The following is a 57,671-nucleotide window of genomic DNA, read 5'->3' as shown; positions in this document are numbered from 1 at the left end:
GTGTTTCCAGGCATGGAAGAAGGCGTGCTGCTCACCGGCGAGACCACGCCCGAAGGTGTGGCGCGCTTCTACCGAAAGCGCGGCGCGACGCTCGTCGTGGTCAAGCTCGGCGCCGAGGGTGCGTACTACGACAGTGACGTGGCCGGCACGGGCCACGTCGAGGGCTTTCCGGTGGCCGAGATCATCGACACGGTGGGCGCGGGCGACGGCTTCGCGGCCGGCGTGGTGAGCGCGCTGCTCGAAAGCCGCAGCGTGCCCGACGCAGTGCGCCGCGGCGCCTGGATCGGCGCCCGCGCGGTGCAGGTGCTCGGCGACACCGAAGGCTTGCCGACACGCGCCGAACTCGAAGAGGCCGCACTGTGAGCGCGCGCAAACGGGTCGTCGTTTTTCGTGTGCTGCCCGACGACCAGCTGGCCCGGCTCACCGCGGTGCACGACGTGGTGGTGGTCGACGCCAAGAAGGACGTGGCCGCGTTCCACGCCGCGCTGCCCGAGGCAGAAGGGCTGATCGGTTCGAGCTTTCCGGTCGACGCGGCCTTGCTGGCGCGCGCGCCGAAGCTCAAAGTGATCTCCAGCGTATCGGTCGGCGTCGACAACTACGCGCTGGCCGAATTGCATCGGCGCGGCATCCTGCTGTGCCACACGCCGGGCGTGCTCGACGAGACGGTGGCCGACACGGTCTTCGCGCTCCTCATGGCGACCAGCCGTCGCGTGGTCGAGCTCTCGACGCTGGTGCGCGAGGGTCGCTGGACCAAGAACATCGACGAGGAGTTGTTCGGTTTCGACGTGCACGGCAAGACGCTCGGCCTGCTCGGCTTCGGCCGCATCGGTCAGGCCATCGCGCGGCGTGCGGCGCTCGGCTTCGGCATGCCGGTGCTGTACCACGCGCGGCGTGCGGTCGACCTCGCTGCGCAGGCGCCCGCGTTGCAGGGCAAGGCACACCACACGCCGCTCGACGACTTGCTGGCGCGCAGCGACTTCGTGGTCGCCATGCTACCGCTGTCGGAGGCGACGCGCGGCATGGTCGACGCGCGCTGCTTCGGCAAGATGAAGCCCGGCGCTGTGTTCATCAACGGAGGACGCGGTGCGACTGTCGACGAGGCGGCGCTGCTCGCGGCGCTTGACCACGGCACGTTGCGCGCCGCGGGGCTCGACGTGTTCGCCACCGAACCGCTGCCGGCCGACTCGCCGTTGCGCACGCATCCGCGCGTGACGCCGTTGCCGCACATCGGTTCGGCCACGCACGAGACGCGGCACGCCATGGCCGAGCTCGCCACCACCAACCTGCTGCAGGCACTTGCCGGCGAACGGCCTGCTGCGGTGTACGACACGGCGGCTGCGTGAACGCTCGCGTTCACGGGGCACGCCAGCGCCGCGCCACCATCGCCGACGTGGCCGAGGCCGCGGGCGTGTCGAAGGCGACCGTTTCGCGCTTCCTGAACCACCGCGAACGATTGCTCAGCCCCGACATCGCGACGCGCGTCGAAACCGCCATCGCGGCGCTGGCCTATTCGCCGAGCCCGATGGCGCAGGCGTTGAGCCGGGGCCGCTCGCGATTGATCGGACTGATCGTCGCGGACATCACCAATCCCTATTCGGTGGCCGTGCTGCGCGGTGCCGAAAAGGCGTGCCAGGACGCCGGCTATCTGGTGATGTTGTTCAACCTGGGCAACGATTTCGATCGGGAGCGTGAAGCGATCGATGCGCTGGCCGGGTACCAGGTCGACGGGTTCATCCTGAATACGCTGGGCCGTGGTGCCGGCCTGGTCGATGCCGATGCGCTGCATGGCAAGCCCGCCGTGCTGGTCGACCGGCGACATGCCGGCATGCACACCGATTTCGTTTCGCTCGACAACCGCGACGCGATGCAGCAGGCGTGCGGCCACCTGGTCGCGGGCGGGCACCAAGAACTGCTCTACATCACGGAACCGCAGAAAGGGGTGAGCTCGCGGCGTGAGCGCGCCGCGGCATTCTCGTCCTGTCTGGCAGCCCATCAGCCGAAGGTGGCCGGCGAAGTGTTCGAGTGTGTGGTGCAACAAGAAGACGCCCTCGACGCGGCGTTGCGAGCGCTGCGCAAGCGCGCCGGGCCCGCGGAGGGCGGCCGACGCGCGGCGGTGATCGCGGGCAACGCGGTCGTCACCCTGCGTGTCGCGCAGGCGATGGCACGACTGGGTTGGGGTTTCGGTACCGATCTCGGATTCGTCGGCTTCGACGATCCCGAATGGGCGTCGTTGATCGGGCCGGGCCTGTCGACGATTTCGCAGCCGACCGATGCCATCGGTCGCGCGGCGGCCAGCTGCCTCATCGAGCGACTGCAAGGCCTCGAGGCGGCACCACGGCAACTGCTGCTGCCGGGCGAGCTGGTGGTGCGTGGCTCGTCGTCGGGTGTCGTTGCGGCTTAGCCGATTTCGGCGATCAGTTCGATCTCGACGCAGGCGCCCATCGGAATCTGCGCCACGCCGAACGCGCTGCGCGCATGCGCGCCTTTTTCGGGACCGAACACTTCGGCGAACAGCTCGCTCGCACCGTTGGTCACCAGATGCTGCTCGGTGAAGCTGCCGGTCGAGTTGACCAGGCTCATGAGCTTGACGATGCGCGTGACCTTGTTCAGGTCGCCGACGGCTGCATGCAGCGTGCCGAGCAAGTCGACGGCGATCGCGCGGGCCGCGGCTTTGCCTTCCTCGGTGGCGATGCCGGCGCCGAGCTGGCCGACCCAGGGCTTGCCGTCTTTCTTGGCGATGTGGCCAGAGAGAAAGACCAGGTTGCCGGTCTGCACGAAGGGCACATATGCGGCGGCGGGCACGGAGACGGGCGGCAGCGAGATGCCGAGTTGGGACAGCTTGTCGTAAACGCTCATGAAGACTCCAAAGGGAAATTGATCAGGAAGAAGATTGGGATTGCGACTGCGACTGCGACGACGCCGTCAGCAGTTCCTCCGCCGGCTGTACCGTGACGCCGACATGCAGCGTGTGCCGCGCGCCGCCGTGCAGCACGCCGCGCATCGGCGAGACGTCGGAGTAGTCGCGGCCGAGCGCCAGGGTCACGTAGTCTTCGCCGGGCTGGCGCCCGTTCGTCGGGTCGAAGTCGGCCCAATCGCCCGGACCCACCACGCCGGGCAGGTAAACCTGCACCCAGGCATGCGAGGCATCGGCGCCGATGAGGCGCGGCTGGCCCAGCGGCGGTTGGGTCAGCAGGTAGCCGCTCACGTAGCGCGCGGGCAAACCCATCGTGCGAAAGCACGCGATCATGATGTGCGCGAAATCCTGGCACACGCCCTTGCGCTGCGCGAGCGCCTCGACCGCCGGCGTGTTGATCTCGGTGCTCTCGGCGTCGTAGAGAAAGTCGCGGTGCATCCGCAGCGTCAGGTCCATCGCGACGTCGAACGTGGGACGGCCGGGCGCGAAACTGGCCCGCGCGTAGGCCGCGAAGTTGTCGTGCAGCGGCACGTAGGGCGAGGGGAAGCCGAAGTCCGAGGCCGCATCAAAACTGAACCCTTTGCGATAGCGAAAGCGCTCGCGCACCGCTTCCCAGGGCAGTTCGCGTGCGACCGATGGCGCGAGGCGCGGCACCGACGTTTCGACCACGCTCTCGGCCGTGACGACCAGTTCGTCGTGCGTCGATTCGAGGGCGAAGAAGGCGCGGGTGTTGCCGTAGAGATCGGGCGATTCGCTGCGCTGCGCCGGCTCGGGCGTGATGCGCAACCGGTGGCTGACCAGGCGTTGCGACGGCGTGACCAGCGGCCTCAGGTGCGCGAGGTGCTGCGCCGTCTCGACGGGCGGCGTGTAGTCGTAGCGGGTTTCGTGGGTGACGTGAAGGCGCATGAACTTGGCTCGCCCCCAGTCTTCGCGCACTGCGTGTCGCAATCAGACGCCGACGGAGCGAAGGGATTCTGAGGTCAGGGTGAAGTAACGGATGCCAATGGCGTCGGACACATGGTACGCCGCGGTTTCGAGGCTCTCAAACAGCTGGACCAGGGCGGGATACTGCGCTTCGGCGCCGGATTCGCACAGCCGTTCGAGCGTCCAGGTGGCCGGGTCCGGCAACTCGTACGACAGGGCGGTGAGCTTGCCCGGCGCGCTGCCGGCCAGCCGTGCGATGCGGCCGCGCAGGGTTTGCGTGACCCAGGCCAGCGAGCGGGGTTGTCGCCATCCAGCACCAGCAGGTCGACCAGCGTGGCGACGTCGCGGCGCTGCTGGTAGCGGGCGTGGAAGGTGATGGTGCTGTCGAACAGCGCGACCATCGCCTCGAAGCCGGCGATCTCGTGCACCGCGCCGTTCTCGAACCCGGCCGCCAGCGCGCTCGACAGGAAGCCGAGGCGTTCGATATGGCGGCCGATCGAGAGCAGCCGCCAGGCGTCGTCGCGCGTCATGCGGTCGGTCTGTGCGCCGGTCATGGCGGCGAGCGCGGCGCTCGCCGATTCGAGCGACCGCAGCGCGGCGCCGGTCGCGTAGCTGCCTTCGCCGATTTCGCCCGATTGCTCGGCCGTGCGGCGCAGGAATTCGGCCTCGGCGCGCACGATCTGGTTCCAGTGGTCTTGCGACAGCCGCTCGCGCACGGCCGCCGCCGCTTCGCGCACGCAGCGCAGGCTGTAGCCGACGCTGCCGCCCTTGTCGACATCGCCGAGTTCGGCGATCAGCGCGCGTTCGAACACCCGGCGCGACTTCGGCGCAGCCGGCACGTCGCGTGGAACCAGCGCATTGCGCAGCGCCAGCTTGTGCAGCCAGGCGAGCAGGGGGCGGGACGACTGGTCTTCGCCGCTCAGCAGGTCGATCGTGAGGCGGGCGAGCCGCACGGCGTTCTCGGCGCGCTCGGTGTAGCGGCCGAGCCAGAACATGTTCTCGGCGGCGCGGCTGGTGACGGGGGCGCGGTGTCGCGCCAACGAGGCCGGCGTGGCGTGCGGTTGGAGCAGCGTGGTGCGGTCGACGACGCCCGCGGTCTGCACCCAGACGTCGGCACTGCTGCCGCCGCGCTGCATCGAGGCGATCTGTGCATCGGCGCCGGCCAGGCGCGCGAGGCCGCCCGGCAGCACGCGCCACGATTGCGCACCATCGCTCACGGCGAAAACGCGCAGCAGCACGGCGCGTGGTGCGATGTGGCCGGGGCCGAGGTCTTGCGTCCAGGTCGGCATCTGCGAAAGCGGCAGGTAGCTCTGCACCGTGTGAGCCTCGCCCTGGCGCACGATGCGGCCGGCCCATTCGTCGAGCTCGCGACGACCGAGTTGGCTGCCGAGCACGGCTTCGAAGGTGTGGTGCGCGTCCGATCCCGGGTAAGTCGGCTTGATGGCGCAGTCGCCGAGCTGCGGGAGCACGGATTCCATGGCGGCGCGCTCGCCGCACCACCAGGTCGGCAGCGCCGGAAGCTGCAGCTTCTCGCCGATCAGGCGACGGGCGAGGGCGGGCAAAAAGCCGAGCAACGCGGGCGATTCGAGAAAGGCCGATCCCGGCATGTTCGCGACCAGCACGTTGCCGGCGCGAATCGCCTGCAGCAGGCCGGGCACGCCGAGCGTCGAATCGGGCCGCAGTTCGAGCGGGTCGAGGTACTGGTCGTCCAGGCGCTTGATGAGGCCGTGCACCGGGCGCAGGCCCTGCAGCGTCTTGAGGTACAGGCGCTGGTCGCGCACCGTGAGGTCGCTGCCTTCGACGAGCGTGATGCCGAGGTAGCGCGCGAGGTAGGCGTGCTCGAAGTAGGTTTCGTTGTACGGGCCGGACGTGAGCAGTGCGATGTGCGGCGGCACGCCCGCCGGGCACATGGCCTGCAGGCCTTCCATCATGGCGCCGTAGGTGGCGGCCAGCCGCTGCACGTCGAGCGCCTCGAAGGCCTGCGGAAACTGCCGAGAAATCGCGAGCCGGTTCTCGAGCAGATAGCCGAGGCCCGAAGGCGCCTGCGTACGCTGCGACACCACCCACCAGTTGCCATCCGGGCCGCGCGCGAGGTCGAACGCGGTGATGTGCAACCAGGTGTCGCCGGGCGGCTTCACGCCGTGCATCGGGCGCAAATAACCCGGATGGCCGCGTACCAGCGCGGCTGGCAGCAAGCCTTCGGCCAGCAGCTGCTGCGGGCCGTAGACGTCGGCCATCACGCGGTCGAGCACGCGCACGCGCTGCAGCACGCCGGCCTCGATCTGGGCCCAGCTTTCGGGCGAAACGATCAGCGGAAACAGGTCGAGCGACCAGGGTCGCTGCGGCCCGTTCGCATCGGCGTACACGTTGTAGGTGACGCCGTTGTCGCGGATCTGGCGCTCCAGGCTGACCGCACGGCGCGGCAGGTCGCTAAACCCGCCGGAGCCGAGTTCTTCGAAGAAGTGATTCCACGCCGGCGCGAGCGGCGCCTTGGCGTCGTCCTCGGTGGGCGGCTCCGGCGTGGCGGCCGATGGGGGCTCGCCGGCCGCGTCGTACAGCAACGGGCCGCTCGGCGCTGCGGGGAATTGGGTGCCGGGGCGCTGCGGGGCCGGGCGGGTCGCTTGGCCACGCAGCTCGTCGAAATGGCCCGGCTGGGCCGGCGGGGCGAGCGACGACGCCAAAGCCGCCGGGGCTTCGTGCGACGCGTTGTCGAACAGGGATTCGTTCAAGGATTTCACAGCCCGCGCAAGGTCACGCTGCCGTCACGGCGCATCAACGACGCAGGTCCAGCGTGAACGGAAACTCGCGGCTGCCGGCCAGCTCAATGGTCGCGGGCGGCGTCTTGAGAACACCGGGCGTGTGGCCCATGCGGGTGAAGCGCGACATGCGACGGCTCTCGGCCTCGTAGGCATTGACCGGGAAGGTCTCGTAGTTGCGACCGCCCGGGTGCGCCACGAAATACTGGCAACCGCCGAGCGAGCGCTTCATCCAGGTGTCGACGATGTCGAACGTGAGCGGCGCATGCGCGTCGATGCTCGGGTGCAGCGCCGAAGGCGGATTCCAGGCCTTGTAGCGAACGCCCGCCACGAATTCGCCTGTGGTGCCGGTCGGTTGCAGCGGCAGGACCTTGCCGTTGACCGTGATGACGTGGCGGCTCTCGTTGAGGCCCGTCACGCGCACTTCGATGCGTTCGAGAGACGAGTCGACATAGCGCACCGTGCCGCCGGACGATCCTTCTTCGCCCATCACATGCCAGGGTTCGAGCGCATTGCGCAGCGAGAGCTCGACGCCCATCGCCTGCACCTGGCCCACCAGCGGGAAGCGGAACTCGAGGTGAGGTGCAAACCAGTTCGGATCGAACGGGAAGCCGGCTTGCCGCATCTCGGAGATGACGTCGTCAAAGTCCATCTTGACGAAGGTCGGCAACAGGAAGCGGTCGTGCAGTTCGGTGCCCCAGCGGGTGACCGGCGCCTTGTACGGCTCATCCCAGAAGCGGGCCACCAGCGCACGGATCAGCAGTTGCTGGGCGATGCTCATGCGCGCATGGGGCGGCATTTCGAAAGCGCGCAATTCCAGCAGGCCGAGGCGGCCGGTGCTGGAGTCGGGCGAGTAGAGCTTGTCGATGCAGAACTCGCTGCGGTGCGTGTTGCCCGACACGTCGATCAGGATGTTGCGCAGCGTGCGGTCGACCAGCCAGGCCGGCATGTTCTCGCCGTAGACCTCGCGATTGCGGGCGATTTCCTTCAGCGCGATCTCGAGTTCGTAGACCTGGTCGTTGCGCGCCTCGTCCACGCGCGGGGCCTGGCTCGTCGGGCCGATGAACATGCCCGAGAACAGGTAGCTCAGCGACGGATGGTTGTGCCAGTAGAGGAGCAGGCTGGCCAGCAGCTCGGGCCGGCGCAGGAACGGACTGTCGGCCGGCGTGGCGCCGCCCATCACGAAGTGGTTGCCGCCGCCGGTGCCGGTGTGGCGACCGTCGGTCATGAACTTCTCGGCCGACAGGCGGGTTTCGAACGCGGCGTTGTAGAGAAACTCGGTGTGTTCGACCAGTTCCTTCCAGTTGGCGGCCGGATGGATGTTGACTTCGATCACGCCCGGGTCGGGCGTGACGGCCAGCATCTTCAGGCGCGGGTCGCGCGGTGGCGGGTAGCCCTCCATCACGATCTGCACGCCGAGTTGCGTTGCCGTGGCTTCGATCGCGGCGACCAGGTCGAGGTAGTCCTCGAGGCGCGCGAGCGGTGGCATGAAGATGTAGATCACGCCGGACGCGACGCCGACCTTTTCAGCTGCCGGGCCATTGGCGCGGCGTGGGTCGCGCACTTCGACGCAGAGCGCGGTGCGCGTGACCCAATGGGCCGATTCGCCGCGACGCGGCTGGCGCGTGGCGCTGGTGTCCGCGCCGTCGCTGCCGGTGCCTGCTGCAACGGTGCCGACGGAAGCGCTGCCCGGGCCCTGCATGCGCAAGGCCGCGGTGGTGGCTGGCGGGGCGCCGAAGGTGTAGGGCACGTCGCCCAGGTCGTCTTTGGGCGCGCCGGTGGTCGCTGCGGTGTAGCGAGCGCGGTAGTCGGCCGACGACGGCAGGGCGGCGCGTGGCGCGGTCGGATCGCGGTCGATCAGGTAGGGATAGTCGCCCTTGCTGGCCCACGGCTGCGAGTCGAGCGGCAAGCGATAGCCCATCGGGGAATCGCCGGGGATGAGATAGAGCCGGTCGTCGCGCAGGAACCAGGGGCCGGTTTTCCAGCCGGGACCTTCGAGCGGCGGCGCGTCCTTGTCGGCGTTGGCCGGTTCGATCGGCAGCATGTAGCCGATGACCGCATCGAGCTTCTGCGTGAACACGCGTCGCAGGCGCACGCGTTCGAGTTCGTCGTCCAGCTTCGAATCGAACGGGTCGACGTTGACCGGCAGACGGCGCTCGCGCCAGAGGTAATAGAAGGTGTCTTCATAGCCCGCCTGCATGTAGCGCTCGGTCAGGCCGAGCTTGTGCGCCAGCACGGTGGTGAAGCGGCGCGCATCTTCGCTGGTGTAGTGCGTGGGCACACGTTCGTCGGCGAAGAGCGCCGGGTCGTGCCACAGCGTCTGGCCGTCGCCGCGCCAGAAGATGTTGAGGGCCCAGCGCGGAAGCTGTTCGCCCGGATACCACTTGCCCTGGCCGAAATGCAGAAAGCCGCCGTTGCCGTATTCGGCGCGCAACTTCTGCACGAGCTCGGTCGCGTAGCCGCGCTTCGTCGGGCCGAGCGCGTCGGTGTTCCATTCGGCGGCATCGCGGTCGCTGGTGGCGACGTAGGTCGGCTCGCCACCCATCGTGAGGCGCACATCGCCGGCCATCAGCCGCTTGTCGACCGCTTCGCCGAGCTTGAGCACCTCGGCCCACTCCTCGTCGGTGTAGGGCTTGGTGACGCGCGGCGATTCGTAGATGCGCGTTACGACCATCTCGTGGCCGAACTCGACCTCGGCATCGTCGACCACGCCTTCGATCGGCGCAGCGCTCGATGGCGTCGGCGTGCAGGCGAGCGGAATGTGGCCTTCGCCGGCCAGCAGGCCCGAGGTGGCGTCGAGGCCGACCCATCCTGCCCCCGGCAGGAACACTTCGCACCAGGCGTGCAGGTCGGTGAAGTCGACGGTCGTGCCGCTCGGGCCGTCGAGCGCTTTCACGTCGGGCGTGAGCTGGATCAGGTAGCCCGACACGAAGCGCGCGGCCAGGCCGATGTGACGCAGCAACTGGACCAGCAACCAGCCCGAATCGCGGCACGAGCCGCTGCCGCTGGTCAGCGTTTCTTCCGGCGTCTGCACCCCCGGCTCCATGCGGATCAGGTAGTTGACGTCTTTTTGCACCTGCTGGTTGATGCCGACCAGAAAATCGATGGTGCGCTGTTCCTTGCGGTCGACCTTTTCGAGATACGCCGCCACCAGCGGCGTGACCGGATCGGCCACCAGATAGGGCGCGAGTTCGTCGGCTTGCGATTCGGTGTACTTGAAGGGGAAGTTTTCGGCCTGCGGCTCGAGGAAGAAATCGAACGGGTTGTAGACGGCCATCTCGACCACGAGATCGACCGTGACCTTGAACTCGGTCGTCTTCTCGGGGAACACCAGCCGCGCCTGGTAGTTGGCGAACGGATCCTGCATCCAGTTGACGAAATGCTCTGCGGGCTCGACCTGGAGCGAATACGAAATCACGTTGCTGCGGCAATGCGGCGCCGGCCGGAGACGGACGACCTGCGGGCCCAGTTGCACGGGGCGGTCGTACTTGTAGTGCGTGACGTGATGGAGTGCGGCGTGAATGGACATGTATTTTTGCGGCCAGGAGCGTCGAAAAAGCGTTCGGGAAGACAGGCCTCGTGTGAGACGCATACTAGCCGACTGCAAAGCAATTAACGCGCCAAAGAGCGCGTCCAATCGATCGATCCGGGAGGGTTCGTGGCCGTGTGCAAGGGAGTGTCAGCGTGAGTGGGGGCGGGGAGCCGGGCACCGCCGCGCGTGGGCGAAATGCGTTCGCTGCGCTCGCGGGCTCGGTCCTCGGGGCGGTGTTGCAATTGCATCAGCCGCGACTCTGGGACGAGGCGGGCTACGCAGTCTTGCTGGCGGTCGGTTTTGCCGGGTTGTTTGCGGTTGCGCGGGCCGACGGCGGCGCGCCTCGCCTGCGCGGGCTCGCGGTCTTGTTCATGGGTCTGTGCATCGGCGCAGGTTCCGCCGGATGGCGCGCTGCCGTGTATGCGCAAGACACGCTGACGCCTGCGCTTGAAGGGCGCGACGTGCAGGTCGTCGGCGTCGTGGCCCAGATGCCGCAGCGCGGCGAGGGCGGCACCCGCTTTCGACTCGACGTGACCTCGGCGCGCTGGGCCGATCGCAGCACCGAGCCGCTGCCTGCGATGCCGCCGCGCATCGCGCTCGGCTGGTACGCGGCCAACACGGGACTTTGGGGACGCAGCGCCGACGAGAGCGGGCGTGCCGAGCCGGTCGCTGCGCCGGGTCCGCTGCACGCGGGCGAGCGTTGGCGCATGACAGTGCGGTTGAAGGCGCCGCACGGCAACCTGAACCCGCACGGCCACGATTACGAACTGTGGGCCTGGGAGCAGGGCGTGCAGGCGACCGGGTATGTTCGCAACGGCGCCGGCGATGCCGCGCCGGAGCGTGTCGCCGACACCTGGCTGCATCCGGTCGAACGCGCGCGCGAGTCGGTGCGGGACGCCGTGTTCGAGCGGGTGGCCGATCGCAAGCTCGCGGGCGTGATCGCAGCCCTGGTCACCGGCGACCAGAACGCGATCGACCGGGCCGACTGGGATGTCTTCCGAGCGACCGGCGTCGCGCACCTGATGAGCATCTCGGGCCTGCACATCACGATGTTCGCCTGGCTCGCCGCGCTCGCTGTCGGCACGCTGTGGCGGCGCAGCGTGCGCCTCATGCTGCGTTGGCCAGCGCCGCATGCGGCGCTGGCGGGGGGCGTGCTGCTGGCGGCGCTCTATGCGCTGTTCAGCGGCTGGGGCGTGCCGTCGCAGCGCACCGTCTGGATGCTGGCCGTTGTCGCGCTGCTGCGCCTGAGCGGGCGGCGTTGGCCATGGCCGCACGTCTGGCTGCTCGTGTGCGCGATGGTCGTGATGATCGACCCGTGGGCGCTGATGCAGGCCGGCTTCTGGCTGAGTTTTGTCGCCGTCGGCGTGCTGTTCGCGACGGATTCCGGGGCGCCCCGGGCGGGCAGGACAGGCGCCGTTGCCCGGCTCCTGCAGATGTTCAGGGAGCAATGGGTGGTCACGCTGGCGCTCACCCCGCTCGGCGTGCTGTTGTTCCAGCAGGTTTCGGCAGTCGGTCTGGTGGCCAATGCAGTGGCGATCCCATGGGTGACGTTGGTCGTCACGCCGCTGGCGATGCTCGGCGTGGCCGTTCCGGCGCTGTGGCAACTTGCCGCCTATGCCGTTCAGGGCCTCGCGCTGTGTCTCCAATGGCTGGCCGGACTGCCGTTCGCCACGCTGTCCATGCCGGCGCCGCCGTTGTGGATGGCCGTTTGCGGGGTCGCGGGCGGCGTGTTGCTGGCGATGCGCCTGCCCGGGTCGCTGCGCACGCTCGGGCTCCCCCTGTTGCTCCCGGTGCTGCTGTGGCAAACGCCGCGCCCGCCCGTGGGCGAGTTCGAACTGCTCGCCGCCGACATCGGACAGGGCAACGCGGTGCTGGTGCGAACCGCCCGCCACAGCCTGCTCTACGACACCGGGCCGCGCTACAACCTGGAGAGCGATGCGGGCCATCGCGTGCTCGGGCCGTTGCTGCGCGCGATGGGCGAGCGGCTCGACACCGTCGTGCTGAGCCATCGCGACAGCGACCACACGGGCGGCGCGCAGACCGTGCTGACGATGCAGCCGCAGGCGGTGCTCCTCAGTTCGATCGAGGCGACGCATCCTTTGCAGGCTTTGCGGCCCGGCGACCTCTCGACGCGCTGCGAGGCCGGCCAGCACTGGCACTGGGACGGCGTCGACTTCGAAATCCTGCATCCTCTTGCCGCCGACTACGCCACCGCGACGAAGCCGAACGCGGTGTCGTGCGTTCTGCGCATCGCAAACGGCCGGGCGACGGCGCTGCTGGTCGGCGACATCGAGCGTGAGCAGGAAGCCGCGCTGGTGGCGCGTGGCCCGGGGTTGCAGGCCGACGTGCTGCTGGCACCGCATCACGGCAGCAAGACGTCGTCGAGCGCCGCTTTCCTCAACGCCGTGAAGCCACGCATCGCCATCGCGCAGGTGGGCTACCGCAATCGTTTCGGCCATCCGGCGGACGAGGTGTTGCAGCGCTATCGCGAGCGCGACATACGCGTTTTTGATTCGCCACATTGCGGCGCTTTTCGGTGGAGCAGCGCAGTGCCGGAACAGGTGATCTGCCAGCGGGAAGAGGGCCGGCGATACTGGCATCACGCGGTGCCCTGAAAGTCGGCGCTGCCGGCGGTTGCCTCCGTGGTGATTGGCCTCGAACTTGCTAAGCTATCCGCCACAGGAGATTGGTCGTTTTATGCATAAATTCGATGAGATGTATGAAAAGCTGCCCTACGCAGGCGCCGCGATTCGAGCCCACTACCAGCGCTACGACCAATGGCTCGCCAGGCAACCCGGTGAGGTGATGCGTGCGCGCCGCGAAGAAGCGGAAATGATCTTTCGCCGCGTCGGCATCACCTTCGCGGTGTACGGCGCGAAAGACGAAGACGGCTCGGGCACCGAGCGCCTGATTCCCTTCGACCTGTTGCCCCGCATCATCCCGGCGAACGAATGGGCCGAGATGGAAAAAGGCCTGGTCCAGCGCGTGAACGCACTCAACCGCTTCATCCACGACGTCTACCACGACCAGGAAATCGTCAAGGCCGGCATCGTGCCGGCCGAGCAGATCAACAACAACGCCCAGTTCCGCCCCGAGATGATCGGCGTGAGCGTGCCGAACAACGTGTATTCGAGCATCGCGGGCATCGACATCATTCGCGCACCGAACACCGAAGGCGTCGGCGAGTACTACGTGCTCGAAGACAACCTGCGCGTGCCGAGCGGCGTGAGCTACATGCTCGAAAACCGCAAGATGATGATGCGGCTGTTCCCCGACCTGTTCAACCAGAACCGCGTCGCGCCGGTCGCCCATTACCCCGATCTGCTGCTCGAAACGCTGCGCGCCATCGCGCCACCCGCCACGGCCGAACCCACGGTGGTCGTGCTCACGCCCGGCATGTACAACAGCGCCTACTTCGAGCACGCGTTCCTCGCGCAGCAAATGGGCGTGGAACTGGTCGAAGGGCAGGACCTTTTCGTCAAGGACGACTTCGTCTACATGCGCACCACGCGCGGCCCGAAGCGCGTCGACGTGATCTACCGCCGCGTCGACGACGACTTCCTCGACCCCGAGGTGTTCCGCCCGACATCGACGCTCGGTTGCGCCGGCCTCATGCGCGCCTACCGTGCGGGCAATGTCGCGATCAGCAACGCCGTGGGCACCGGTGTGGCCGACGACAAGTCGATCTACCCGTACGTGCCCAAGATGATCGAGTTCTACCTGAACGAAAAGCCGATCCTGAAGAACGTGCCGACTTACATGTGCCGCAACAAGGACGAGCTCGAGTACGTCATCGCCAACATGAAAGACCTGGTCGTGAAGGAAGTGCACGGCGCTGGCGGCTACGGCATGCTGATCGGCCCCGCGTCGACGCAGGCCGAGATCGAAGACTTCAAGAAAGCCGTGCTGGCCAAGCCCGATGGTTACATCGCCCAGCCCACGCTGAGCCTGTCGAGCTCGCCGACCTTCGTTGAATCGGGCATCGCACCGCGCCACATCGACCTGCGGCCTTTCGTGCTGTCGGGCAAGGAAGTGCAAATGGTGCCGGGCGGCCTGACGCGCGTGGCGCTCAAGGAAGGCTCGCTCATCGTCAACTCGTCGCAGGGCGGCGGCACCAAGGACACCTGGGTGCTCGAAGCCGACCGCGCACCGCGGCCCAAGCCTGCGCAGACGCAATCGCAGAGCCAGTCGGCCTGAGCACGCAGGAGAAACATCACATGCTGTCACGCACTGCCGACCACCTCTACTGGATGTCGCGCTACACCGAGCGCGCCGAGAACACCGCCCGCATGCTCGACGTCAACTACCAGACGTCGCTGCTGCCGCAGTCCGCCGAAGTCGCGAAGTACGGCTGGCAAGGATTGCTGTCGATCAGCGAACTGCTGCCGTCGTACAACAAGAAGCACGACCAGATCGTTCCGCAGGAAGTCATGGAGTTCATGGTCAAGGACGAGGACAACCCGTCGTCGATCCTGTCGTGCCTGAAGGGCGCGCGCGAAAACGCGCGTGCCGTGCGCGGCGCGCTCACCACCGAAGCCTGGGAAACGCAGAACACGACCTGGCTCGAGGTGAACCGCATGCTGCGCGCCGGGGCATTCGAGCGCGATCCGGCGCAATTTTTCGAATGGGTCAAGTTCCGCTCGCACCTGTCGCGTGGTGTGACGCTCGGCACCATGCTGCAGGACGAGGCCTTCTATTTCGCGCGGCTCGGTACGTTCCTCGAACGCGCGGACAACACGGCCCGGCTGGTCGACGTCAAGTTCCATGCGCTCAACAGCGAATTCTTCGGCACCGCGACCGAGGAAGATCAGGAATACGATTTCTATCACTGGAGCGCGATCCTGCGCAGCGTCTCCGCCTTCGAGGTCTACCGCAAGGTGTACCGCGACGTGATCAAGCCCGAGCGCGTGGCCGAGTTGCTCATCCTGCGCGCTGACATGCCGCGTTCGCTGCACGCCAGCCTGGCCGAGGTGGTGGCCAACCTCGCGAAGGTGCAAAACGACCAGAGCGCCGAAACGCAGCGCCGCGCCGGCAAGCTGCTGGCCGACCTGCAGTACGCGCGCGTCGACGAAATCCTGGCGACCGGGCTGCACGCGTACTTGACGCAATTCCTTGACCGGGTGAACGAGATCGGTGCGCGCATCAGCCAGGACTTTCTGGTGCCCGCGCACTGAAGGCTCGGCTTTTGGTCACGCACGATCTCGCTGACCGTTGCGTCGCCGCCATGACTTTCCGTTGTGCGCCAGCCACTGCCCAGTTATTTTTGCGCAGACCCGACGATGTAACCAGTTGAGTCGGTTATCTTTCCTTTATCTGAACCGCAGAGTTCAGTAAGGGAGAGGGTCGATGACAAGCGTGGTCGCTGACACGCCAGTGACCGTTGTGTCACCGGGCGTCAATGAGAAGTCAGGTATTGCTCAGCAGGTCTCGGCGGCGGCGCCGTTGGCAGCCCTTTGCACAATCGCCCGCTTCCATCAGATTGCGGCCGACCCGGCGACGCTGGCGCATCAGTTGGGCCTCGTGCCCAGCGACCCCATCGACACCCCCACGCTGCTGCGCGCAGCCAAGCAGCTCGGCCTGAATGCCAAGCGCAGTTCCACCGACCTGAAGCGTCTCGCACTGGCGCCGCTGCCGGCCTTGGCAGTCCTCCGTGCCGAAGACGGTGGCGAACACTTTGTCGTATTGGCCCAGTGCGACGCACAACGCGTTCTGCTGCAAGACCCGTCAGATGGCATCGGCCGGCCCGTCATCGAACCCCTGGACGTCTTCGCGTCCCACTGGACCGGCGACCTCATCCTGATCGCCAGCCGGGCCAGCCTGGCCGGCGACCTCGCCAAATTCGACTTCAGCTGGTTCATCCCCAGCCTCATCAAATACCGCCGCTTGCTAGGCGAAGTGCTCGCCATCAGCTTCATGCTCCAGCTCTTCGCGCTGGTCAGCCCGCTGTTCTTCCAGGTCGTCATGGACAAAGTGCTCGTGCACCGCGGCGTCACCACGCTCGACGTGCTGGTCATCGGTCTGGTCGTGGTGGTCGTCTTTGAGAGCGTGCTCAACGGCCTGCGCAGTTATGTCTTCAGCCACACCACCAGCCGCATTGACGTCGAACTCGGTGCGCGCCTGTTCCGCCACCTGGTCCAGCTGCCCTTGGCCTACTTCCAGGCCCGGCGCGTCGGCGACTCTGTGGCTCGCGTGCGCGAACTCGAGAACATCCGCAGCTTCCTCACCGGCAACGCTTTGACCGTGCTGCTCGACGTGGTCTTCTCCATCGTCTTCATCGCCGTCATGCTGTTCTACAGCGTGCCGCTCACGCTGATCGTGATGATCAGCCTGCCGCTGTACTTCGGCTTGAGCTTGGCCATCGTGCCTCTCCTGCGCCAGCGCCTGGACGTGAAGTTCGCCCGCGGCGCGGAGAACCAGGCCATGCTGGTCGAAGCCGTCACCGGCATCCAGACCGTCAAGGCCACGGCGCTGGAACCCGCCTTTGCCCGTCGCTGGGACAACCAACTGGCCGCCTATGTCTCGGCCAGCTTCAAGACCCAGAACCTCGCAAGCTGGGCGCACGAAGGCGTCAACCTCATCGGCAAGCTCGTGAACGCCGCCACGCTCTGGTACGGCGCCCACCTCGTGATGGATAACCAACTGACCGTCGGCCAGTTCGTCGCCTTCAACATGTTTGCCCAGCGCGTGAGCCAGCCCATCATGCGCATGGCGCAGCTGTGGACCGACTTCCAGCAAACCGGTATCTCGATGGCGCGCCTGGGCGACATCCTCAACACCCGCACCGAGGTTCCGCCCAGCACAGCCGCCCAACTGCCCGCCCTCAAGGGGCGCGTGACCCTGGACAACCTGACCTTCCGCTATCGCCCCGAAGCCTCGCCGGTGCTCCACGGCGTGAGCCTGGACGTGCGGCCGGGCGAAGTCATCGGCATCGTCGGGCGCTCGGGCTCGGGCAAGAGCACGCTCACCAAGCTGATCCAGCGGCTCTACAGCCCGGAGCAGGGCCGCCTGCTGGTCGACGGCATCGACATCAGCCTGATCGACGCGGCGCAGCTGCGGCGGCAGGTCGGCGTCGTGCTGCAGGAGAACCTGCTCTTCAACCGCAGCGTGCGCGAGAACATCGCCATCGTCGACCCGGCCGCGCCCCTGGAGGCGGTCATGCGCGCCGCCCAGATGGCCGGCGCCCACGACTTCATCAGCGAGCTGCCCGAGGGCTACGACACCATGGTGGGCGAGCAGGGCGCCAGCCTCTCCGGCGGGCAGCGGCAGCGAGTCGCCATCGCGCGGGCGCTGTTCACCCAGCCGCGCATCCTGATCTTCGACGAGGCCACCAGTGCGCTCGACTACGAATCCGAAGCAATCGTGCAGCAGAACATGAAACACATCTGCAAGGGCCGCACCGTCTTCATCATCGCCCACCGGCTCTCGGCCGTGAGGAATGCAAACCGCATCATCGTGATGGACAAGGGCCGCATCGTCGAAGGCGGCACGCACGACAGCCTGCTGCAGAAGCCCAAGGGCATCTACGCGCATCTGTGGGCCATGCAGGCCGGAGGACGGACGGAGCAAAGCGGGGAGGCGATGCCGTGATTGAGTCGCTGTGCCTTTTGCAAGCAGGCCAAGGTGAGACCGGCAACGAGGTGTTTGCGCGCCTTCAGCCCAGCGCCAACAAGGCCTCCGGCGCAGTGACCGCCACCCGCAACAAGGTCTGCGCCGCACCGGTTGGCTGGCGGCGCCCTTGCTCCCATTCCTGCAAGGTGCGCACGGACACCCCCATCAGCCGTGCGAATTCCGATTGCGACAGACCCATGTTGGCGCGCGCCTTCGACGCCGCAGTCGGCTCGATGCGTGTCACGCGCGCATGCCGACCTGTCTTGAACTCGCCTACCGATTGCAGCAGGTCGTTCTGGAAGCGTTCCATCTCTGCATCAACTTTCTTGGGCATCTTCAAACTCCTTCTTCAGGCGCGCCAGGAATGCGGCGGGCAAATTGTCGAACTTGGCCTTGGCGTAGACGATGAACAGCGCAATCACCCCATCGGTCAACTGGTTGTAGTAGATGACCCGTACACCGCCGCGCTTGCCGCTGCCGCCGCGCGACCAGCGCACCTTGCGCATGCCGCCGGTCCCTTGGATCACGTCGCCAGACAACGGGTTGTTGGCGATCCAGACCTTGAACAAATCCAGTTCGGCTTCCGTCCATATCTCGGCTGCATAGCGCACGAAGACGGGCGTTTCGACGATCGTGTACATCGCCGAATTATACGTCAAAGACGTATGTCCATTCGTCCTGCCAAAGGCAGCTGCAAGGCGAGCGGGCTGCGCGTTGCAGATCTGAACGCAGAGGTCTTGCAGTGAGCGCCGCAGTCCGCCATCCCGCCTGGGAACTGCTGGCCCGCTACCGCGCCATCTTCAAAGCCGCCTGGCAACACCGCCACGAACTGAGCGGCCCGGACCGCCTGGCCGATGAAGCCGCCTTCCTGCCGGCCGCACTGAGCCTGCAGGAAACACCCGTTCACCCCGCACCGCGACGGCTCGCCCTGGCACTGATCGCGCTCTTCCTCATGGCGCTGACGTGGTCCATCGTCGGCCACGTCGACATCGTCGCCGTCGCCCCGGGGCGCATCGTGGTGAGCGAGCGCACCAAGGTCATCCAGCCGCTGCAGGTCAGCGTCGTCCAGCGGGTGCTGGTGAAAGACGGTGATCGCGTCGAGGCCGGCCAGGCGCTGGTCGAACTCGACCCGACCAGTGCCAACGCCGACAAGACCAGCGTCGACGAGCAGCTGAAGTCCGCCCAGTCCGAAGTGCTGCGCACGCGCACGTTGATGCAGGCGCTGGCAGCGTCGCCTACGCAAGGTATCGACCTCCCGGCCAAGCTGATTCCTGCCGTCTGGTCCCCGAAGACGCCCGCGCCGCCAAGGCCCAGTTAGCCGCCGAGTGGAGCGACATCACGGCCAGGCTTGCCAAGTTCTCCGCCGAGATGGCCCGCCGCCAAGCCGAAATCGCCACCGTGCGCGAAATGGTCGCCAAGCTGGAAACCACCGTGCCCATCGCCCGTCAGCGGGAAGCCGACTTCAAACAACTGGCCGACCAGGGTTTCATGTCCAGCCATGCCAATCAGGACAGGACACGCGAGCGCATCGAACTCGAGCGCGACCTAGCCACCCAGCGCGCCCGGCTGGCCGAGGCCCATGCCGCCCTGCGAGAAAGCGAGAACACCCGAGCCGCCTACCTGGCCGAGACCCGGCACGCCCTGCGCGAACGCGAGGCCACCGCCGACCTCAAGCGCTCGCAAGGCACGCAGGAACAAGCCAAGGCCAACCAGCGCGCCAAGCTCACCACGCTCACGGCGCCCGTCAAAGGCACGGTCCAGCAGCTGGCCGCCCATACCGAAGGCGGCGTGGTGACCGAAGCACAACCCCTCATGGTCATCGTCCCCGACGACGCACGCGTCACGGCCGAGGTCACGTTGGAGAACAAAGACATCGGCTTCGTCAATCCGGGCCAGGAGGCGGAAATCAAGCTGGAGACGTTTACCTTCACGCGCTACGGGACGGTGAAGGCAAAGGTGAAGACCGTCACGGCGGATGCGGTCAATGACGAGAAGCGGGGAGCGATGTTCCCTGTGACGCTGAGCCTGGACAAAACCACCATCGATGTGGATGGGAAGCAGATTCGGTTGAGTCCGGGGATGAATGTGACTGCGGAGATCAAGACTGGACAGCGGCGGATTATTGAGTTCCTGTTGAGTCCAGTGCAACGGGCGACAGGGGAAAGTCTCAGGGAAAGGTGAGCTATCTCAGAACCCGTTGAAGGCAACGACAGCGGCGTACCAAAAAAAGGGCCCGACAACAAGATGCTGCGAGAACCTGTTCGCGGCAAGCCGGCACGGTACGCAGTGTCTTTCCGCAATATGACTGACCCTGCCGATAGAAGCATGTGGGTTGCGGGCACTGTGGTGACCATCATCGACATGCGAACCAAAGACGTGATAGCCGAGAAGACCTGGTACTCATTCGAGCCAGTACAAGGAAGCACTGAAGGTGCGCGCGCCCGTGGGGGTTTGCAAAGACATGTCCGGAACAGACCGGTTGGCGCGGCGGCGCCACTCGCATGTTTACCGATCAAGTGTTGAAACCAAAAAAGGGAGCCTGAGATGTCGAATGAAATCGCAACCTATCTGAAGTACGCCAATCTGCAAATTGCAGCGGAAGCTTTTCTTTTGCCAAAGACTTCAGCGCCGGGTCAAACGGTGACTCGTGACTTGACAGTTGACGTACTCACCAACGGAAACGAGCGCTCCAGCCGCTTCACGGAGACCCAGGCGCAGGCCTTCATTGACGAAGGCTGGACGGTGGTCGAGCACAAGAGCAACACCAGCACTGGGTTCTCTGGCACGCTGTTCAGAAACAGCCAGACCGGCGAGGTGGTCATCAGCTTCCGAAGTACGGAATTTGCCGACGACGCAGTACGCGACAACCAGGCCACCAACGTCATGGAGATCAAGGCCGAGGGCTGGGCCTTCGGACAGATCGCAGACATGCAGGCGTGGGTGGCGTCGCTGTATGCGAGCGACAAGATCACGACATCCGACCAACTGACCGTCACCGGCTACAGCTTGGGCGGGCACCTCGCGACGGCCTTCAACCTGCTGTACCCAAGTGCTGTGGCGGCCACCTACACCTTCAATGGCGCCGGCGTGGCGACGGTCAATGAAGGGCATAGCCTTGCGCAGGTGATGACCGAATTCACGCACCACCGCGTGCTCGGCAGCAATGCCGGCTTGTTCGCAGTGGGCTATGCCGTCGATGGTGCACGCGCAGTGCGTCGATGCCGTCTAACCGGAAGTGAACCGCACCGGGATTTGTGGAGGCTCCACCCTTTGAGAAGATGGAGCCATGAACAAGTCGAACAAGTTCTCACCTGAGGTCCGCGAGCGCGCGGTGCGCCTGGTGTTGGAACACCGCGGGGAGTACCCCTCGCTGTGGCTGGCGGTCGAATCGATTGCCCCGAAGATCGGCTGCGTGCCGCAGACGCTGCTGACATGGGTCAAGCGTCACGAGATAGATTCCGGCGCGCGCGATGGCGTAACGACGTCGGAGGCGCAGCGCGTCAAAGAGCTCGAACGCGAGGTCAAGGAATTGCGCCGGGCCAACGAGATCCTGAAGGTGGCGAGTGCGTTTTTCGCCCAGGCGGAGCTCGACCGCCGATTCAAGTCCTGAGAGAGCTCATCGACGAGCATCGCGATACGTTCGGGGTCGAGCCGATCTGCAAGGTTTTGCAGATCTCCCCGTCCGGGTATCGACGGCATGCGGCGCTTCGTCGCGAGCCGGAACGGCGCTGCGCACGAGCGCAGAGCGATGACATTCTTGCAACAGAGATCAAGCGCGTCTGGCAAGCCAACATGCAGGTCTACGGCGCCGAGAAGGTCTGGCGGCAGTTGGCTCGCGAAGGCACAGCGGCGGCCCGATGCACGGTTGAACGGCTGATGAAACGCCTCGGACTTCGCGGCGTCATGCGGGGCAAAGTCGTACGAACGACGATCAGCGACCGCAGGGCGCCGTGCCCGCTGGACAAAGTCAACAGGCAGTTCAAGGCCGACAGGCCGAATCAGCTTTGGGTCTCGGACTTCACGTACGTCTCTACCTGGCAAGGCTGGCAATACGTGGCCTTCGTCATCGACGTCTACGCCAGACGCATCGTAGGCTGGCGAGTCAGCAGTTCGATGACGACAGACTTCGTCCTTGATGCCCTGGAGCAGGCACTGTACGCAAGGCAGCCGGAACGCGATCGAAGCCTTGTGGCGCACTCCGACAGGGGCTCGCAATACGTCTCTGTCCGCTACAGCGAGCGGTTAGCAGAGGCCGGCGTGGAGCCGTCGGTTGGCAGCAAAGGCGACAGCTACGACAACGCTCTGGCCGAGACGGTCAACGGTCTCTACAAGGCCGAATTGATCCATCGCCGGGCGCCTTGGAAGACGAAGGAGTCCTTGGAACTCGCGACGCTCGAATGGGTGTCTTGGTTCAATCACCATCGACTGCTGGAGCCCATTGGCTACATCCCGCCCGCCGAGGCTGAGGCAAACTACTACCGGCATCTCGCCGAGCAGGCCGTCATACCGGCCTGACTTAAACCAACTGGCCTCTACGAAACCCGGTGCGGTTCAGACAGTTGACGTACTCACCAACGGAAACGAGCGCTCCAGCCGCTTCACGGAGACCCAGGCGCAGGCCTTCATTGACGAAGGCTGGACGGTGGTCGAGCACAAGAGCAACACCAGCACTGGGTTCTCTGGCACGCTGTTCAGAAACAGCCAGACCGGCGAGATGGTCATCAGCTTCCGAAGTACGGAATTTGCCGACGACGCAGTACGCGACAACCAGGCCACCAACGTCATGGAGATCAAGGCCGAGGGCTGGGCCTTCGGACAGATCGCAGACATGCAGGCGTGGGTGGCGTCGCTGTATGCGAGCGACAAGATCACGACATCCGACCAACTGACCGTCACCGGCTACAGCTTGGGCGGGCACCTCGCGACGGCCTTCAACCTGCTGTACCCAAGTGCTGTGGCGGCCACCTACACCTTCAACGGTGCGGGCGTGGGCACGGTCAACGCAGGACGCAGCCTGTCGCAGGTAGTGAGCGACTTTGCTGCGCATCGGGTGCTGGGCGGCAATGCCGACATGTTCGATGACCCCGAGGTGCTGGCGCGCTACAGCAGCCTCAAGGACATCTTCAAGGATGGCTCCAGCGTAAGCCTTGGGCAGGTCGATGCCCAGAGGCAGTCTCTCGCACAGCAAGGCTTGACGAAGCTCGAAGAGCAGACGTTGTACGCGGCCCTTGAGCGCATCCGCAGTGTGGTCTACGAAGCCGAGCGCATCAACGCGGGCGTCACCAGCGGCACCGAAGGCGCAGCCGCACTGGCCATGAGCACGGCCAGTATCGCGGCAACTGCGTTGGACTATCAACTGGCCGTGCTGCGCGCCGGCGAAAACACCGCGGGCTACGGAACCGGTCCGGTGTCTGGCGGCATCGACGCCTATGCGGGTCGCAACATGGCGCCCGGCGGTGCCATCGCCAACTTCCACGACCTCTATGGCGCAAGTCCGCCATCGGCCGTTGCCAACTCGCAGTTGCACTACGGCACGGCCACACCGATCTTCATCGAGGACCAGCCGCTGTTTCGCGGCTCGGTGATCGCGGACGTGGGCACCACGAGCTGGAAGGCTGGAGAAGTCAAGTTGCTGGTGGACAACTTCGGCCTTAACGATTTCGGCGATACGCACAGCCTGGTGCTGATCGTCGATTCGCTCAATGTGCAGAACGCGCTGGCGCAGCTCGACCCCCGCATCACGCAGGGCGTGCTCAATGCCATCCTTGCGGCCGCCTCCAACAAGAGCGCCACTTCTGCCTTTGGAACGCAGGGCCGTGCCGAAGGCGACGTGCTGGAGAACGTGCTGAAGAGTCTGGCCGCGATGTTCGACGTGGACATCGAGCCCATGGACGCCAAGCTGGACGGCGGAACCTGGGCAAATGCGAGCGATCGGGATGTGTTCTATAGCAACCTCCAGGCCGTTCTCGACAGCGATGCTTACCAAGCGGTCGAAGGCAATGCACTGATGCGTGTCAGCAGCGCAGACCTCAAGGCCGCTGCGCGCAACGACTTCGGTGCCATTGCTGCGCTGACCGCTCTCTCTCCCTTCTGGCTTGCGGGCAAGGACAGCACCGGAAAAGCGGCTTTGGAGGTCGTATGGGAGTCCGTGTATGGCGACGAATTCCTGGCGTGGCGGGACGACAAGAGCGCCTCGACACCTGCAACGTTCACCGACGAATGGATCGCCGATCGTTCCGCCATGCTGGCGCAATTGATGAACGTGAACCGCGCGAACGTGCCGCTCAATCCGGTGCCGACCGCGGTGTCAGGTGGTGTCTCGGGCGTCATCTATCAGGACTTCGACAGCGCGCAATTGATGAAGCTGGGGATACAGACGGATGCGCAGTCGCGCAGGATCGTTTTCGGGTCGATAGGCGAGGATCCGCTCAACGGCGGAGCTGAAAATGACCACTTGTACGGTGGTAACGGCGCCGATGTTCTTAGCGGTGGCGCAGGCGATGACTACCTTCAAGGCGATGCTGGCGCCGACAGCATCGAAGGGGGTGTCGGCGACGACAAACTCGTGGGCGGTGCCGGCGTTGATGTCTATAGGTTTGCCGGCACAGACTGGGGCACAGACACCATCATCGACGCCGATGGGCTAGGGCGCATCGAGGTCAACGGAGTTGCACTGACCGGCGGTAAGCAGCTATCCGAGGGCGAATGGATCAGCGATGACGGGCAGTGGAGCTACCTGCTCAACAGTGAGGGCGGATTGGTCATTGGCAAGGTGGGAGAAACCGGACGCATCATCATCAGCAACTGGCAGATTCCGGGGGGGCCTGAGGTCATCCGCCATCTCGGCATCGACTTGTCGCCCGTTCGCAGTCCGCAATCGGAGCCAGGCGGCGCGTCTGCCGGCACGTCGACGGCCTTTATTTTGCGCGGAGACCAAGTGCGCGGGCCCAGTATGACGAACGTCCCGCAGGTGCTGGAAGACGGCACCGTTGTGGGCGCCATCGCATTGCCGGGGCAGGACGACATCATAACTTCGAGCGTTGATGGCGTTCCCGGAGACGAGACACTGAAGTGGAACATGAACGGCTTGTTCTCCCTGCCAAACGATGCCATCGAAGAGGGGCCAGTCCGTTCCCTCGAACTGTATGGCATGGGCGGCAATGACGTTATGGGCGGTTTCACAGAAGACGACTATCTTGATGGCGGAGAGGGAGACGATGTGATCTTCGCCGGTGCCGGGCAGGATCGAATCCATGGTGGTAGCGGCAACGATGTCGTTTTCGGAAATCTCACGTTGGCGGGCTACTTCGGCCTTGATGAATTGCAGCTTGACGACGGTTATCAGCCGGGTCAAGCCTGGATTTCAGGCCTGCCGGCTGATCCCTACTTCGAGGGCGGATGGCAGGTAGACCGATTTTTGGACGGTCGAGGAATTAACCTGGACAGTTTTTACTCGTCGACATCCCCAGTTAGGTACAGCCTGTTCCTGCCTGCGCTGGCACCCACAGACGACGACCCCAGCGGCATGAGCGTGATCGATGTGGGTGTCGGCGATGACTACGCATGGGGCGGCGCTGGCATCGACCATATTTTTGGACAAAGCGGCGATGACGTTCTGGTGGGGTTGGGTGGCGCCGATGTCATTGACGGCGGAGAGGGGAGCGACAAGATATCTGGAGACAAGGACAAGCGCCTCGCCGCTTTCATGATCAACGCGACGGCGGGACGCGCTGGCGATATGACGTTGACTTTTGGCGAACATGTTTTGCATCAGGTGGATGGTGCCCAGCATGGCGACGACATCATTGATGCCGGTGATGGCAACGACTGGGTGGCCGGCGATGGCGGGGCGGATCTCGTGTGGGGCGGCAAGGGCAGCGACACACTGTGGGGCGATGCACCCGAAGACGGCGTGGCTGGCCAGTTCCATGGCGATGACTACCTTGATGGCGGCGAAGGCGACGATCTATTGTTGGGCCAGGGCGCTCATGACCGCCTGTACGGCGGCGAAGGCAACGACCAGCTTGGGGGCGACGACGAGTTGTCCAGCCTGGGCATTGCATATCACGGTGACGATTTTCTTGACGGTGGTGCGGGCGACGACCAGTTGATGGGCGGTGGTGGCCGCGATACCTTGCTGGGCGGCGCCGCCGCCGACTTGCTTTGGGGCGACGGGGAGGGCATCGAGGGTGCTGATGACACGGTGGACGGCGGCGAAGGCTACGACTTGATGTGGGGTGGTGGCGGCAACGATGTGCTTGTCTCCGACGGCGCGGACTACATGGACGGCGGCGCTGGCGACGATACGTACAACCTCAGTTTGCGCACCGGCGCAGACGATGCATCGCCGGCGCGGGTGATTCAGATTCGGGACGCCGAGGGGATGAATGCCATCGTGGGCATCAACGCGACAGCCGAAGATCTGAAACTGTTCAGCCAAGATGGCAACGTTTATCTGGCTGCGGGTCTCCAGGGCGTGGTGTCGCTTGGGAGCACTCCGAACATTTCCGGGTTCCAGCTTCAAGATGCGGATGGCCAGATGCGCTCCTTGCAGAGCATCGCAGACGCATCGGCGTCGAGCGACGGAAAACTCCGATCGGGCTCCTGGACCGCCACGAACGGACTGGTCTGGACGCGCGATATTGCCGAAGCGCAAACCATCGTGGGCACCAGCGTTGATGAACACCTTGAAGGCGGGGTTGGTAGCGACTTGCTGGAGGGGATGCAGGGTAACGACGTGTTGTGGAGCGGCGGGGGCAGCGACGTGTTGATGGGGGGCGCAGGGCAGGACGTCCTGCGTGGCGGCACCGGCACCGACACGTTATATGGCGGCGACGACAAGGTGGACGATGCGGGCGACGTCTTCCTGTTCGATCAGGGCGATGGCCAGGACTACATTGCGGGCCCCTCGGTGAATGCGGGTGATCCGCCGGACACGATCCGTTTCGGAGTGGGGATAGCGCTGGCGAACATCAAGGTCCGCAACTTGTTTGCCGGTACCGACAACCCGGACGTTGCGATTGAAATCGACTACGGCCAGGGCGACCGTATTTCGTTCGGTCCGGGCCAGGAAAAGCGCATCAAGGATCTGCAGTTCGCCGACGGCACCTCGGTATCGTTCGCCACATTGCTCGAAACCCTGCCTGCGGAGGGTGGCCCCTCACCGGACGGGGTGTTGCGCGGCACCAGCGGCGACGACCTGTTAACAGGAACGCCGGGCGACGACCGATTGCATGGCTTGCAGGGCAACGACGAGCTTGTCGGTGGATTGGGCAACGACTGGCTGAAGGGCGGCACGGGGCGCAACACTTACCGGTTCACGGCTGACAGCAAATCCGACACGATCGAACCCACCGCGGGCGAGCGTGGCGTGCTGGTGTTTACAGGGCCGGTGTCGACCTATGTCGATGGACAGGATTTGCTTTTGAGCATGGGTGGCTCTTCGTTGGTGCGATTGCTTGGCTACACGGGTGACCCATCCATTGCCCAAAGCTGGCAGATCGATGTGGGCGATGGCGTCGTGCAAAGCCTGGGGACTTTCGTGCACGCTGGCATGCCGGACTCCACGCAGACGCTTGCGCAGCGAAAGCAACGCTTCCTGGACGACCAGGCGTGGCAATTGCGCACGACGACAAAGGTGCACGAGGCCTATGGAGAGGGCGAAGTTCGGTCAGTGGGAGGTCGTCCCTATGTGCAGGGAAAGCTGACCGACGCCGTCGACAGGCAGGCCGTTCAGGTTGATGCCGGCCAAACCCTTGCGCTGGGCTCTTACCTGGACACGAGCACGACCGTGGTGACTTCGACGCACTCGACGATTGCGCCCGTTTACGAGACTGTCAATGTTGGCCGTAGCAGTCAGGCGCAGGAGGTCTTCAAATCCATTGAAGAAGTTATGGCGAACGCGCCGCCTGGCAGTGTTGGCTATCAGGTTCCCGCCAACTCGACGGCGGTCTATGCGAACAATGGTGCCAAGCTACTGGGCTACATGATCCGATCCGATGGCGCGGGCTCGCAGAGTCAGCCCGCAACCCGCATCGTTGGCTACGAGCAGCGTACCTATACAACTACAGCCTACGACTACGATTCCGCGGCCACCCAATCGCTTGTTTCGGGCACTGTTCGGAACGACAACATTACCCTTGATTTCGAAAAGCTTGGAAACATTGAAGGTGGCGGCGGGTCATACACGACCGTGGGAACCTTTCGGGGAACGATCGAGACGGGCGATGGAAGCGACAAGATCACCGTGGCGGGCTCGGCATTTACCTCGGGCAGCAACATACCAATCCGACTTCAGGACTGGGGGGTGATGAATGTGTATTGGCCACTTGTCCATGGTGAGCTCGGCCATCCATCCAATGCACCAATGAACATGGTCGAGCGTGGCCTCGGCGCATGGATCGACATGGGCGCGGGAGACGATGAAGCGCGAGGAACCGAGGGCAACGATTTCATCATCGGCGGCACCGGCAGCGACTGGCTCGACGGCATGGCCGGCTCGGACACTTACTACATCGGCGTACGCGACGGCGATGTGGATCGCATTTCAGATATGGCCGCCTTTGATGGGCGTTTTTCGGGAGAGCCGCAAGACAGATACTACGGGCCGCTGGCCAAGCTCTATGAAAAAGATGGTGATCTTCAGTTCTCGAACAAGGACACCGTGGAGTTCGATGCATCGGTTTCCCCCGACCGGCTCAGCTATCAATGGGGCGAGCCATACGAGGCGCCATTCGGCGTGCGCTATCCCGGCGGGGCACCGTCCACACTGAGGGTGCTGGAGCTCTATCAGGACGGGCAGAAATTTCTCGAGATCGAATACGAGCTCGGCTCGGGAACATTCGACCATGCCGTTTCCTTGCCTGGCATTGAGCTGTACAAGTTCGGCAACGGGGAGACCTTCAGTCTCGACCAATTGCTCGTACGGCTGGATGCGATTGCGGCGCAAGACCCTGCGAATCGTCCGAGCCTGGACATTCCGTTGGCGGATGTTGCCGTGTCGGAAGACAACGCCTGGGATTGGACGGTACCAGCCGGAACGTTCTCGGATCCAAACAATTCGCCGCTGACGCTGTCCGCGACCTTAAGCAACGGCTCGGCGCTCCCGTCCTGGTTGACCTTCGACGCGCAAAACGGGCGCTTGTCGGGCACGCCGGGCAACGGCGACGTCGGCGCGATCGCTGTACGCATCGAGGCCATCAATCTTGCGGGCATGAGCACAAGCGATGACTTCCTGGTGACTGTGGCGAACGCCAACGATGAACCCGTAGCCGGGGCTGTACTGGCTCTGCAGTCTGTTGTGCAGGGGCACGCATGGCGCTACGTCCTGCCCGGAGATGCGTTCATGGACGCAGATGTCGGTGATGGGTTGACGCTGAGCGTCCAGCTTGCCGGCGGCGACCCGCTGCCCTCGTGGCTGAGCTTCGATCCCGTGACCGCCATTCTGAGCGGCACGCCAGGGCCGGATCAGGTGGGCAATATCGATCTGCGTTTTTCGGCGACCGACGCCGCCGGCGCCACTGCGACACAGCTGCTGCGGCTGGACGTGGCCCAAGCGCTGAGGGAACAGGTTCCGGGTACGCCCGGCAACGATGTTCTGGATGGCTCCGACGGCGATGTCACGATGACCGGTGGCCAGGGCGATGATATTTACATCGTCGACGACAACGGTGATGAGGTCGTTGAGCTGGCAAACGAGGGCACCGATACCGTCAACAGCAGCGTGAGCTATACCCTGGGTGCTCATGTAGAGAATCTGCGGCTTGACTCGGCAGGCAACATCGGCGGCACCGGCAATGCCCTGGATAACACGCTCTACGCGGGCGCGGGCAACAACGTGATCGACGGCGGGGAGGGCTTCGACACCGCGTCGTACCTTTATGCCAATTCGGCGGTGACGGTGTTTGCGGATTTCATCTATGGCCAAAACACTGGGGGCGCGGGCACCGACACTTTGCTCAGTATCGAGAGCGTGGAGGGCAGCAGCTTCAACGACAGCCTGACGGGCAGCGCCGCTGCCAATCACCTGTTCGGCGGCGCAGGCGACGATAGCGTATGGGGTAATGGTGGAGACGATGCGCTCGAAGGCGGTGGCGGCAATGACGACTTGATTGGCGGCGATGGTGACGACGCCTTGGCCGGTGGCATGGGCGACGATCGAATGTGGGGCGGCGCTGGCGACGATTCGCTCGATGGTGAATCGGGATACGACAACCTCGTAGGTGGCGACGGCAACGATAACTTGTCTGGGGGCGCTGGCGAGGACAATCTGTGGGGTGAGTTTGGCAATGACACCCTCTACGGAGGACAAGGCGACGACACCTACTACTGGGGCCGCGACCAGGGCAGCGACCGCATCGGCGAAGCCGGCGGGTTCGACAAGATTTGGCTGTCGGGCCTCAACGTGGCAGATATCGTGGTGCGCCGCGAGCCTGCGACAGAGACCGCGGTATTGATCGACAAGTTCACCGGCCAGACCCTGACCCTGGTCGATGCCTTCTCGCCCCTGAACGGCGCGCAGACCGCGATCGAGCAGGTGGTCTTTGCCGACGGCACCACATGGAATGCGGCCGCCCTTCGCGCAGCTGCTCAGGACAACGCCTCCGTTCTGTTCGGTACCGCCGGCACCGACTACCTGGCGGGCAGCACCGGCAACGACATCCTCGACGGCAAGGCAGGCGACGACCAGATGTCCGGCAGCGCGGGCAACGACACCTACCGCTACCACTCAAGCGACGGCAACGACCGCATCACCGAGACCGTCAACGGCGGCGGCTTCGACACGCTGGAACTGCTCGATCTGAATGCGGCCAATGTGCGCATCGTCGAAGGCACCGGCTACGAAACCGACCGCATCATCGACCGGGCCACCGGCCAGTCCATTACCCTGGACCTGGCACTCACGCCGACTAGCTGGACCAACCTGGGCCTCTTCGTTGACCAGGTGAAGTTCGCCGACGGCACCATCTGGGGCACCGCGCAGTTGAAGGCCGCGGCCAACGCCAACGAGACGCTCACCGGCACGGCAGGTGCCGACACACTGGAGGGCTTCGGCGGCAATGACGTGCTCGACGGTGGTGCGGGCAACGACACCCTCAGGGGCGGCACAGGCGACGACACCTACCGCTATCGCAGCACCGATGGCGACGACAGCATTCTGGATGTCGCCGGCAACGACACCCTCGAACTTCTGGGCTTGAATCCCGCTGACGTCACCCTCGGCAAGACAGCACTGGGCAACCTCGAGGTGCTGATCAACGCCACTGGCAAGCGCATCACTGTCGACAAGGGCCTGGACACCAACACGCCCGGTCAGCAACTCGAACGCATCGTCTTCGCCAACGGCACCGTGTGGACCCAGGCCACGATGCAGACCGCCACGGCCAACGTCACCCCCAACCAGACCTTGATCGGCACGGCCGGCACCGACAACCTTGCCGGCAACCTCGGCAACGACATCCTGGACGGCAAGGGCGGTGCTGATCGGCTGTCGGGCGGCGCGGGCAACGACACCTACCGCTACCGATCGGGCGACGGAAACGACCGCATCACCGAAACGGACAACGGCGGCGGCTTCGATACGTTGGAGCTGCTGGATCTGAATGCCGCCGACGTGCGCATCGTCGAAAGCGCCGGTTACGAGACCGACCGGATCATCGACCGCACCACCGGCCAGTCCATCACCCTGGACCTGGCGCTCACCCCCACGAGTTGGACCAATATGGGTCTGTTCGTGGACCAGGTGAAGTTCGCCGACGGCACCGTCTGGGACACGGCACAGCTGAAAGCTGCAGCCCATGCCAACGAAACGCTCACCGGCACGGCAGGGGCCGATACGCTGGAAGGCTTCGGCGGCAACGACGTGCTCGACGGCGGTGCCGGCAACGACACGCTCAAGGGCGGGACCGGCGACGACACCTACCGCTACACCAGCGGGCAGGGCAGCGACAACATCGTCGACGTTGCTGGCAACGACACCCTGCAATTGATGAACCTGAATGCAGGGCAAGTCACGCTGACCAAGACGGCGTTGGGAAATCTGGAGCTACTTATCAACGCCACGGGAGAACGCATCACGGTCGACAAGGGCCTGGACGTCAATGCGCCAAGCCAGCAATTGGAGAAGGTGCTGTTTGCCGATGGCACGGTGTGGACCCAAGCCGCGATGCAGGCCGCCACGGCCAACGTCACCCCCAACCAGACCTTGATCGGCACGGCCGGCATCGACAACCTCGCCGGCAACCTCGGCAACGACATCCTGGACGGCAAGGGCGGTGCTGATCGGCTGTCGGGCGGCGCGGGCAACGACACCTACCGCTACCGATCGGGCGACGGAAACGACCGCATCACCGAAACGGACAACGGCGGCGGCTTCGATACGCTGGAACTGCTCGATCTGAACGCGGCCAACGTGCGCATCGTCGAAGGCGCCGGTTACGAGACCGACCGCATCATCGACCGCGCCACGGGCCAGTCCATCACCCTGGACCTGGCGCTCACCGCCACGAGTTGGACCGACCTTGGACTCTTCGTGGACCAGGTGAAGTTCGCCGACGGGACCGTCTGGGGCACGGCACAGCTGAAAGCAGCGGCCCATTCCAACGAGACGCTCACCGGCACGGCAGGCGCTGACACGCTGGAGGGCTTCGGTGGCAACGACGTGCTCGACGGTGGTGCCGGCAACGACACGCTCAAGGGCGGAACCGGGAGTGACAGCTATCTGTTCGCACGCGGGGCTGGCTCGGACCGCGTGGTCGAGAACGATCAGACGGCCGGCAGCGTCGACGTGCTATCGATGGGATCGGCGATCGCCGCAGATCAGTTGTGGCTTCGTCAATCCGGCAACGACCTGGAAGTCTCGATCATCGGCACGACCGACAAGATGACGGTGGCGGACTGGTATCTGGGCAGCCAGTACCACGTCGAGCAGTTCAAGACGAGCGACGGAAAGACGCTGCTGGACAGCCAGGTGCAGAACCTCGTGCAAGCCATGGCCGGGTTCGCGCCGCCTGCGGCGGGGCAGACCACTTTGCCGGCCAACTACCAGAGCAGTTTGAGCACGGTGATCGCTGCCAACTGGCATTGATCGCGATTCGGCGTGCTGGTTCAGCCCGCGGTGGCCTGTCGCACCGCGTGCTCCCAGCGCGCCATCGATTCGTCGGCTTGCGCGCGGCCCATCGTCGGGAGGAAGCGGCGCTCGACGCGCCAGAGTGTCGTGAGTTGCTCGACGTTCTTGAAGAAGCCGGTCGACAGGCCGGCGAGGTAGGCGGCACCGAGCGCCGTGGTTTCGGTGACCTCCGGCCGCACGACCGGAATGCCAAGCAAATCGGCCTGGAACTGCATCAGCAAATCGTTCACGCAGGCACCGCCGTCCACGCGCAACTCGGCCACGGCTGAGCCGCCGGCGGCCACGGCATCGCGGCTCATCGCCTGCAGCAACGCGGCGCTCTGGTAGGCGATGCTTTCGAGCGCAGCACGCGCGATGTGCGCCACTGTCGTGCCGCGTGTAAGGCCCGTGATCGTGCCACGCGCGTCGGCATTCCAGTAGGGCGCGCCGAGGCCGGTGAAGGCCGGCACCATCATCACGCCGCCGGCATCGGGCACGCTCTCGGCCAGGCCCTGCACCTCGCCGCTGCCCTGAATCGCCTTGAGCCCATCGCGCAGCCACTGCACGACCGCGCCACCGACGAACACGCTGCCTTCCATCGCGTATTGCGGCTGCGCGCTGGTCTGCGCCGCGCTCGTCACGAGCAGGCCGTTCTGCGAAGGTTGGAAGGCGTCGCCGGTGTGCATCAGCAGGAAGCAGCCGGTGCCGTAGGTGTTCTTCGCCATGCCGGCCTGGAAGCAGGCCTGGCCGAAGAGGGCGCTTTGCTGGTCGCCGGCCACGCCGCCGATCGGCAGCGCGTGGCCGAGCAGCGCGGCATCGGTGTCGGCGAAGTGCGCACTGGACGGCTTCACCTCGGGCATCAGCGTCGCGGGAATGTCGAGCGCCTTCAGCAGGTCGGCGTCCCACGCGTTGGTGTGCACATTGAAAAGCATCGTGCGAGACGCGTTGCTCACGTCGGTCATGTGCACCTTGCCGCCGGTCAGCTGCCACATGAGCCAGCTGTCGATGGTGCCGAAGGCGAGCTCGCCGCGATCGGCCGATGCGCGGGCGCCCGGCACGTTGTCGAGCAACCAGCGCAGCTTCGTGCCGGAGAAGTAGGCGTCGATCACCAGGCCGGTCTTGTCGCGAATGGTGTCGGCGAGACCGTCGCGCCGCAGCTGCGCGCACATCGGCTCGGCGCGGCGGTCTTGCCAGACGATGGCGTTGTGCACCGGCATGCCAGTCTTGCGGTTCCAAAGCACGGTGGTTTCGCGCTGGTTGGTGATGCCGATGGCGTGAATGTCCCTCGCCTCCAGCTTCGCCTTCTTCAGCACGTCGCGCGCAGTGGCGAGCTGGCTCTGCCAGATCTCGCGTGGGTCGTGCTCGACCCAGCCGGGCTGCGGGTAGATCTGTGTCAGTTCCTGCTGTGCCATGGCAACGATGTGGCCTTTGCGGTCGAACACGATGCTGCGGGAACTGGAGGTGCCTTGGTCGAGGGCGAGCAGGTAAGTCATGGCATGGGTCTCGTCAATGGGCGCGCGCGATGTCGCAACGCACTTGAGCGCGTTCGAGCAACGCGGGGAAGGGTGGCGGCGGATCGGCGTCGGTGAACAGGCAATCGATGTCCGACAGCGTACCGAGTTCGATCATCGCGGGCCGGTTGAACTTGCTCGCATCGGCTGCGAGCCACACCTCGCGGGCCTGCGCAATGATGGTCTGCGCGACTTTCACTTCGCGCAGGTCGAAGTCGCGCAGCGACCCGTCGGACTCGATGCTCGACACACCGATGAGCGCGATGTCGACTTTGAACTGCCGGATGAAATCGATCGTCGCCTCGCCGACCACGGCCCGGTCGCGCGACCGCACCGAACCACCGGCGACGATCACTTCGCAGGCCGTGTTGCCGCTCAGGATGGTCGCCACGTTCAGGTTGTTGGTGATCACGCGCAGGCCGGTGTGATGCATCAGCTGCTGCGCGATCGCCTCGGTCGTGGTGCCGATGTTGAGGATCAGCGAGCAATCGTTGGGCACCTGCTGGGCGACCGCGCGCGCGATGCGCGCTTTTCCGTCCGCATGCAGCGACGCGCGCTGCTGGTAGGCGATGTTTTCGGTGGTCGAGCCCGGCATGCGCACGCCGCCGTGGAAGCGCGTCAAGAGGCCGGCGTCGGCCAGTCGCTGCACGTCGCGGCGCACCGTTTGAAGCGTCACGCCGAGCATGTCGGCAAGCTGTTCGACGGTGGTCGAGCCACGGTTGCGAACGGTGTCGAGCAATTTGATCTGGCGGGGATTTGAATTCACGGCGAACGGGCACTCTCGGGAGTTGGTACTCTAGAACGAAAGAAAACGAATCTTGTTGAGGGTAAACCACCAGAAATATCGCGCAACAAGGAACCAAAATGAATCAATACGAAAAACCTGAATCGCCCGCCGTGAACGCTGTTTCTCCCTCGCCACCTGCCGATGCCACCGATTGCGATGTGCTCATCATCGGCGGCGGCATCAACGGCTGCGGCATCGCACGCGACCTGGCGGGCCGCGGCTGGCGCGTCATGCTGTGCGAGAAGGACGATCTCGCCTCGCACACCTCATCGTCATCCACCAAGCTGATCCACGGCGGCCTGCGCTACCTCGAATACTACGAATTCGCGCTCGTGCGCAAGGCGCTGCAAGAGCGCGAGGTGCTGCTCAAGAGCGCGCCGCACATCATGTGGCCGCTGCGCTTCGTGATGCCGCACGACCCGTCGACGCGGCCGGCCTGGATGATTCGCATCGGTCTGTTCCTCTATGACCATCTGGCCAAGCGCGAAGTGCTTCCAGGTTCGCGTGGCATTGACCTGCGCACGCATGTAGCAGGCAAGCCGCTCAAGCCGCTGTTCAAGCGCGGCTTCGTCTACTCCGACGGCTGGGTCGACGATGCACGGCTGGTGCTGCTCACCGCCATCGATGCGCGCGCGCGCGGCGCCGAGGTGCTCACGCGCACCCGCTGCACGAGCGCACAGCGCGCGGCCGAGGGCTGGACCGCGACGCTCGAAGGCCCGGGCGGCACGCGCACCGTGCGCGCCCGCGCCGTGGTGAACGCCGCGGGCCCATGGGCCGAATCCTTTCTGCGCGGCGTCGCGCACTCGGCGCATGGCGAGTCGATGGCCACCAAGAGCCTGCGGCTGGTCAAGGGCAGTCATCTCGTGGTCAAGCGGCTGTTCGAGCACGACCATGCCTACATCTTCCAGAGCCCGGACAAGCGGATCATCTTCGCGATCCCCTACCAGGACGACTTCACGCTGATCGGCACCACCGACATCGAACTGCAGGGCGACGACCCGGGCGCCGCGAAGATCGGCAACGACGAGATCGTCTATCTGTGCGAACAGGTGAGCCGCTATTTCGAGAAGCCCCTGACGCCGGCCGACGTGGTGTGGACCTATTCGGGCGTGCGCCCGCTGCTCGACGATGCATCCGGCGATCCGTCGGCCGTCACGCGCGACTACCTGCTCGAATCCAACACCGCCGGTGCGCCGCTGCTGTCGGTGTGGGGCGGCAAGATCACCACCTTTCGCAAGCTGGCCGAAGACGCGGCCGATGAGGTCGGCCAGATGCTGGGGCAAGACCGCGCACAACGCCCGGCCTGGACCGACGGCGCCTTTCTCGCCGGCGGCGACCTGTCCGCCTGGATCGGCCCGCATGTCAAGGGCGCGCGGCCCGATGCCGAGTTCGAGCGTTTCGTGGCCGCCGTGCAGGCCCGCTACCCCTGGCTCGACGCGAAGCTGGCACGCCGGCTGGCCCGCGCCTACGGTGCACGCATCGAAGAACTGATCGGCGATGCCACCGCGATGGACGACATGGGTGCCGCCGTGGCGCCCGGCCTGCACGAGCGCGAGCTGCGCTTCATGCAGGCGCGCGAATGGGTGCAGACCGGCGACGACGCGCTTTGGCGCCGGTCCAAGCTCGGCCTGCACTACACGTCGGAACAGCGCGCTGCGGTCGACGCCTGGCTGCAGGTGCACCCCCAACACTGAGGAACACGGATGCAACTGACACTCGAGCGCGTCACCAAGAAGGTGGGCGCCCAGACCTGGCTCTACGCCCAGAGCATCGCCCCACGCAGCGGCGCGGTGACCGTGCTGCTCGGCGCGACCCAGGCCGGCAAGACCAGCCTGATGCGCCTGATGGCGGGGCTCGACACGCCCAGCGAAGGCAAGGTGCTGGTCGACGGCCGGGACGTGACCGGCATGCCGGTGCGCGAGCGCAACGTGGCCATGGTCTACCAGCAGTTCATCAACTATCCCTCGCTCACGGTGGCCGACAACATCGCCTCGCCGCTCAAGCTGCGCGGTGAGAAGAACGTCGACTCGCAGGTGCGCGCCTTGGCCGACAAGCTGCACATCGGCATGTTCCTCGACCGCCTGCCGGCCGAGCTCTCGGGTGGCCAGCAGCAGCGCGTGGCACTGGCGCGTGCGCTCGCCAAGAACGCGCCGCTGATGCTGCTCGACGAGCCGCTGGTCAACCTCGACTACAAGCTGCGCGAGGGCCTGCGCGAAGAACTCACCCAGCTGTTTGCCAGCGGCGATTCGACCGTGATCTACGCCACCACCGAACCTGGCGAGGCACTGCTGCTCGGCGGCTACACGGCCGTGATGGATGCGGGCGAACTGCTGCAGTACGGCCCGACCTCGGAGGTGTTTCACGAGCCCAAGTCGCTGCGCGTGGCGCGCGCCTTCAGCGATCCGCCGATGAACCTGCTGGCAGCGACGGCGGCCCCGGGTGGCGTGCAACTCGTCGGCGGGCCGGCGCTGGCCATGCCGTTGTCCGCGCCGGGCGCGGCCACGCTCACCGTCGGCCTGCGTTCGGGTGCGCTCCACGTCGATGCAGCGCAAGGGGACCTCTCGCTCGCCGGCAAGGTTGAGCTCGCGGAGATCTCGGGCTCCGACACCTTCGTGCATGTGCACACGGCAGTCGGCGAACTGGTGGCGCAGCTCACCGGTGTGCATCGCTTCGAACTGGGCGCAGCGCTCACTCTGTACTTCAACGCGTCGCAAGCGTACGTCTTCGACGCCGCCGGCGATCTGCTCGTCGCTCCCCGCTGGCGAAAGGGGGTCTGACATGGCACGCATCGACCTCGACCTCGCGCACGCCTACCGTGTCAACCCGCAGCAGGACAGCGACTATGCGCTGCTGCCCCTCAAGATGAGCTTCCGTGACGGCGGAGCCTATGCCCTGCTCGGTCCCTCGGGCTGCGGCAAGACGACCATGCTCAACATCATCTCGGGCCTGCTCGTGCCATCGCACGGCAGCGTCACCTTCGACGGGCGCGATGTCACGAAGGCCAGCCCGCAGGAACGCAACATCGCGCAGGTGTTTCAGTTCCCCGTGATCTACGACACCATGACGGTGGCCGAGAACCTGGCCTTCCCGCTGCGCAACCGCAAGGTGCCGGCCGACCAGATCAAGAAGCGCGTCGGCGAAATCGCCGAGATGCTCGACATGAGTGCGCAGCTCGACCAGCGCGCAGCCGGCCTGGCCGCCGACGCGAAGCAGAAGATCTCGCTGGGCCGCGGCCTAGTGCGCAGCGACGTGTCGGCCGTGCTCTTCGACGAGCCGCTGACCGTGATCGACCCGCACCTCAAGTGGCAGCTGCGCCGCAAGCTCAAGCAGATCCACCGCGAGCTCAAGCTCACGCTGATCTACGTCACGCACGACCAGGTGGAGGCGCTGACCTTCGCCGAGGAAGTGGTGGTGATGACGCGCGGCAAGGCGGTGCAGGTCGGCAGCGCCGAGGCGTTGTTCGAGCGGCCGGCCCACACCTTCGTCGGCCATTTCATCGGTTCGCCGGGCATGAACTTCCTTCCGGCGCACAGCACTGGCGGCATGCTCGATATAGCGGGCACGCAGCTCACCGGGCTGCGCGCTTTGCCCGACGGCGCGCTCAAGCTCGGCATCCGCCCCGAATACCTGCGCCTGGCCGACGCTCATGCCGTCGGCGCGGTGCCCGCCACCGTGACGCAGGTGCAGGACGTCGGCACCCATACGATGTTGAGTGCCATCGCAAACGACACGCCACTCAAGGCGCGGCTGCATTCCGACCTGTTGCCACCTGCGGTGGGCGACACCGTCTGGCTCAAGGTGCTGGACGCCCACACCTGCTACTACCGTGACGAGGAGCTGGTGGCATGAGCACGACGACCAAACCCGTGAATCAGAGAGCCTGGTTTTTGATCCTGCCGGTGCTGATCTGCGTCGCCTTCTCGGCCATCGTGCCGCTGATGACGGTGGTCAACTACTCGGTGCAGGACATCATCTCGCCCGAACGGCGCGTGTTCGTCGGCACCGAGTGGTTCGCCGCGATGATGCGCGACAGCGAACTGCATGAGGCGCTGTTCCGTCAGCTCGGCTTCTCGTTTTCCGTGCTGCTGGTCGAGATTCCACTGGGCGTCGCGCTCGCGCTGTCGATGCCGGCCAAGGGCTGGAAGTCGTCGGCCGTTCTGGTGGTGATCGCGCTGTCGCTGCTGATCCCGTGGAACGTGGTCGGCACCATCTGGCAGATCTACGGCCGCGCCGACATCGGCCTCTTGGGCTACACGCTGCAGAAGATCGGCATCGACTACAGCTACACCGGCAACGCGACCGATGCCTGGCTCACGGTGTTGGTGATGGACGTGTGGCACTGGACGCCGCTGGTCGCCTTGCTCGGCTTCGCCGGGCTGCGCTCCATTCCCGACGCCTACTACCAGGCCGCACGCATTGACGGCGCCAGCAAGTTCGCCGTGTTCCGCTACATCCAGCTGCCCAAGATGCGCGGCGTGCTAATGATCGCAGTGTTGCTGCGCTTCATGGACAGCTTCATGATCTACACCGAGCCCTTCGTTCTGACAGGTGGCGGTCCGGGCAACGCGACCACCTTCCTGTCGCAGTACCTCACGCAGAAGGCGGTCGGCCAATTCGACCTCGGCCCGGCCGCGGCCTTCTCGCTGATCTATTTCCTGATCATCCTGCTGCTGTGCTTCATCCTCTACAACTGGATGCAGCGCGTCGGAACCCAGAAGGTGGAGGTGGAGCAATGAACGAAAAACGCTTCCACAAGCGCAGCATCTTCCTGCTGCTGTACATCGTGTTCGCCCTGTTGCCCATCTACTGGATGATCAACATGAGCTTCAAGACGAACGAGGAAATTCTCTCGAGCTTCTCGTTCTTTCCGCAGCACTTCACCTGGGCCAACTACGTCCGCATCTTCACCGACGAGAGCTGGTACTCGGGCTACATCAACAGCCTGATCTACGTGGGCATCAACACCGTGATCTCGCTCGCGGTGGCGCTGCCCGCGGCCTATGCCTTCTCGCGCTATTCGTTCCTGGGCGACAAGCACGTCTTCTTCTGGCTGCTGACCAACCGCATGACGCCGCCCGCGGTGTTCCTGCTGCCGTTCTTCCAGCTCTACAGCACCGTCGGCCTCATGGACACGCACCTGGGCGTGGCGCTGGCCCACCTGCTGTTCAACGTGCCGCTGGCGGTGTGGATTCTGGAGGGCTTCATGAGCGGCATTCCGCGCGAGATCGACGAGACGGCCTACATCGACGGCTACAGCTTCCCGAAGTTTTTCGTGCGGATCTTCCTGCCGCTGATCAAGGCGGGCGTCGGCGTGGCGGCCTTCTTCTGCTTCATGTTCAGCTGGGTCGAGTTGCTGCTGGCCCGCACGTTGACCAGCGTGAATGCCAAGCCGATCGTCGCGACCATGACGCGCACGGTCAGCGCCTCGGGCATGGACTGGGCCACGCTCGCCGCGGCGGGTGTGCTGACCATCGTGCCCGGCGCGATCGTCATCTGGTTCGTGCGCCATTACATTGCCAAAGGCTTTGCCATGGGGAGAGTTTGATGTTCGACTGGATGGTCTGGACCACCCCGGTGGCCGTGTTCTTTACCTGCATCGCGCTGATGCTCGCCGGCATGACCGTGTGGGAGTTCAAGTCGCCCACGGTACTGCGCAAGGGCTGGCTGCCGATCGAGACGACGCGCGGCGATCGGCTCTTCATCGGCCTGCTCGCGGCGGCCTACGTCAACCTCGTGTTCATCGGTCTGGCGGGGAAGTTCCAGGAGTGGCTGAGCCTCGAGGCCGAGCCGTCGATCTGGATCAGCTTCGTGCTGTCGATGGGCGTGCTCGCTTTGGTGATGCGCAAGGGCTGACGGCCCGTTGAATCCAAGGAATCCGGCTCTCCGCTTCCCCGGAGCCGTGATCAGACAACACCGGGGAAGCACAACCGAGGAGACAAACTCATGAAGATGCGCTACACGGCACTGGCACTGGCAGCGGCGATGTTCGCTGCGCACGGTGCGTCGGCAGGAGAGGCCGAAGCCAAGAAATGGATCGACAGCGAATTCCAGCCATCGACCTTGTCCAAGGACAAGCAGATGGAGGAGATGAAGTGGTTCATCGACGCGGCCAAGAAGCTGCAGGCCAAGGGCGTCAAGGAAATCTCGGTCGTGTCCGAAACGCTCACGACGCACGAGTACGAATCCAAAACGCTGGCCAAGGCCTTCGAGGAAATCACCGGCATCAAGGTCAAGCACGACCTGATCCAGGAAGGCGACGTGGTCGAGAAGTTGCAGACCTCGATGCAGTCGGGCAAGTCGATCTACGACGGCTGGGTCAACGATTCCGACCTGATCGGCACCCACTACCGGTACGGCAAGATCATGTCGCTCACCGAGTACATGGGGGGCGCCGGCAAGGAATTCACGAACCCGGGCATCGACCTGAAGGACTACATCGGCACCAGCTTCACGACGGCGCCCGACGGCCAGATGTACCAGCTGCCCGACCAGCAGTTCGCCAACCTGTACTGGTTCCGCGCCGACCTGTTCGCGCGCAAGGACCTGCAGGACAAGTTCAAGGCCAAGTACGGCTACGACCTGGGCGTGCCGCTGAACTGGAGCGCCTACGAGGACATCGCCGATTTCTTCAGCGTCGACGTGAAGACCATCGACGGCAAGCCGATCTACGGTCACATGGACTACGGCAAGAAGGACCCGTCGCTCGGCTGGCGCTTCACCGATGCGTGGCTGTCGATGGCCGGTGCGGCCGACAAGGGCATTCCGAACGGCATGCCGATCGACGAATGGGGCATTCGCGTGGCGGCTGACAAGTGCACGCCGACCGGCGCGTCGGTGTCGCGTGGCGGCGCCACCAATTCACCGGCTGCGGTCTACGCGCTCACCAAGTACATCGACTGGATGAAGAAGTACGCGCCCAAGGAAGCCATGGGCATGACCTTCGGCGAGTCCGGGCCGGTGCCGGCGCAGGGCCAGATCGCACAACAGATCTTCTGGTACACCGCCTTTACCGCCGACATGACCAAGAAGGGCCTGCCGGTCGTCAATGAAGACGGCTCACCGAAGTGGCGCATGGCGCCTGGCCCGAACGGCCCGTACTGGAAGCAGGGCATGCAGAACGGCTATCAGGACGTCGGTTCGTGGACCTTCTTCAAGGGCCACGACGCCAACAAGACGGCAGCGGCCTGGCTGTACGCGCAGTTCGTGACGGCCAAGACCACGTCGCTCAAGAAGTCCATCACTGGCCTGACGTTCATTCGCGACAGCGACATTCGCTCCGACTATTTCACCCAGAACGCGGGCAAGTATGGTGGCCTGATCGAGTTCTACCGGAGCCCGGCGCGCGTGGCCTGGACGCCGACCGGCACCAACGTGCCCGACTACCCGAAGCTCGCGCAGCTGTGGTGGAAGAACGTGGCCGAGGCGGTCACGGGTGAGAAGACGCCGCAGAAGGCGATGGACAACCTGGCCGACGAGATGGACAACGTGATGGCCCGCCTCGAGCGCGCCGGCATGGCCAAGTGCGCCCCAAGCTGAATCCCAAGGGCGATCCTGCGAAATACCTGAGCGACGACCACGCGCCTTGGAAAAAGCTGGCCAATGAAAAGCCGAAGGGCGAGACCATCGACTACAACAAGTTGCTGAGCGCCTGGAAGGACGGCAAGGTGCGCTGAGTCACGCAACCGCGCGACGTGGGGCTGCTGTGCCGCAAGGTGCAGCAGCCCTTTTTCTTTCAGGGGCAGCGTCGTTTTGCTAGCCTGCGGTTTCTCTTTCGGCCTACGGTGATTCAGATGCGACGACGTGAACTGGGCGCCCTGGCGCTGCTGCCCTGGGCAGGCGCTCGGGCCGCCGACGACGATGTCCTGGCCCGCGCACTGCGCGCAGGCGGCTGCGCCGTGGTGTTTCGCCATGGCCAGACGGTATCTGGCATCGGCGACCCTGCGGGCTTTCGCCTGGACACCTGCAGCACGCAGCGCAACCTGAATGAGGAAGGCCGGGTTCAGGCGCGTCGCATCGGCGAATGGTTCGCGGCTCGCCAGCTGCGGCCGCTGGCCGTGCGGTCGAGCGCATGGTGCCGCTGCAGCGAAACCGCGCGGCTCGCGTTCGGCACCGTCCAGCCGTGGCCACCGCTCAATTCCACGTTCGACGACGCCGCGCTGTCGCCCGCAGCGACGGCGCGGCTGCGCGAAGCATTGCGTGCGCTGCCGCCCAACGGCTTCGAGGTATGGGTCACGCACCAGGTGAACATCACCGCGCTGACGGGTCGCTATGCGGCGTCGGGCGAGGCGTTCGTGCTCGACGCCGCCGGGACGGTGCGGGCGCAGGCACGGCTTTGAACGCAGACCGGCGGCAAGTCCGGGTCTGGATCCACGGGCTCAGCGCGTCATCGCAGCGCGCACTTCGCGGCCGAGTTCGAGCACCGACATCGCGTAGTAGCTCGACCAGTTGTAGCGCGTGATCGCGTAGAAGTTCTGCGTACCGGCGACATAGGTCGGTGCCTCGCCGCCGTTCTGCAGCTCGATCAGTGCGATCAGTCCCTTGTAGTTCTGGGCATCGCCGTCCAGCACGCCGCCGGCGGCGGTGAAGCTGTCGGCGCTGAAGGTCGGCAGGATGTCGGGCGCCAGCAGCACCGCCTTTTTCAGCCGGGCCTCGTCGAAGCGCACCGGCAGGATGGCGGGCCGGCCAGGCTGCCAGCCGAAGGCCTTGAAGTAGCTGCCCACCGAGCCGATCACGTCGTCCACGCTGTGGATCAGGTCGATGCGGCCGTCGCCGTCGAAATCGACCGCGTACTTGGCGATGCTGCTCGGCATGAACTGCGGCATGCCCATCGCGCCGGCGTAGCTGCCGAGCGGCACCATCGGATCGGCCGAGGTGCGGCTTTCGGTGCTCAGGAAGCTTTCGAGCTCGCCTCGGAAAAACGCCTGGCGTTCGGCAGCGCGCGGATGGCCTTGCGGAAAATCGAAGGCCAGCGTCGCGAGGGCGTCGATCACCCGGAAGTTGCCCATGTTCTGGCCGTAGATCGTCTCGACGCCGATGATGCCGACGATGATTTCCGGCGGCACGCCGTAGGTCGCCTCGGCGCGCGCCAGCGTGGCGCGGTTCGCGCGCCAGAAGCGCACGCCGGCGGCGATGCGCACCGGGTCGATGAAGCGGCTGCGATACACGCGCCAGTTCTTCGGCGTTCCCGCGGGCGCCGGCAGCATGAGGCGGGGCACGTTTGAGAGGTAACGCGCACTGCCGATCGTGGTGCGCACCCATTCGCGATCGAGCTGGTTGCGTGCCGCCACATCGTCGGCGAACTGCATCGCATCGGCACGCGTGGCGTAAGGCGCGCCGCCCTGCACGGCCGTGACCCGCTTGGTTGCCGGTTTTTGGGCAACCGCACCGGTGGAAACTGCGCAGGCGACCAGCGCAACGAGGGCGCCGGAGAAGAACTTCGTGGAAAAACGTCGCATGCGCAGATTGTGCCGCGCGCGCTGCAGCGCCTCAGCGTGGCCAGACGATCCGGCGGAACGCCGCGCGCAATGTGCGCAAGTCGCGTGTCGCGTCGGCGCTGGTCTTGGCGTAGCGCTGCGCCTCGAGCTGGATCAGCCACTCGGCGGCGGGTCGCGCGGCGGCACCGAAACGCGCGCGGGCCTGTTGCGCCATCTGACGCGGTGGCGCCGCTTCGGGCACCTCGAGGCCGGCCTTCTGCAAGCGGCTGCGCGCCTGGCGCAGCAGCCGCAACCACGGGTCGTGCTGGCTGCGTTCCCACAAGGTCCAGCCGCCGCCAGCGACGCTCACGACGACGATGAGCCAGGCCAGCACCGTGATCAGGTCTTGCAGGCTGGGCGCATCGAAGCCGAGGCTCTTCAGCAGGTCGAGCTGGCGACTCTGCGTGTAGCTCAGCACCCACTGGTTCCAGCCGTTGTTGACGGCTTCCCAGGCCGCGCGCACGTCCTGCAAGAGCGTCGGGCTGAAGGTGCCGATGGCGCCGGCGAACAGCCCCGGCTGCGGCGCGAGGCGATTGAAGAGGCCGATGCGGTTCGGCGAGACCGACGCCGTCGGGTCGACGCGCACCCAGCCGCTGCCTTCCTGCCAGACCTCGGCCCACGCGTGCGCATCGCTCTGGCGCAACACCCAGTAGTTGTCGACGCCATTGAGCTCGCCGCCCTGGTAACCGGTGACGATGCGGGCCGGGATGTCGAGCGCGCGCATGAGGACCACGAAAGACGATGCGATGTGTTCGCAAAAGCCTTCCTTGCGATCGAACCAGAACTCGTCGGCGGTCTGCTCGCCGTACACGCCGGGGTCGAGTGTGTAGGTGTAGCCGCCGGTGCGCAGGCGCTCCTGCACGGCGCGCACAAAGCCTTGCGTGGTGGCGCCGGCGAGCGCCGGGTCGGCGCGCATTTCGGCCGCCAGCGCGACCGTTCGCGGGTTCGAGTTGCGCGGCAGCGCGAGGTTGGCGTCCAGCGTCGCGTCACGCCGCACCGGGCCGCTCAGGAACCGCGTGTAGCTCTCGGCACGGTAGCGCGTCAAATCGTTGAGGATGCGGGTCGAAAACCATTGCAGGTCCGGCGTGCCGCTCACTTCGAGGCCGGGTCCGGCCGGACGTTCCTTCGCCGCGTCGAGTGCGAGAAGCCAGGGCCGATTGCTCGGCTCGAGCGTCACCTCGTAGCGCACCGGCTCGCCCTGCACGCGCAGGTTCGATGTGCGGGTGCCGCGCGACCACGACGGCAGGGCCGTCCATTCGCGGCCGTCGAATTGCGCGAGCACCGGACCCCGAAAGTACATGTCGCGCTGGGCTGGCGGTGTGCCTTCGAACTTGACGCGTGCGGCGATGGTGTCGTCCAGCGCGAGCCGCGCGATGGTGCCGACGCGCATGGTGTTCGACAGGCCGCTGCGTCCGGTCATGGCGTCGCCGGGCGTGCCCCACAACGGCGCGAGCCGCGGAAACAACAGGAACAGCACCAGCATGATCGGCGCGCCGAGCAGCGCCATGCCGCAGGCTGTGCGCGCCGCCTGCGCGAGCGGCGGCCGGCCGACCGGCATGTGCGCGTTGACCAGCGCCGTCAGCAGGCCGAGCAGCGCGAGCAGCATGATGAACGCCGTCGTGAGCGACTGCGAATAGAAGAAGTTCGTGAGCATCGCGAAGAAGCCCAGAAAGAAGATCACGAACGCATCGCGCCGGGCGCGCAGCTCCAGCGTCTTGAGCGCGAGCAGCACGACGACGAGCGTGACGCCGGCATCGCGGCCGAGCAGCGTGCGGTGCGTGGCGAAAGTGGCCGCCACGGTGACGATCAACAACGCGGCGCGCCACCAGCGGCCCGGCAGCGGGCGGGCCCGGACCGCGAGCGCGCCGCGCCACCCCAACACCGCAGCGGTCAGCGCCGTGCACCACCAGGGCAGGTTGCCGACTTGGGGCAGCACGATGAGCGCGATCACGCCGAGCAGAAACAGCGTGTCGCGCGCGTCGCGCGGCAGGCTGGCCAGGCGGCCGAGCGGTCGGTTGGCAGGGTTCAGCATGTCGCCAGCACCTCGAGACACGCGCGCTTGTGCGCTTCGCCTTGCGAGGGTTTCAGCGTGCGGCCGGGGACGCGCAGCCCGTAGTCGACGCCGAGGCGGTCCGCCATCAACACCCAGGCGCACAGGCGGGACAGGCGCGCCTCCAGGTCGGGCAGGGCGGCGGCTTGCGCATCGAGCCAGAGTTGTTCGTGTTGCGTCTGCTGGGTGTCGCGGCTCGCCAGGTCGTCGGAGCCGGCGGCTTGCGCGCGCGCCGCTTTCTTCCAGACCACCAGCTTGAGCGGATCGCCGCGGCGGTAGGGCCGCACGCCGTCGTATTCGCCCGCGGCCTGGGTGCGCATCAGCGCAGCCGCGGCGGACTGGCCCGACAGCGGTTCGCCGGGCGGCAGGGCCGGTGGATGCAGCTCGGGCGCCGGGTAGACCAGCATCTGCGCCGCCGGCCTCCAGACGCACCACACGCGAAAGGTGCCGAGCGGAAACCGCGTCTCGGCAGTGAGCGGCGGCACCGGATAGACACCGCGGCGCGGCGGCTGGAACGCGATCTCCACCGTCTCGCTGCCGCCCGCCGGCACGTCGCTCCAGGCCCACTGGCCGCTGCCGCGCACCGCCATGCCGATGCCGTAGCGAACCGAGCGCCGCGCGTTGTGAAGCACGACCCGGAAGACCGCTGCGGCGCCTGCGTACTGCGCCTCGGGCGCGATCAGGTGCAGCGCCAGGCCGCGCAGGGTGCCGTGGCACACGTGCATGCCGACCGCCACGCTCCCCGCGAGCAGGAAGGTGAGCAGGTAGCCGAGGTTGAGCTGGTAGTTGATCGATGCGATCAGCAGCACCAGCAGCGTGCCGGCCAGCATCCAGCCGGCGCGCGTCGGCACGATGTAGACGTTGCGCTGCGTGAGTTCGAGCGTGTCGCTCGGCGGCCGGCGCGACAGGAACCAGCCGTCGAGGCGTCGACGCGCGAACGCCAGCGGATTCACGGCAAGGGCGTCGCCGCGACCATGGCACGCACCTGCTCGACCGCACCGCGACCCGCGTCGCCGACCGGGGTGAGCCGGTGGGCGATGGTCTGCGGCAGCACCGCCTGCACGTCGTCGGGCGCGACATAGTCGCGGTTGGCGAGCAGCGCCTGCGCCTTGGCGGCGCGCAGCACCGCGATGCCCGCGCGTGGCGACAGGCCCTGCAGGAACCAGCGCCCGCTGCGCGTCGCGGCGATCAGGTCCTGCACATAGTTGAGCAAAGGTTCGGCCGCATGCACCTGCTGCACCTCCTGCTGCAACGCCGTGAGCTCGCCGGCCGTCAGCAGGGCGGGCAGGCTGGCCAGCATTTCGCGCCGGTCGGCACCGGCCAGCAACAGGCGCTCGGCGGCGCGGTCGGGGTAGCCGAGCGAGATGCGCATGAGGAACCGGTCGAGCTGCGACTCGGGCAACGCGAACGTGCCAAGCTGGTCGTGCGGGTTCTGCGTGGCGATCACGAAGAAGGGCGTCGGCAACGGCCGGGTTTCGCCCTCGACGGTGACCTGCTTCTCTTCCATCGCTTCGAGCAGTGCGCTTTGCGTCTTGGGGCTCGCGCGGTTGATCTCGTCGGCCAGCAGCACCTGGGCAAAGATCGGCCCGGGATGGAACACGAAGGCCTGTTGCCCGCGATCGTAGATCGCGACGCCCGACAGGTCGCCCGGCATCAGGTCCGCGGTGAACTGCACGCGCGAGAACTGCAGGCCGAAGGTGTGCGAAAGGGCGTGGGCAAGGGTGGTTTTGCCCACGCCGGGCACATCTTCGATCAGCAGATGACCACCGGCCAAAAGGCAGGCCACGCAGTCGCGGACCTGCGCCTCTTTGCCCACAATCACCGTGTTAAGCTGACTCAACAGGCTGGCGAGCTTCGTTGCGACGTCCAATTTTGTATCCATATGCAAACCATACCGCAAGCCTCGCAGCCCCACGCTGCATGAGGCCTCGGCTGCCATCGAGACATGGGAAAAACCGGTTATTTCACGCACCGCGATTTCTGGAAGCACGAGATGGGCCGCGGCCATCCCGAGTGCCCCGAACGCCTCGATGCCATTGAAGATCGACTGTTGGCGACCGGCGTCGGCGACGCCCTCGAGCGTTGCGATGTCCCGCTCGCCACGCTGCCGCAAATCACGCGCGCCCACACTGCGGCGCATGTCGAACACCTCGAAGAACTCAGTCAGCGCCTGATCGCTGATGTGTCGGTCGGCGGTCCGGCCTATGCGCAGGTCGACCCCGACACATCGCTCAACCGGTTCACCGTGCTGGCGGCGCGCCGTGCCGCCGGCGCTGCCATCGCCGCGACCGACGCGGTCATTTCGGGCCAGCTCGAAAACGCCTTTTGCGCCGTGCGTCCACCAGGGCATCACGCGTGTCGCGACCAGGCGATGGGCTTTTGCTTCCTGAACAACATCGCCATCGCGGCACGGCATGCCGTCGAAGTGCACGGGCTCAAGCGCGTCGCGGTGGTCGACTTCGATGTGCACCACGGCAACGGCACCGAGAACATCCTGTCGAACGACCCGCATGTGCTGATGGTCGGCTTCTTCCAGCATCCGTTCTATCCGTACAGCGGTGCCGACCATCCGGCCGAGAACATGCTGAACCTGCCTGTGCCGGCCTACACCAAGGGCATGGACGTGCGCGAACTCATCGAGATGATGTGGATTCCGCGCCTCGAAGCGTTCCAGCCCGAGATGATCTTCGTGAGCGCCGGTTTCGACGCGCACCGCGACGACGACCTGGCCCAGATGGGGCTCAACGAGAACGACTTCACCTGGATCACCAGCCGCATCCACGACATCGCGCGCCGCTATTCGAAGGGCCGCATCGTCTCGATGCTGGAAGGCGGCTACCACCTCGACGCGCTCGCGCGCAGCGTCGAGGCGCACATCCGCGTGCTGGCCGACCTGTAGCCTCGATGCTCAGCGACTTCCAGCGGCGTCTTGCGCTGATCGATTTCCGGACCGTCACGGTCGAGTTGCTGGTGCTGGCCCTCTGTGTGGCGTTGGCCTGGGGCCTCTGCCGCTGGTTCGGGCGCGACCAGGCGAAAGACTCGATCTGGTTCGGCGAGCGCACCTACGACGGACTGCTGTTTCCCTTGCTCGCGCTGTTGCTGACCGACCTCGCTCGCCGCGGCGTGATCACGTTCCAGCCGGTGCTGGTACTGCGCATCGCGGTGTCGGTGTTTCTGTCGCTGGCTGCCATCCGCCTCTTTGCTCGAGTGCTGCGCGCGGTGTATCCCGCGTCGTCGCTGGTGCGACTGGTCGAGCGGACCATTTCGTGGGTTGCGTGGATCGCGGCGATCCTCTGGATCGTCGGGTTGCTGCCGCCGGTGCTTGCCGAACTCGACCAGATCACGCTGGCCTTCGGCAAGACGCGCGTCAGCGTGCGCACGGTGTTCGAGGGCATCCTGTCGGCCGGCGTGGTGCTCATGATCGCGCTCTGGATTGCCGCCACCATCGAGAAGCGCATCCTGCGCGAAGCGGTCACCGACCTCTCGATGCGCAAGGTTGCATCGAACGCGATCCGCGCGGTCCTGCTGCTCATCGGCCTCCTGTTCGCGCTGTCGGCAGTGGGTGTGGATCTCACCGCGTTGTCGGTGCTCGGGGGCGCGCTCGGCGTCGGTCTCGGCCTCGGGTTGCAGAAGCTCGCGGCGAACTACGTGAGCGGTTTCGTGATCCTGCTGGAGCGCTCGATCCGCATCGGCGACAACGTGAAGGTCGACGGCTTCGAAGGCCGCATCACCGACATCAAGACGCGCTACACGCTCGTGCGCGCTGGCAACGGGCGCGAGTCGATCGTGCCGAACGAATCGCTCATCACCAGCCGGGTGGAAAACCTCTCGCTGGCCGATCGCAAGTTCAACATCCAGACCCACATCGTGGTTGGGTACGAAAGCAACATGTCCGAGGTGCAGGGCATCCTCACCGGCGCGGCCGCGGCGCAGGCGCGCGTGATGACCGATCCTGCGCCGGTGGCGTATCTCGTGAACTTCGCGCCGGACGGCATCGAGTTCAATCTGCACTTCTGGATCGCCGACCCCGACAAGGGCAAGGACAATGTGCGCTCCGACATCAACGTCGCGATCCTCGAAGGCCTGCGTGCGGCGCAGATCGACATTCCGTATCCGCAGCGCGTGGTGCGCGTGGAGTCCTTGCCGACGAACGGGTCTTCTGCGCAAGACACTCGCCTATAATCACGGAAAAGCACGGTCGTTCGTTTTTTCCCTTGCCGCAGGCGGGGCTGATTGAAATGGACAGTACCGTGAGGGGTCGCCGCCTAGAATGTTCGGCTGCCCTGCCACCCCGGTTTTGCAATCCAATGGAGTCATACCAATGAAGGTTCTGGTACCTGTCAAACGGGTCGTCGACTACAACGTCAAGGTTCGCGTCAAGAGTGACGGCACCGGCGTCGACATCGCCAACGTCAAGATGAGCATGAATCCCTTCGACGAGATCGCCGTCGAAGAAGCGGTCCGACTGAAAGAGAAGGGCCTGGTCACCGAAGTGATCGCCGTCTCGTGCGGCGACACGAAATGCCAGGAAACCCTGCGTACCGCGATGGCCATCGGTGCCGATCGCGGCATCCTCGTCGAAACCACCGAAGAGCTGCAGCCGCTGGCCGTCGCCAAGCTGCTGAAGGCGCTGGTCGACAAGGAGCAGCCGCAACTCATCATCCTCGGCAAGCAGGCGATCGACGACGACGCCAACCAGACCGGCCAGATGCTGGCCGCGCTGGCCGACCTGCCGCAAGCCACCTTCGCTTCCAAGGTCGACCTGGCGGACGGCAAGGTCACCGTGGCGCGAGAAGTCGACGGCGGCATGGAAACCCTGACGCTCACGCTGCCGGCCGTCATCACGACCGACCTGCGCCTGAACGAGCCGCGCTACGTCACGCTGCCGAACATCATGAAGGCCAAGAAGAAGACGCTCGACGTCTTCAAGCCCGAAGACCTCGGTGTCGACGTTACGCCGCGCCTGAAGACCCTCAAAGTGAGCGAGCCGCCCAAGCGCGGTGCCGGCATCAAGGTGGCCGACGTGGCCGCCCTGGTCGACAAGCTCAAGAACGAAGCGAAGGTGATCTGACATGACTGCACTTGTTATTGCCGAACACGACCACGCGACCATCAAGCCCGCGACCCTCAACACCGTGACCGCGGCGATCGCCTGCGGTGGCGACGTGCATGTGCTGGTGGCCGGCGCCAACGCCGCCGAAGCCGGCAAGATCGCCGCGCAGATCGCCGGCGTCGCCAAGGTCATCGTGGCCGACAGCCCGAGCCTGGCCGAGAACCTCGCCGAGAACGTGGCTGCGCAGGTGCTGGCCATCGCCTCGAACTACAGCCACATCCTGTTCCCCTCGACTGCCAACGGCAAGAACGTTGCACCCCGTGTGGCCGCCAAGCTCGACGTTGCGCAGATCTCCGACATCACCAAGGTCGAGAGCCCCGACACTTTCGAGCGCCCGATCTACGCCGGCAACGCGATCGCCACCGTGCAGAGCACCGACGCGACCAAGGTGATCACCGTGCGCACGACCGGCTTTGATGCCGCGGCTGCGACCGGCGGCAGTGCCACCGTGGAAACCGCCGAAGGCGTGGCCGACAGCGGCAAGTCGAGCTTCGTCGGACGCGAAGTCACCAAGAGCGAACGCCCCGAACTCACCGCCGCCAAGATCATCGTGTCGGGCGGCCGTGCGCTGGGCAGCGCCGAGAAGTTCCAGGAAGTCATGGCCCCGCTGGCCGACAAGCTCAATGCAGGCCTCGGCGCTTCGCGTGCCGCTGTCGACGCAGGCTACGCGCCGAACGACTGGCAAGTGGGCCAGACCGGCAAGATCGTCGCGCCGCAGCTCTACATCGCTGCCGGCATCTCGGGCGCGATCCAGCATCTGGCCGGCATGAAGGACTCCAAGGTGATCGTCGCGATCAACAAGGACGAAGAAGCACCGATCTTCTCGGTGGCCGACTACGGCTTGGTGGCCGACCTGTTCGTGGCGGTGCCGGAACTGGTCAAGGCCATCTGATTCCCGACCGCTGACCGGTCTTCGAAGGGCATCGTTCGCGATGCCCTTTTCACATCTTTCGCTGGAGACAACCCCATGAGCTACACCGCCCCGATCAAGGACATGCTGTTCGACATCGAGCACCTCGCGAACATCGCGCAGGTCGCGACCATGCCGGGCCTCGAAGAAGCCGGACTCGAAACCGCGCAGGCCGTGCTCGAAGAATGCGCGCGCTTCAACCAGGACGTGATCGCGCCGCTGAATGTGGCGGGCGACCGCAATCCGTCGTCGTTCAAGGACGGTGTCGTCACGACGACGCCCGGCTTCAAGGAAGCCTTCGCGCAGTACGCCGCGGGCGGCTGGCAGGGGTTGCAGCATCCCGGCGAATTCGGTGGCCAGGGCTTGCCCAAGACCATCGGCGCCGCGTGCACCGAGATGCTGAACTCGGCCAACATGAGCTTCGCCCTGTGCCCGCTGCTGAGCGACGGCGCCACCGAAGCGCTGTTGACCGCCGGTTCGGATGAACTCAAGGCCATCTATCTCGAGAAGCTTGTGAGTGGCCAGTGGACCGGCACGATGAACCTGACCGAACCGCAGGCCGGCAGCGACCTGGCCATGGTGCGCAGCCGTGCGGAGCCGCAGGCCGACGGCACTTACAAGGTGTTCGGCACCAAGATCTACATCACCTACGGTGAGCACGACATGGCCGAGAACATCGTCCACCTCGTGCTGGCCCGCGTCTCCGGCGCGCCCGAGGGCGTCAAGGGCATCAGCCTGTTCGTGGTGCCGAAGTTCATGGTGGACCAGGACGGTTCGCTGGGTGAGCGCAACGATGTGCACTGCGTGAGCATCGAACACAAGCTCGGCATCAAGGCGTCGCCGACGGCGGTGTTGCAGTACGGCGACCACGGCGGTGCCGTCGGGTACCTTGTGGGCCAGGAGAACCGTGGTCTCGAGTACATGTTCATCATGATGAACTCGGCGCGCTACGCGGTCGGCGTGCAGGGCATCGCGATCGCCGAGCGCTCGTACCAGCATGCGGTGGCCTATGCGAAGGACCGCGTGCAGAGCCGCCCGGTCGACGGCTCGATGAACACCAGCGCGCCGATCATTCACCACCCCGACGTGAAGCGCATGCTCATGACGATGCGTGCCTACACCGAAGGCTGCCGTGCGATGGCCTCGGTAGCGGCAGCCGCCTACGACGCCGCGCACCACCACGAAGACGCCGACACGCGCAAAGAGAACGCGGCCTTCTACGAATTCATGGTGCCGCTGATCAAGGGCTTCAGCACCGAGATGAGCCTCGAAGTGACGTCGCTCGGCGTGCAGGTGCATGGCGGCATGGGCTTCATCGAGGAGACCGGTGCGGCGCAGTACTACCGCGACGCGAAGATCCTCACGATCTACGAAGGCACCACCGCGATCCAGGCCAACGACTTGGTGGGTCGCAAGACCGCGCGCGACGGCGGGCAGACCGCGAAGGCGATCGCCGCGCAGATCGAGAAGACCGAAGCCGAACTCGCGAAGAGCGACCGGCCCGCGGCGGCCGCGGTGCTGAAGCGCCTGACCGCGGCGCGCGAGGCTTTCGTCGAAGTGGTCGACTTCGTGGCCGGCCAGACGAAAGCGTCGCCCAACGCGGTGTTCTCGGGCAGCGTGCCGTACCTCATGCTGGCAGGCAACCTCATGGCCGGCTGGCAGCTGGCGCGCTCGCTGATCATTGCCGAAGACCTCGCATCGCGCAGCTTCGACACCGACTTCATGCTGGCGAAGATTGCCACCGCGCGCTTCTATGCCGAGCACATCCTGAACAAGGTGCCAGGCATCCGCGACAGCATCGTCGACGGCGCAGAAAGCGTGACCGCGCTGGCGCTCGAAGCGTTCTGATTCCGGTTTTCCAACAACTTCAAGAGACAAGACTCCATGTCGAAACTTCCTTCCGTCCTCGCCAACCTGCCGCTGCCGATCATCGGCTCGCCGCTCTTCATCATCAGCACGCCCAAGCTGGTGATCGCCCAGTGCAAGGCCGGCGTGGTGGGCTCCATGCCGGCACTCAACGCTCGGCCGGCAGCGCAGCTCGAAGAGTGGCTCATCGAGATCACCGAAGAACTCGCGGCCTACAACAAGGCCAATCCCGACAAACCGGCCGCACCGTTCGCGATCAACCAGATCGTGCACAAGAGCAACGACCGGCTCGAGCACGACATGGCGATGGTCGTGAAGTACAAGGTGCCGATCGTCATCACCTCGCTGGGCGCGCGCGTCGACGTCAATGAGGCGGTGCACAGCTACGGCGGCGTCACGCTGCACGACATCATCGACAACAAGTTCGCGAAGAAGGCCATCGAGAAGGGCGCCGACGGCATCATTGCCGTGGCAGCCGGTGCCGGCGGCCACGCGGGCGTGAAGAGCCCTTTCGCGCTGATTCAGGAAATCCGCCAGTGGTTCGACGGCCCCATCGCGCTGTCGGGTTCGATCTCCACCGGCGACGCGGTGCTCGCCGCCCAGGCCATGGGCGCCGACTTCGCCTACATCGGCACCGCTTTCATCGCGACCGAAGAAGCGCGCGCCAGCGACGGCTACAAGCAGGCGATCGTCGACGGCAGTTCCGACGACATCGTCTATTCCAACCTGTTCACCGGGGTGCACGGCAACTACCTCGCGCCGTCGATCGTGGCGGCCGGCATGGACCCGACCAACCTGCCTCAGGGTGATTTGAAGACCATGGACTTCGGTACCGGCGACGGCGCCAAGGCCAAAGCCTGGAAGGACATCTGGGGCTCGGGGCAGGGCATCGGCGCGATCACCGAAGTCGCCACCGCAGCTGCTTACATCGACAAGCTCAAGCGCGAATACAACGCGGCACGGCAGCGGCTCGCCCTGTGAGATGAAGTGACGTGAGGGCCCGCTGCGCAGCCTGACGGCCGGGCTGTGGGCAGGGCTGTTCAAGCGCCCAGCTACGCGTTATCATTCTGCAAATTTCAGTAAATACTGAAATTACGCAAAATAACAGAATGATCCCGATGCGCTCGCCACGACCGTCCTCGCGACCGATTGCACTGCCCTCGGCAGGCAATGCAGCGCTGGCAGGCGCGCCGCTGCTCTGGTTGCCGCAAGCCGCGCTGCTGGCGCTGGCGGTGCAGGGCATCGCCGATGGACGCGGTTTCGATGCGGCGTGGCAGCCCGCCCTCGGCATCGTGGTGCTTGGTCTCACAAGGGTGCTGTGCGAGGCATGGGGCGCGCGTCGCGTGTTCGCCATGGCGCGGGCGCGGCTGTCGATGTTGCGTGCGCAGGCGGTTGCCGTGCTGGCCGCAGGCGCGCCATTCGACAGCCGCCGCCCCGCATCCGGGCTGGTCGCCAGCGTGCTCGCAGAGCAGGCGGAGGCGCTGGTTCCGTACCTGGTGCGCTACCAGCCGGCCCGCCTGCGCGTCATGGTGGTCCCGTTGGTGATCCTTCTCGTGGTGGCCAGCCAGTCGTGGCTGGCAGCGCTGGTGCTGCTGTTCTCGGCGCCGGTCATTCCCCTGTTCATGGCGATCATCGGCTGGCGTGCACGTGCCGCGAGCGAAGCGCAGATGGTCGAGATGGGCAGCATGAACGCGTTCCTGCTCGATCGCCTGCGCGGACTCGCCACGTTGCGCGCTTTCGGCGCCGTCGATGCCACGGCCCTGCGGCTCGATGCGTCGGCCCAGTCGCTGCGCCAGCGCACCATGGCCGTCTTGCGCATCGCCTTCCTGTCGTCGGCGGTGCTCGAACTGTTCTCGGCGTTGGGCGTCGCGATGGTCGCAGCCTATGTGGGTTTTCATCTGCTCGGCACGCTGGGTTTCGGCGCGTGGGGACAGCGGCTCAGCCTGGGGCAGGGCATGTTCGTGTTGCTGCTGGCGCCCGCGTTCTTCGAGCCGTTGCGCGAGTTGTCCGCTGCATGGCACGACCGGGCCGCGGGACAAGCGGCACTGCAGGCCCTCGAACAACTCGGTCGCGCTGTGCCGCCGATGCCGGGCAGGGACGCGGCGCAGGGTGCGCAGGCTGCGAATGAATCTTCGCGCACCGCGCCGTCGATCGGCGTGCGAAACCTGCACTTCGCGCATGCGGGCGAAGCGCCCCTGTTCGAGGGCTTCGACCTGCGCGTCGGCGCAGGCGAGCACATTGCATTGATGGGCGACAGCGGCGCCGGCAAGACCGCGCTGCTTTCGCTGCTGGCGGGCCTGCAGACCGCGACCAGCGGCGACATCGTGATCGGCGGCATCACGCTCAACAACCGCACGGCCGCGGTCCTGCGCCAGCGCATCGGCTGGATGGGCCAGCGACCGCATGTGTTCGCAGGATCGGTCGAGGCCAATGTGGCGCTCGGCCGCGCCGAAGCCGACACGCGCCACGTCGAGGCAGCCATGCGGTTTGCCGAACTGGCGGATGTTGCCCAGGCGCATCCGCGCAGCATGTTGGGTGAGGGCGGCAACGGCCTGTCGGGCGGGGAAGCGGTGCGGCTCGCGCTCGCGCGCCTGGCGCTCCACCGCGATGCCGACCTGCTGCTGGTCGACGAACCCACCGCGCACCTTGACACCGACACGGCGCGTCGCGTGACGGACGCATTGCTCCGGCTGGCGCGCGGCAAGACACTCATCGTCGCGACGCACGACCCGGTGCTGGCCGCTCGCATGCACCGCGTGGTGTCGCTCGATCCGCTGCAGCAGCGGGAGGCCGCATGAGAGCGCCTGTCGACGAGCTGCGCACGGTGCTGCGCCCATTCGCAGCGACGCAGCCGCGTGCGCTGCTGCTCGGCGCTTTGCTCGCCTGCGTCACCGTGTTGTCGGGCATGGCGCTGCTCGGTCTGTCGGGCTGGTTCATCACCGCGACCGCGTTGGCCGGCTTGAGCGCGTCGACCGCGTTCATGTTCGACGTCTTCATGCCATCCGCCGGCATCCGGCTGCTCGCCGTGGGCCGCACGGCTGCGCGCTACGGCGAGCGGCTGGTGACGCACGACGCCACCTTCGCGGTGCTTGCGGCGCTGCGCGTGCGTCTCTTTCGCGGC

Annotated in this window: 38 protein-coding genes, 2 pseudogenes and 1 other annotated feature (2 of these 41 running past the window's edge); of the genes and pseudogenes, 28 read left to right on the top strand and 12 right to left on the bottom strand. The window is 65.7% G+C overall.

Features of this window, described 5'->3' with window-relative positions; all coding sequences use genetic code 11:
• The 3 genes in view from AX767_RS02000 to AX767_RS01990 are tightly spaced (each overlapping or abutting the next) and all read left to right on the top strand, a layout consistent with a single transcriptional unit that may run on beyond the window.
• A protein-coding gene (locus AX767_RS02000; protein WP_068628180.1) for a sugar kinase crosses the window boundary here: on the top strand, nucleotides 1–363 show its end. 588 nt of this gene lie to the left of the window's left edge; the window shows 363 of its 951 coding nt (coding positions 589–951); its start codon lies off the left edge, out of view; the stop codon is at nucleotides 361–363.
• Nucleotides 360–1,343, top strand: coding sequence for a 2-hydroxyacid dehydrogenase (locus tag AX767_RS01995; protein WP_068628178.1), 984 nt, complete (start codon nucleotides 360–362; stop codon nucleotides 1,341–1,343). Before AX767_RS02000 ends, AX767_RS01995 begins: the two co-directional genes overlap by 4 nt.
• Nucleotides 1,340–2,401 (top strand): LacI family DNA-binding transcriptional regulator, encoded by a 1,062-nt coding sequence (locus AX767_RS01990; RefSeq protein ID WP_068628177.1) that lies wholly within the window; start codon nucleotides 1,340–1,342, stop codon nucleotides 2,399–2,401. Before AX767_RS01995 ends, AX767_RS01990 begins: the two co-directional genes overlap by 4 nt.
• Here AX767_RS01990 and AX767_RS01985 read toward each other — a convergent pair.
• The 4 genes and pseudogenes from AX767_RS01985 to AX767_RS01970 form a co-directional block, all read right to left on the bottom strand.
• Nucleotides 2,398–2,856 (bottom strand): RidA family protein, encoded by a 459-nt coding sequence (locus AX767_RS01985; RefSeq protein ID WP_068628176.1) that lies wholly within the window; start codon nucleotides 2,854–2,856, stop codon nucleotides 2,398–2,400. The genes AX767_RS01990 and AX767_RS01985 overlap by 4 nt on opposite strands.
• Before the next feature lie 22 nt (nucleotides 2,857–2,878).
• On the bottom strand, nucleotides 2,879–3,820 hold the full coding sequence (locus AX767_RS01980; RefSeq protein ID WP_068633248.1) for a transglutaminase family protein: 942 nt from the start codon (nucleotides 3,818–3,820) through the stop codon (nucleotides 2,879–2,881).
• A gap of 42 nt (nucleotides 3,821–3,862) precedes the next feature.
• Nucleotides 3,863–6,576 (bottom strand): annotated as a pseudogene (locus AX767_RS01975) (circularly permuted type 2 ATP-grasp protein).
• 34 nt (nucleotides 6,577–6,610) lie between these two features.
• Complete coding sequence (locus AX767_RS01970; RefSeq protein WP_068628172.1) at nucleotides 6,611–10,123, bottom strand: transglutaminase family protein; 3,513 nt, start codon at nucleotides 10,121–10,123, stop codon at nucleotides 6,611–6,613.
• Between the two features lie 155 nt (nucleotides 10,124–10,278).
• Between AX767_RS01970 and AX767_RS01965 the strand changes: the two genes are divergently transcribed.
• The 4 genes from AX767_RS01965 to AX767_RS01950 all read left to right on the top strand — a co-directional run bounded on the left by AX767_RS01965 (nucleotide 10,279) and on the right by AX767_RS01950 (nucleotide 17,713).
• A complete protein-coding gene (locus tag AX767_RS01965; protein WP_068628170.1) occupies nucleotides 10,279–12,741 on the top strand; it encodes a DNA internalization-related competence protein ComEC/Rec2 in 2,463 nt (820 codons plus the stop codon).
• A gap of 82 nt (nucleotides 12,742–12,823) precedes the next feature.
• Nucleotides 12,824–14,323 (top strand): circularly permuted type 2 ATP-grasp protein, encoded by a 1,500-nt coding sequence (locus AX767_RS01960; RefSeq protein ID WP_068628169.1) that lies wholly within the window; start codon nucleotides 12,824–12,826, stop codon nucleotides 14,321–14,323.
• Nucleotides 14,324–14,343: 20 nt separating this feature from the next.
• A complete protein-coding gene (locus AX767_RS01955) occupies nucleotides 14,344–15,300 on the top strand; it encodes an alpha-E domain-containing protein (protein ID WP_068628166.1) in 957 nt (318 codons plus the stop codon).
• A gap of 172 nt (nucleotides 15,301–15,472) precedes the next feature.
• Nucleotides 15,473–17,713, top strand: coding sequence for a type I secretion system permease/ATPase (locus tag AX767_RS01950; protein ID WP_082754759.1), 2,241 nt, complete (start codon nucleotides 15,473–15,475; stop codon nucleotides 17,711–17,713).
• A gap of 64 nt (nucleotides 17,714–17,777) precedes the next feature.
• Here AX767_RS01950 and AX767_RS01945 read toward each other — a convergent pair whose 3' ends face one another.
• Nucleotides 17,778–18,068, bottom strand: coding sequence for a helix-turn-helix domain-containing protein (locus AX767_RS01945; protein ID WP_068628164.1), 291 nt, complete (start codon nucleotides 18,066–18,068; stop codon nucleotides 17,778–17,780).
• On the bottom strand, nucleotides 18,052–18,375 hold the full coding sequence (locus AX767_RS01940) for a transcriptional regulator (RefSeq protein ID WP_068628162.1): 324 nt from the start codon (nucleotides 18,373–18,375) through the stop codon (nucleotides 18,052–18,054). Before AX767_RS01940 ends, AX767_RS01945 begins: the two co-directional genes overlap by 17 nt.
• Before the next feature lie 101 nt (nucleotides 18,376–18,476).
• Here AX767_RS01940 and AX767_RS21760 point away from each other — a divergent pair, with 101 nt between their 5' ends.
• The 5 genes from AX767_RS21760 to AX767_RS01915 all read left to right on the top strand — a co-directional run bounded on the left by AX767_RS21760 (nucleotide 18,477) and on the right by AX767_RS01915 (nucleotide 32,819).
• The gene (locus AX767_RS21760) at nucleotides 18,477–19,052 is read left to right on the top strand and encodes a biotin/lipoyl-binding protein (RefSeq protein ID WP_237288524.1); all 576 of its coding nucleotides are present in this window, start codon (nucleotides 18,477–18,479) and stop codon (nucleotides 19,050–19,052) included.
• The gene (locus tag AX767_RS21755; protein WP_335338854.1) at nucleotides 19,013–19,915 is read left to right on the top strand and encodes an HlyD family type I secretion periplasmic adaptor subunit; all 903 of its coding nucleotides are present in this window, start codon (nucleotides 19,013–19,015) and stop codon (nucleotides 19,913–19,915) included. The genes AX767_RS21760 and AX767_RS21755 overlap by 40 nt, the downstream gene beginning before the upstream one ends.
• Before the next feature lie 363 nt (nucleotides 19,916–20,278).
• Nucleotides 20,279–21,049, top strand: a complete 771-nt coding sequence (locus AX767_RS01930) for a hypothetical protein (protein ID WP_156480934.1) — start codon at nucleotides 20,279–20,281, stop codon at nucleotides 21,047–21,049.
• Nucleotides 21,021–22,249 (top strand): IS3 family transposase gene (locus tag AX767_RS20870; protein WP_156480933.1). Its coding sequence is split into 2 segments (ribosomal slippage): nucleotides 21,021–21,309 and nucleotides 21,309–22,249, totalling 1,230 coding nucleotides; the frame shifts between segments, so codons are not numbered across the junction. The genes AX767_RS01930 and AX767_RS20870 overlap by 29 nt, the downstream gene beginning before the upstream one ends.
• Nucleotides 21,299–21,415, top strand: a sequence feature (AL1L pseudoknot). It overlaps the preceding gene by 117 nt.
• A gap of 127 nt (nucleotides 22,250–22,376) precedes the next feature.
• On the top strand, nucleotides 22,377–32,819 hold the full coding sequence (locus tag AX767_RS01915; RefSeq protein WP_068628151.1) for a calcium-binding protein: 10,443 nt from the start codon (nucleotides 22,377–22,379) through the stop codon (nucleotides 32,817–32,819).
• Between the two features lie 20 nt (nucleotides 32,820–32,839).
• On the opposite strand, the gene glpK is transcribed toward AX767_RS01915, so the two are convergent.
• Both glpK and AX767_RS01905 read right to left on the bottom strand, forming a co-directional pair.
• Nucleotides 32,840–34,333, bottom strand: a complete 1,494-nt coding sequence (gene glpK / locus AX767_RS01910; RefSeq protein ID WP_068628149.1) for a glycerol kinase GlpK — start codon at nucleotides 34,331–34,333, stop codon at nucleotides 32,840–32,842.
• A gap of 13 nt (nucleotides 34,334–34,346) precedes the next feature.
• Nucleotides 34,347–35,117 carry a DeoR/GlpR family DNA-binding transcription regulator gene (locus AX767_RS01905; RefSeq protein ID WP_068628147.1) on the bottom strand — a complete coding sequence of 257 codons (771 nt, stop codon included), beginning with the start codon at nucleotides 35,115–35,117 and terminating at the stop codon, nucleotides 34,347–34,349.
• Between the two features lie 98 nt (nucleotides 35,118–35,215).
• Here AX767_RS01905 and glpD point away from each other — a divergent pair, with 98 nt between their 5' ends.
• The 8 genes and pseudogenes from glpD (at nucleotide 35,216) to AX767_RS01865 (ending at nucleotide 43,474) form a co-directional block, all read left to right on the top strand.
• Entirely contained in the window at nucleotides 35,216–36,832 is a 1,617-nt protein-coding gene (gene glpD / locus AX767_RS01900; protein ID WP_068628145.1) for a glycerol-3-phosphate dehydrogenase, read from the top strand.
• Between the two features lie 9 nt (nucleotides 36,833–36,841).
• Nucleotides 36,842–37,915: an ABC transporter ATP-binding protein gene (locus AX767_RS01895; RefSeq protein ID WP_068628144.1), complete on the top strand. Its 1,074-nt coding sequence runs from the start codon at nucleotides 36,842–36,844 to the stop codon at nucleotides 37,913–37,915.
• A 1-nt stretch (nucleotide 37,916) separates the two neighbouring features.
• On the top strand, nucleotides 37,917–38,987 hold the full coding sequence (locus AX767_RS01890; protein WP_068628143.1) for an ABC transporter ATP-binding protein: 1,071 nt from the start codon (nucleotides 37,917–37,919) through the stop codon (nucleotides 38,985–38,987).
• Entirely contained in the window at nucleotides 38,984–39,874 is an 891-nt protein-coding gene (locus tag AX767_RS01885) for a carbohydrate ABC transporter permease (RefSeq protein WP_068628141.1), read from the top strand. Before AX767_RS01890 ends, AX767_RS01885 begins: the two co-directional genes overlap by 4 nt.
• Nucleotides 39,871–40,683, top strand: a complete 813-nt coding sequence (locus tag AX767_RS01880) for a carbohydrate ABC transporter permease (RefSeq protein WP_068628140.1) — start codon at nucleotides 39,871–39,873, stop codon at nucleotides 40,681–40,683. The genes AX767_RS01885 and AX767_RS01880 overlap by 4 nt, the downstream gene beginning before the upstream one ends.
• On the top strand, nucleotides 40,683–40,991 hold the full coding sequence (locus AX767_RS01875; RefSeq protein ID WP_068628139.1) for a DUF2160 domain-containing protein: 309 nt from the start codon (nucleotides 40,683–40,685) through the stop codon (nucleotides 40,989–40,991). The genes AX767_RS01880 and AX767_RS01875 overlap by 1 nt, the downstream gene beginning before the upstream one ends.
• A gap of 90 nt (nucleotides 40,992–41,081) precedes the next feature.
• Nucleotides 41,082–42,811 (top strand): annotated as a pseudogene (locus AX767_RS01870) (ABC transporter substrate-binding protein).
• 117 nt (nucleotides 42,812–42,928) lie between these two features.
• Nucleotides 42,929–43,474, top strand: a complete 546-nt coding sequence (locus AX767_RS01865) for a histidine phosphatase family protein (protein WP_082754757.1) — start codon at nucleotides 42,929–42,931, stop codon at nucleotides 43,472–43,474.
• 39 nt (nucleotides 43,475–43,513) lie between these two features.
• On the opposite strand, the gene mltB is transcribed toward AX767_RS01865, so the two are convergent.
• The 4 genes from mltB to AX767_RS01845 are packed head-to-tail and all read right to left on the bottom strand — an operon-like array spanning nucleotide 43,514 to nucleotide 48,543.
• Nucleotides 43,514–44,593: a lytic murein transglycosylase B gene (mltB, locus tag AX767_RS01860; RefSeq protein ID WP_068628138.1), complete on the bottom strand. Its 1,080-nt coding sequence runs from the start codon at nucleotides 44,591–44,593 to the stop codon at nucleotides 43,514–43,516.
• A gap of 31 nt (nucleotides 44,594–44,624) precedes the next feature.
• Nucleotides 44,625–46,643: a transglutaminase family protein gene (locus AX767_RS01855; RefSeq protein ID WP_068628132.1), complete on the bottom strand. Its 2,019-nt coding sequence runs from the start codon at nucleotides 46,641–46,643 to the stop codon at nucleotides 44,625–44,627.
• Nucleotides 46,637–47,614 (bottom strand): DUF58 domain-containing protein, encoded by a 978-nt coding sequence (locus AX767_RS01850; protein ID WP_068628130.1) that lies wholly within the window; start codon nucleotides 47,612–47,614, stop codon nucleotides 46,637–46,639. Before AX767_RS01850 ends, AX767_RS01855 begins: the two co-directional genes overlap by 7 nt.
• The gene (locus AX767_RS01845; RefSeq protein WP_443082763.1) at nucleotides 47,611–48,543 is read right to left on the bottom strand and encodes an AAA family ATPase; all 933 of its coding nucleotides are present in this window, start codon (nucleotides 48,541–48,543) and stop codon (nucleotides 47,611–47,613) included. The genes AX767_RS01850 and AX767_RS01845 overlap by 4 nt, the downstream gene beginning before the upstream one ends.
• A 63-nt stretch (nucleotides 48,544–48,606) precedes the next feature.
• Here AX767_RS01845 and AX767_RS01840 point away from each other — a divergent pair, with 63 nt between their 5' ends.
• From AX767_RS01840 to cydC, 8 genes are all read left to right on the top strand, one after another.
• Nucleotides 48,607–49,560 carry a histone deacetylase family protein gene (locus tag AX767_RS01840; RefSeq protein ID WP_068628126.1) on the top strand — a complete coding sequence of 318 codons (954 nt, stop codon included), beginning with the start codon at nucleotides 48,607–48,609 and terminating at the stop codon, nucleotides 49,558–49,560.
• A gap of 5 nt (nucleotides 49,561–49,565) precedes the next feature.
• Complete coding sequence (locus AX767_RS01835; protein WP_068628124.1) at nucleotides 49,566–50,843, top strand: mechanosensitive ion channel family protein; 1,278 nt, start codon at nucleotides 49,566–49,568, stop codon at nucleotides 50,841–50,843.
• Between the two features lie 139 nt (nucleotides 50,844–50,982).
• Nucleotides 50,983–51,732: an electron transfer flavoprotein subunit beta/FixA family protein gene (locus AX767_RS01830; RefSeq protein WP_068628122.1), complete on the top strand. Its 750-nt coding sequence runs from the start codon at nucleotides 50,983–50,985 to the stop codon at nucleotides 51,730–51,732.
• Nucleotide 51,733: 1 nt separating this feature from the next.
• Nucleotides 51,734–52,666, top strand: a complete 933-nt coding sequence (locus AX767_RS01825) for an electron transfer flavoprotein subunit alpha/FixB family protein (protein WP_068628118.1) — start codon at nucleotides 51,734–51,736, stop codon at nucleotides 52,664–52,666.
• Nucleotides 52,667–52,741: 75 nt separating this feature from the next.
• The gene (locus AX767_RS01820; protein ID WP_068628116.1) at nucleotides 52,742–54,532 is read left to right on the top strand and encodes an acyl-CoA dehydrogenase; all 1,791 of its coding nucleotides are present in this window, start codon (nucleotides 52,742–52,744) and stop codon (nucleotides 54,530–54,532) included.
• Between the two features lie 36 nt (nucleotides 54,533–54,568).
• A complete protein-coding gene (locus AX767_RS01815; protein ID WP_068628114.1) occupies nucleotides 54,569–55,531 on the top strand; it encodes an NAD(P)H-dependent flavin oxidoreductase in 963 nt (320 codons plus the stop codon).
• Nucleotides 55,532–55,659: 128 nt separating this feature from the next.
• A complete protein-coding gene (gene cydD, locus AX767_RS01810) occupies nucleotides 55,660–57,348 on the top strand; it encodes a thiol reductant ABC exporter subunit CydD (protein WP_068628112.1) in 1,689 nt (562 codons plus the stop codon).
• Nucleotides 57,345–57,671: the 5' portion of a thiol reductant ABC exporter subunit CydC gene (gene cydC / locus AX767_RS01805; protein WP_068628110.1), read on the top strand. The gene runs 1,368 nt beyond the window's last position; only the first 327 of its 1,695 coding nucleotides appear in the window; its start codon is at nucleotides 57,345–57,347; the stop codon falls past the right edge of the window. The genes cydD and cydC overlap by 4 nt, the downstream gene beginning before the upstream one ends.

Source organism: Variovorax sp. PAMC 28711, from assembly GCF_001577265.1.
In the GTDB taxonomy this organism is placed as follows: Bacteria; Pseudomonadota; Gammaproteobacteria; order Burkholderiales; family Burkholderiaceae_C; genus Variovorax.
The sequence above is the reverse complement of the archived record's forward strand: the minus strand, read 5'-3'. Positions and strand labels throughout refer to the sequence as shown.

Excerpts from the sequence above, each read along its gene's own strand:
- AX767_RS01930 (WP_156480934.1), top strand. The coding sequence starts at position 20,279 with ATGTCGAATGAAATCGCAACCTATCTGAAGTACGCCAATCTGCAAATT.
- AX767_RS01855 (WP_068628132.1), bottom strand. The coding sequence starts at position 46,643 with ATGCTGAACCCTGCCAACCGACCGCTCGGCCGCCTGGCCAGCCTGCCG.
- AX767_RS01950 (WP_082754759.1), top strand. The coding sequence starts at position 15,473 with ATGACAAGCGTGGTCGCTGACACGCCAGTGACCGTTGTGTCACCGGGC.
- AX767_RS01885 (WP_068628141.1), top strand. The coding sequence starts at position 38,984 with ATGAGCACGACGACCAAACCCGTGAATCAGAGAGCCTGGTTTTTGATC.
- AX767_RS01985 (WP_068628176.1), bottom strand. The coding sequence starts at position 2,856 with ATGAGCGTTTACGACAAGCTGTCCCAACTCGGCATCTCGCTGCCGCCC.
- glpK (WP_068628149.1), bottom strand. The coding sequence starts at position 34,333 with ATGACTTACCTGCTCGCCCTCGACCAAGGCACCTCCAGTTCCCGCAGC.
- AX767_RS01840 (WP_068628126.1), top strand. The coding sequence starts at position 48,607 with ATGGGAAAAACCGGTTATTTCACGCACCGCGATTTCTGGAAGCACGAG.
- AX767_RS01980 (WP_068633248.1), bottom strand. The coding sequence starts at position 3,820 with ATGCGCCTTCACGTCACCCACGAAACCCGCTACGACTACACGCCGCCC.
- AX767_RS01970 (WP_068628172.1), bottom strand. The coding sequence starts at position 10,123 with ATGTCCATTCACGCCGCACTCCATCACGTCACGCACTACAAGTACGAC.
- AX767_RS01835 (WP_068628124.1), top strand. The coding sequence starts at position 49,566 with ATGCTCAGCGACTTCCAGCGGCGTCTTGCGCTGATCGATTTCCGGACC.
- AX767_RS01845 (WP_443082763.1), bottom strand. The coding sequence starts at position 48,543 with ATGGATACAAAATTGGACGTCGCAACGAAGCTCGCCAGCCTGTTGAGT.
- AX767_RS01880 (WP_068628140.1), top strand. The coding sequence starts at position 39,871 with ATGAACGAAAAACGCTTCCACAAGCGCAGCATCTTCCTGCTGCTGTAC.
- AX767_RS01830 (WP_068628122.1), top strand. The coding sequence starts at position 50,983 with ATGAAGGTTCTGGTACCTGTCAAACGGGTCGTCGACTACAACGTCAAG.
- AX767_RS01820 (WP_068628116.1), top strand. The coding sequence starts at position 52,742 with ATGAGCTACACCGCCCCGATCAAGGACATGCTGTTCGACATCGAGCAC.
- AX767_RS01865 (WP_082754757.1), top strand. The coding sequence starts at position 42,929 with ATGCGACGACGTGAACTGGGCGCCCTGGCGCTGCTGCCCTGGGCAGGC.
- AX767_RS01890 (WP_068628143.1), top strand. The coding sequence starts at position 37,917 with ATGGCACGCATCGACCTCGACCTCGCGCACGCCTACCGTGTCAACCCG.
- cydD (WP_068628112.1), top strand. The coding sequence starts at position 55,660 with ATGATCCCGATGCGCTCGCCACGACCGTCCTCGCGACCGATTGCACTG.
- mltB (WP_068628138.1), bottom strand. The coding sequence starts at position 44,593 with ATGCGACGTTTTTCCACGAAGTTCTTCTCCGGCGCCCTCGTTGCGCTG.
- AX767_RS01825 (WP_068628118.1), top strand. The coding sequence starts at position 51,734 with ATGACTGCACTTGTTATTGCCGAACACGACCACGCGACCATCAAGCCC.
- AX767_RS01955 (WP_068628166.1), top strand. The coding sequence starts at position 14,344 with ATGCTGTCACGCACTGCCGACCACCTCTACTGGATGTCGCGCTACACC.
- AX767_RS01815 (WP_068628114.1), top strand. The coding sequence starts at position 54,569 with ATGTCGAAACTTCCTTCCGTCCTCGCCAACCTGCCGCTGCCGATCATC.
- glpD (WP_068628145.1), top strand. The coding sequence starts at position 35,216 with ATGAATCAATACGAAAAACCTGAATCGCCCGCCGTGAACGCTGTTTCT.
- AX767_RS01945 (WP_068628164.1), bottom strand. The coding sequence starts at position 18,068 with ATGCCCAAGAAAGTTGATGCAGAGATGGAACGCTTCCAGAACGACCTG.
- AX767_RS01895 (WP_068628144.1), top strand. The coding sequence starts at position 36,842 with ATGCAACTGACACTCGAGCGCGTCACCAAGAAGGTGGGCGCCCAGACC.
- AX767_RS01875 (WP_068628139.1), top strand. The coding sequence starts at position 40,683 with ATGTTCGACTGGATGGTCTGGACCACCCCGGTGGCCGTGTTCTTTACC.
- AX767_RS01960 (WP_068628169.1), top strand. The coding sequence starts at position 12,824 with ATGCATAAATTCGATGAGATGTATGAAAAGCTGCCCTACGCAGGCGCC.
- AX767_RS01940 (WP_068628162.1), bottom strand. The coding sequence starts at position 18,375 with ATGTACACGATCGTCGAAACGCCCGTCTTCGTGCGCTATGCAGCCGAG.